The organism is Evansella sp. AB-rgal1 (assembly GCF_041820985.1).
Classification (GTDB): domain Bacteria; phylum Bacillota; class Bacilli; order Bacillales; family Salisediminibacteriaceae; genus Evansella.
Window position 1 is genome coordinate 1 of sequence record NZ_JBGUAU010000040.1, and the last position, 44,965, is coordinate 44,965.

41 protein-coding genes, 1 tRNA gene and 1 pseudogene are annotated in these 44,965 nt (G+C 35.9%); 30 read left to right on the plus strand and 13 right to left on the minus strand.

The features are described 5' to 3' along the window. Positions 1 to 1,336: 1,336 nt before the first annotated feature. The 10 genes from ACERII_RS23150 to ACERII_RS23195 all read left to right on the plus strand — a co-directional run bounded on the left by ACERII_RS23150 (position 1,337) and on the right by ACERII_RS23195 (position 10,617). Positions 1,337 to 2,458 (plus strand): serpin family protein, encoded by a 1,122-nt coding sequence (locus ACERII_RS23150; RefSeq protein ID WP_373645353.1) that lies wholly within the window; start codon positions 1,337 to 1,339, stop codon positions 2,456 to 2,458. A 308-nt stretch (positions 2,459 to 2,766) separates the two neighbouring features. Next, positions 2,767 to 2,979 carry a PLD nuclease N-terminal domain-containing protein gene (locus ACERII_RS23155; protein WP_373645354.1) on the plus strand — a complete coding sequence of 71 codons (213 nt, stop codon included), beginning with the start codon at positions 2,767 to 2,769 and terminating at the stop codon, positions 2,977 to 2,979. Beyond that, a complete protein-coding gene (locus ACERII_RS23160) occupies positions 2,980 to 3,885 on the plus strand; it encodes an ABC transporter ATP-binding protein (protein ID WP_373645355.1) in 906 nt (301 codons plus the stop codon). Further along, entirely contained in the window at positions 3,882 to 4,664 is a 783-nt protein-coding gene (locus ACERII_RS23165; RefSeq protein ID WP_373645356.1) for an ABC transporter permease, read from the plus strand. Before ACERII_RS23160 ends, ACERII_RS23165 begins: the two co-directional genes overlap by 4 nt. 503 nt (positions 4,665 to 5,167) lie before the next feature. Beyond that, the gene (locus ACERII_RS23170) at positions 5,168 to 5,992 is read left to right on the plus strand and encodes an electron transfer flavoprotein subunit beta/FixA family protein (protein ID WP_373645357.1); all 825 of its coding nucleotides are present in this window, start codon (positions 5,168 to 5,170) and stop codon (positions 5,990 to 5,992) included. A gap of 2 nt (positions 5,993 to 5,994) precedes the next feature. Further along, positions 5,995 to 7,032 (plus strand): electron transfer flavoprotein subunit alpha/FixB family protein, encoded by a 1,038-nt coding sequence (locus ACERII_RS23175; protein ID WP_373645358.1) that lies wholly within the window; start codon positions 5,995 to 5,997, stop codon positions 7,030 to 7,032. Then, complete coding sequence (locus ACERII_RS23180) at positions 7,025 to 8,323, plus strand: geranylgeranyl reductase family protein (protein WP_373645359.1); 1,299 nt, start codon at positions 7,025 to 7,027, stop codon at positions 8,321 to 8,323. Before ACERII_RS23175 ends, ACERII_RS23180 begins: the two co-directional genes overlap by 8 nt. Next, on the plus strand, positions 8,323 to 8,604 hold the full coding sequence (locus ACERII_RS23185) for a ferredoxin family protein (protein ID WP_373645360.1): 282 nt from the start codon (positions 8,323 to 8,325) through the stop codon (positions 8,602 to 8,604). The genes ACERII_RS23180 and ACERII_RS23185 overlap by 1 nt, the downstream gene beginning before the upstream one ends. Positions 8,605 to 8,941: 337 nt before the next feature. Further along, a complete protein-coding gene (locus tag ACERII_RS23190) occupies positions 8,942 to 9,436 on the plus strand; it encodes an Lrp/AsnC family transcriptional regulator (RefSeq protein ID WP_373645361.1) in 495 nt (164 codons plus the stop codon). Next, complete coding sequence (locus ACERII_RS23195) at positions 9,433 to 10,617, plus strand: aminotransferase (protein WP_373645362.1); 1,185 nt, start codon at positions 9,433 to 9,435, stop codon at positions 10,615 to 10,617. Before ACERII_RS23190 ends, ACERII_RS23195 begins: the two co-directional genes overlap by 4 nt. A gap of 223 nt (positions 10,618 to 10,840) precedes the next feature. On the opposite strand, the gene ACERII_RS23200 is transcribed toward ACERII_RS23195, so the two are convergent. Beyond that, on the minus strand, positions 10,841 to 12,187 hold the full coding sequence (locus ACERII_RS23200) for a sodium-dependent transporter (protein ID WP_373645363.1): 1,347 nt from the start codon (positions 12,185 to 12,187) through the stop codon (positions 10,841 to 10,843). A gap of 187 nt (positions 12,188 to 12,374) precedes the next feature. On the opposite strand from ACERII_RS23200, the gene yugI reads away from it, so the two are divergent. Continuing rightward, the gene (gene yugI / locus ACERII_RS23205; protein WP_373645364.1) at positions 12,375 to 12,815 is read left to right on the plus strand and encodes a S1 domain-containing post-transcriptional regulator GSP13; all 441 of its coding nucleotides are present in this window, start codon (positions 12,375 to 12,377) and stop codon (positions 12,813 to 12,815) included. Between the two features lie 76 nt (positions 12,816 to 12,891). Here the strand turns inward: yugI and ACERII_RS23210 are convergent, their stop codons facing one another. Then, positions 12,892 to 13,119, minus strand: a complete 228-nt coding sequence (locus ACERII_RS23210) for a DUF378 domain-containing protein (protein WP_026690818.1) — start codon at positions 13,117 to 13,119, stop codon at positions 12,892 to 12,894. Between the two features lie 191 nt (positions 13,120 to 13,310). Here ACERII_RS23210 and ACERII_RS23215 point away from each other — a divergent pair, with 191 nt between their 5' ends. The 3 genes from ACERII_RS23215 (at position 13,311) to ACERII_RS23225 (ending at position 18,209) form a co-directional block, all read left to right on the plus strand. Further along, the gene (locus ACERII_RS23215) at positions 13,311 to 14,477 is read left to right on the plus strand and encodes an iron-containing alcohol dehydrogenase (RefSeq protein WP_373645365.1); all 1,167 of its coding nucleotides are present in this window, start codon (positions 13,311 to 13,313) and stop codon (positions 14,475 to 14,477) included. Positions 14,478 to 14,748: 271 nt separating this feature from the next. Next, positions 14,749 to 16,107, plus strand: a complete 1,359-nt coding sequence (locus tag ACERII_RS23220) for a glucose-6-phosphate isomerase (protein ID WP_373645366.1) — start codon at positions 14,749 to 14,751, stop codon at positions 16,105 to 16,107. 1,685 nt (positions 16,108 to 17,792) lie between these two features. Beyond that, the gene (locus ACERII_RS23225) at positions 17,793 to 18,209 is read left to right on the plus strand and encodes a YugN-like family protein (protein WP_373645367.1); all 417 of its coding nucleotides are present in this window, start codon (positions 17,793 to 17,795) and stop codon (positions 18,207 to 18,209) included. Between the two features lie 7 nt (positions 18,210 to 18,216). Here the strand turns inward: ACERII_RS23225 and ACERII_RS23230 are convergent, their stop codons facing one another. Continuing rightward, on the minus strand, positions 18,217 to 19,215 hold the full coding sequence (locus tag ACERII_RS23230; RefSeq protein WP_373645368.1) for a potassium channel family protein: 999 nt from the start codon (positions 19,213 to 19,215) through the stop codon (positions 18,217 to 18,219). Positions 19,216 to 19,306: 91 nt separating this feature from the next. Between ACERII_RS23230 and ACERII_RS23235 the strand changes: the two genes are divergently transcribed. Both ACERII_RS23235 and ACERII_RS23240 read left to right on the plus strand, forming a co-directional pair. Next, on the plus strand, positions 19,307 to 19,465 hold the full coding sequence (locus ACERII_RS23235) for a hypothetical protein (RefSeq protein ID WP_373645369.1): 159 nt from the start codon (positions 19,307 to 19,309) through the stop codon (positions 19,463 to 19,465). Between the two features lie 157 nt (positions 19,466 to 19,622). Further along, positions 19,623 to 19,697, plus strand: a tRNA-Ala gene (locus ACERII_RS23240). A gap of 871 nt (positions 19,698 to 20,568) precedes the next feature. Here the strand turns inward: ACERII_RS23240 and ACERII_RS23245 are convergent. The 4 genes from ACERII_RS23245 to ACERII_RS23260 form a co-directional block, all read right to left on the minus strand. Continuing rightward, positions 20,569 to 21,261: an ABC transporter ATP-binding protein gene (locus ACERII_RS23245; protein WP_373645370.1), complete on the minus strand. Its 693-nt coding sequence runs from the start codon at positions 21,259 to 21,261 to the stop codon at positions 20,569 to 20,571. Further along, positions 21,258 to 22,649, minus strand: coding sequence for a hypothetical protein (locus tag ACERII_RS23250; protein WP_373645371.1), 1,392 nt, complete (start codon positions 22,647 to 22,649; stop codon positions 21,258 to 21,260). Before ACERII_RS23250 ends, ACERII_RS23245 begins: the two co-directional genes overlap by 4 nt. 134 nt (positions 22,650 to 22,783) lie before the next feature. Continuing rightward, entirely contained in the window at positions 22,784 to 23,794 is a 1,011-nt protein-coding gene (locus ACERII_RS23255; RefSeq protein ID WP_373645372.1) for a hypothetical protein, read from the minus strand. A 60-nt stretch (positions 23,795 to 23,854) separates the two neighbouring features. After that, positions 23,855 to 24,250 (minus strand): hypothetical protein, encoded by a 396-nt coding sequence (locus ACERII_RS23260; RefSeq protein WP_373645373.1) that lies wholly within the window; start codon positions 24,248 to 24,250, stop codon positions 23,855 to 23,857. 510 nt (positions 24,251 to 24,760) lie between these two features. On the opposite strand from ACERII_RS23260, the gene ACERII_RS23265 reads away from it, so the two are divergent. The 3 genes from ACERII_RS23265 (at position 24,761) to ACERII_RS23275 (ending at position 27,029) form a co-directional block, all read left to right on the plus strand. Then, positions 24,761 to 25,159 carry an HI0074 family nucleotidyltransferase substrate-binding subunit gene (locus tag ACERII_RS23265; protein ID WP_373645374.1) on the plus strand — a complete coding sequence of 133 codons (399 nt, stop codon included), beginning with the start codon at positions 24,761 to 24,763 and terminating at the stop codon, positions 25,157 to 25,159. Positions 25,160 to 25,164: 5 nt separating this feature from the next. Further along, a complete protein-coding gene (locus tag ACERII_RS23270; protein ID WP_373645375.1) occupies positions 25,165 to 25,323 on the plus strand; it encodes a nucleotidyltransferase domain-containing protein in 159 nt (52 codons plus the stop codon). Positions 25,324 to 25,676: 353 nt separating this feature from the next. After that, a complete protein-coding gene (locus ACERII_RS23275) occupies positions 25,677 to 27,029 on the plus strand; it encodes a GH1 family beta-glucosidase (protein ID WP_373645376.1) in 1,353 nt (450 codons plus the stop codon). A 15-nt stretch (positions 27,030 to 27,044) separates the two neighbouring features. Here ACERII_RS23275 and ACERII_RS23280 read toward each other — a convergent pair whose 3' ends face one another. After that, positions 27,045 to 28,565 carry a gluconokinase gene (locus ACERII_RS23280; RefSeq protein WP_373645377.1) on the minus strand — a complete coding sequence of 507 codons (1,521 nt, stop codon included), beginning with the start codon at positions 28,563 to 28,565 and terminating at the stop codon, positions 27,045 to 27,047. Positions 28,566 to 28,876: 311 nt separating this feature from the next. Between ACERII_RS23280 and ACERII_RS23285 the strand changes: the two genes are divergently transcribed. The 5 genes from ACERII_RS23285 to ACERII_RS23305 all read left to right on the plus strand — a co-directional run bounded on the left by ACERII_RS23285 (position 28,877) and on the right by ACERII_RS23305 (position 34,047). After that, positions 28,877 to 30,562 carry a glycoside hydrolase family 13 protein gene (locus ACERII_RS23285; RefSeq protein WP_373645378.1) on the plus strand — a complete coding sequence of 562 codons (1,686 nt, stop codon included), beginning with the start codon at positions 28,877 to 28,879 and terminating at the stop codon, positions 30,560 to 30,562. A 102-nt stretch (positions 30,563 to 30,664) separates the two neighbouring features. Beyond that, positions 30,665 to 32,332 carry a glycoside hydrolase family 13 protein gene (locus tag ACERII_RS23290; RefSeq protein ID WP_373645379.1) on the plus strand — a complete coding sequence of 556 codons (1,668 nt, stop codon included), beginning with the start codon at positions 30,665 to 30,667 and terminating at the stop codon, positions 32,330 to 32,332. A gap of 110 nt (positions 32,333 to 32,442) precedes the next feature. Continuing rightward, positions 32,443 to 32,796, plus strand: a complete 354-nt coding sequence (locus ACERII_RS23295; protein WP_373645380.1) for a hypothetical protein — start codon at positions 32,443 to 32,445, stop codon at positions 32,794 to 32,796. Between the two features lie 690 nt (positions 32,797 to 33,486). Beyond that, positions 33,487 to 33,801 carry an L-rhamnose mutarotase gene (rhaM, locus tag ACERII_RS23300; RefSeq protein ID WP_373645381.1) on the plus strand — a complete coding sequence of 105 codons (315 nt, stop codon included), beginning with the start codon at positions 33,487 to 33,489 and terminating at the stop codon, positions 33,799 to 33,801. Between the two features lie 57 nt (positions 33,802 to 33,858). Then, positions 33,859 to 34,047 carry a PspC domain-containing protein gene (locus tag ACERII_RS23305; protein ID WP_373645382.1) on the plus strand — a complete coding sequence of 63 codons (189 nt, stop codon included), beginning with the start codon at positions 33,859 to 33,861 and terminating at the stop codon, positions 34,045 to 34,047. Positions 34,048 to 34,213: 166 nt separating this feature from the next. Here ACERII_RS23305 and ACERII_RS23310 read toward each other — a convergent pair whose 3' ends face one another. Further along, positions 34,214 to 34,792 (minus strand): hypothetical protein, encoded by a 579-nt coding sequence (locus ACERII_RS23310; RefSeq protein WP_373645383.1) that lies wholly within the window; start codon positions 34,790 to 34,792, stop codon positions 34,214 to 34,216. A gap of 516 nt (positions 34,793 to 35,308) precedes the next feature. Here ACERII_RS23310 and allB point away from each other — a divergent pair. From allB to ACERII_RS23340, 6 genes are all read left to right on the plus strand, one after another. Next, positions 35,309 to 36,700, plus strand: a complete 1,392-nt coding sequence (gene allB / locus ACERII_RS23315) for an allantoinase AllB (protein WP_373645384.1) — start codon at positions 35,309 to 35,311, stop codon at positions 36,698 to 36,700. A 19-nt stretch (positions 36,701 to 36,719) separates the two neighbouring features. Continuing rightward, positions 36,720 to 37,601, plus strand: a complete 882-nt coding sequence (locus ACERII_RS23320; RefSeq protein ID WP_373645385.1) for an FAD binding domain-containing protein — start codon at positions 36,720 to 36,722, stop codon at positions 37,599 to 37,601. A 13-nt stretch (positions 37,602 to 37,614) separates the two neighbouring features. Continuing rightward, positions 37,615 to 39,891: a xanthine dehydrogenase subunit D gene (gene pucD, locus ACERII_RS23325; RefSeq protein WP_373645386.1), complete on the plus strand. Its 2,277-nt coding sequence runs from the start codon at positions 37,615 to 37,617 to the stop codon at positions 39,889 to 39,891. Between the two features lie 4 nt (positions 39,892 to 39,895). Beyond that, positions 39,896 to 40,399: a (2Fe-2S)-binding protein gene (locus ACERII_RS23330; protein ID WP_373645387.1), complete on the plus strand. Its 504-nt coding sequence runs from the start codon at positions 39,896 to 39,898 to the stop codon at positions 40,397 to 40,399. Positions 40,400 to 40,463: 64 nt separating this feature from the next. Beyond that, a complete protein-coding gene (locus tag ACERII_RS23335; protein WP_373645388.1) occupies positions 40,464 to 41,531 on the plus strand; it encodes an XdhC family protein in 1,068 nt (355 codons plus the stop codon). A 9-nt stretch (positions 41,532 to 41,540) separates the two neighbouring features. Beyond that, on the plus strand, positions 41,541 to 42,170 hold the full coding sequence (locus tag ACERII_RS23340; RefSeq protein ID WP_373645389.1) for a nucleotidyltransferase family protein: 630 nt from the start codon (positions 41,541 to 41,543) through the stop codon (positions 42,168 to 42,170). Positions 42,171 to 42,478: 308 nt separating this feature from the next. On the opposite strand, the gene ACERII_RS23345 is transcribed toward ACERII_RS23340, so the two are convergent. The 4 genes and pseudogenes from ACERII_RS23345 to ACERII_RS23360 all read right to left on the minus strand — a co-directional run. Beyond that, a complete protein-coding gene (locus ACERII_RS23345; protein ID WP_373645390.1) occupies positions 42,479 to 43,036 on the minus strand; it encodes a YdcF family protein in 558 nt (185 codons plus the stop codon). Between the two features lie 175 nt (positions 43,037 to 43,211). Continuing rightward, the gene (locus ACERII_RS23350; RefSeq protein WP_373645391.1) at positions 43,212 to 43,823 is read right to left on the minus strand and encodes a Type 1 glutamine amidotransferase-like domain-containing protein; all 612 of its coding nucleotides are present in this window, start codon (positions 43,821 to 43,823) and stop codon (positions 43,212 to 43,214) included. Between the two features lie 70 nt (positions 43,824 to 43,893). Next, complete coding sequence (locus ACERII_RS23355; protein WP_373645392.1) at positions 43,894 to 44,370, minus strand: GNAT family N-acetyltransferase; 477 nt, start codon at positions 44,368 to 44,370, stop codon at positions 43,894 to 43,896. A 181-nt stretch (positions 44,371 to 44,551) separates the two neighbouring features. After that, a pseudogene (locus ACERII_RS23360) lies at positions 44,552 to 44,698 on the minus strand (hypothetical protein); the annotation flags it as partial. Between the last annotated feature and the right edge of the window lie 267 nt (positions 44,699 to 44,965).

Genomic DNA, 44,965 nt, shown 5'->3' on the forward strand with positions numbered 1-44,965 from the left:
TTGTTTAGAAGGTAAGCATCAAATACTAACAACATTTTTATAACTGAAATATCTTGAGATAATCGTAAGAGCAAAGTAAGCGCAAAATAATCAGGTAGATTCTCTTATTTAATTTCCCTCTTTACAACATTTTGAAAAATGTTTGAACCTTCTGAGGTTATCTTAATATACTTTCCTTTTTCCATTGCTTCCGTAAAAAATTAGGGTGTTGCTCTTTACACTTATGATTTGCTTTGATTATTTCATTATTGTCTTTCTTCTCTTAACTTCATTATTTCAGATTGAACAATTTCAACAAGCAAGTCATTTTCTTTTATTTTAAGTATAAGCGAAGCTATGTTCCATAGCGTTTAAAGCTTCCTCTCCCTTTTCCTTACCCATTAACCACATGCTTTTCCCCTTTTGATAGTACAGCACACTTAAATTAAACAACGAATTATTTTTAGTGCAGTACTTCATAACCACTGTCTAATGCAATACCATTGTACCGCTCCTATATCTCCTCCTCTTTAAGATGTTGCTCCAACAATTTAAGGGTATTCATGAAAGTTACCAGGCAATAGGAGTGGTTTTCTATGTAAGCGTCAAATACTCCCCCCATTTTAATCAGTAGATTTTGAGATAAGAGGTTTTTTTATGTCCAAAATACCAAATACAGAAATGCATAAAGAATGACAACAACAAATTGCTGATTTTAGAGCAAGTGGCCTAACCCGAAATGACTGTGTAAAGTAAAGAATGTCAGCATTCATAATCTAAAATATTGGATCAGGAAAGTGGAAAGTTCGCGAAAAAAAGAACAAACTACTAACTCTAAATGGGTTCTCTTATTGGTGAAGGAAGAATCACCTATTGTGGTGAACAAAACATTACAGATGCAGAATGAAACATAGATGGGATTTTAAAATCATTATGGTTTTTTGGGTACTTTTTAAATGGTTTTCTTAAACAATATTTTACCGATATACAAGGAAATTAAAAAGGTGTAGAGCACTTAGGTTGGTTGTGTTTACTAAGCGATTTAAAATTTGTTCGTAAACGTAAAACCCTTCTTTTTTCATAAGATAGCTAAAGAGATCTTATCTTCCAACAGAACGTTGAGTTACTTAATGAATACTCTAATGAACTTGTCGACTTTGAAAAGAATAGTAAGTTTCAAAAAAAAATCTTGTGTTTATACACTAACGTTACTCATAAACTATATATATAAATTTATATTTTATTTTCCTACACTGACATTTATATATTTGAGCATCTATTCTATGCTCTTTTACAATATATTGGATTTGACGAGGAAATTTTTAAAAATTTACCTAAAGTCTAAGGAGGCAGTAATATGGATCTATTTTCTAGTAGTAATGAAAAAAAAGGTAGACAAGAATTTACAATGTTTTCTGGTGAATTATTTGATCGATTAATCAATGATGACCTAACAAAAAACATACTTATTAGTCCTTATAGTATTGCAGTAGCTTTGTCTATATTAGTTCCGGGTGCTTCAGGAACTACAAAAAAAGAAATTCTTCATTCAATAGGTTTAACGGAAGAAGAGCTTCATAGTACTCATAAAGAGATAAGAAACAGATATCTTCATGAAAATCAAAAGTCATTGACGTTAGCTAATTCGTTATGGTTGACGAAAGAATTATCCTTTTCAGAAGATTTTCAGCAGGTGATTAAAAAACATTATGATGCTCATGTAAGTGAGTTGGATACTGCTGAAGTAATCAATTCATGGATTAAAGATAAAACAAATAATAAAATTACCGCAATACTAGACCATGTACAGTCTGATCTAGTTTTACTTGTATTAAGTGCTGTCTATTATTCAGGAACATGGATGGAGCCTTTTGATGAAGATTTGACTAGTGATGGATACTTTGACATATCCTCAAATGGTAGTACGAATAGAAAGAGTGTTCCTTTTATGATGAGACAAGGTGAATATTACTATGAGGAAACAGATAATTGTCAAACAATTAAATTGCCATATAAAGATAATACATTCAGCATGGAAATATGTTTACCTAAAACTGCTGAAGGAGTTAAAGATACCCGTAATAAGATGATTTCAAGTGATTGTTCATGGATAAATAACAAAAGGGTGAAAAAAGGTTTAATAAAAATTCCGAGATTTTCGTTGGAGTCAGATTTATCATTAAATGATGTACTAAATAAAATAGGGATAAACGAAGGGTTTGACCCTCAAAAGGCTAACTTCTCCAAAATGATTACTGAGCCAAAAGAACAGTTAGTAATTGATGAAGTAAAGCAGAAAACTTTTATAGAAGTTAATGAAAATGGTACAGAAGCAGCTGCAGCAACGTCTATTACAGTAAGAGATAAAAGTATAGAAGATGAGTTTATCATGGAAGTTAACCAGCCTTTTTTCGTTCAAATTCTTGATGAAGAATTGAAATTAGTACTATTCATTGGGTATGTTGCAGATCCTACTTAAAAATATTACTATATAATAATCAAAATGAGGTTAGGACAAAACTATATAAAAATACTAGATCGCAGGAGTTCAATTTAGTTACATTGATTTCTTGCGGTTTTTTTATTTGAATCGTATCAAATAATTAGTTTTCTACTAATATTAAAGCGGAACCTTTTCAGTTAAATTTCGTATAAAATAGTGGACTATGAAATAGAACGTGATTTTATACAATTGATTGTGCATACTAAGACTGATTATAGAAATCTGACATAAAATCAAGTTCATGTTGATAGACCTAGGATAAAAACCAAAAGAGGTGAGAGAGCATGGAAGAGATCTTACAAGATTTACAAGCGTTACCTTGGAACTTATTAATACCAATTATCGTTATTCAGTTTATTTTAATGGTTGTTGCATTAGTTGATTGCTTTAAACACAATAATACGAAGGGCCCACAATGGATTTGGGTGTTAGTTATTGTCTTTGTTAATATCTTCGGACCTATTGCTTATTTTATTTTTGGAAGGAGAAATGAGTAAATGAGCTTGATTCGAACGGAGGAATTAACGAAGTCGTTTCATGGTATAAAAGCTGTTGATAACTTGAACTTATCAATTAGTGAAGGCGTTTGTACTGCACTGTTGGGTCCTAATGGTGCGGGTAAAAGTACAACACTCAACATGATTACCGGATTGATGAAATCCACATCTGGAAAAATCGAGTTTGACAGTAGACACCAGGGAGATCGTCGGAAATACATAGGGTATTTACCTCAATATCCTAAGTTTTATGGTTGGATGACAGCTGAGGAGTATTTACATTTTTCAGGACAACTTGGTGGACTGTCTAAACAAAAAGCAATAACTAAAACAGAAGAACTATTAGACTTAGTTGGATTAGGACAAGATAAGAAAAAACGAATAGCAGGTTTTTCCGGTGGTATGAAGCAACGATTAGGTATCGCTCAAGCCCTCGTGCATGAACCGAAGCTTATTATTCTAGATGAACCTGTTTCTGCTTTAGACCCGATTGGACGGAGAGAGGTTCTTGAGTTGATGAGTAAACTTAAAGACAAAACCTCTATCCTATTTTCCACACACGTTTTGCATGATGCGGAAGAAATTTGTGAAGATATTTACATAATAAAAGGTGGACAAGTTGTAGTTGAGGGGAATTTAGTCGAACTGCAAAAAAAATATCAAAAACCAACAATCTATATTGAAACAGAAGAAGTTTTAGAAGATTGGGCAAGAACGATAAAAAGCATGGAATGGTTGCGTCATATGGATGTAAAAAAACATAAGGCTACTGTGACAGTAGAGGATATGGACAAAGCAAGAGACGCGTTGCTGATGAATGAAGGTCTACGTAAACTCAAATTGGTCAGCTTTGAAATTGCAAAGACCACGTTAGAAGACCTCTTTATGGAGGTGACGAAGGGATGAGTCAATGGAGTGTTTTATTTCAAAAGGAATGGAAAGAATCTATCCGAAATTATAAATGGATTTGGATTCCAATCGTTTTCATCTTATTAGGGGTAATGCAGCCAGTTACATCCTATTTTTTACCTGATATTCTTAAAAATTTCGGTGGGTTACCAGAAGGAATTGAATTTCCTTTACCGACAGGACCAATAGTGTTAGCAGAAACGTTAGGACAGTTTAGTCAAATTGGTTTCTTAGTCCTTGCTCTCGCATTTATGGGAACTGTTGCAGGAGAAAAAAATAGTGGAACTCAAATAATGGTTTTAGTGAAACCTGTATCAACTAGTGCGTATATATTGGCCAAGTGGATACATATGAGTTTATTAGGATTAGCGTCGTATTTCATTGGTTTTTTATTAGCCGTATATTACACTTTTGAATTAATTGAAACTGTTGCAATTAGTAATGTAATCAAAGGTGCATTCGTTTATAGTATTGGGTTACTATTTGTAATTACGCTTGTCTTACTCTTTAGTTCTATTTTCAAGAGTACTGCTGCAGTTGCCTTCCTATCATTAGGGATAACCATTGCTTTTAGCTTATTAAGCAGTCTTTTACCTGATATTATGAAATGGTCTCCAGGTACACTTACTAATCATAGCTATCGATTTTTTGAAACTGGTTCAGGAGGAGATGGATTTATACTTTCCATTATTGTGACAATTGGATTAATAATTAGTATGATTTTCCTTTCTATCTTTGTTTTTAAGAAAAAAGAAATTGCTTCACATACAACATAATGAATATAAAATATAAGATAAAACGGTGAATATTAATTGTTCACCGTTTTGTCATTTTTGTTAAATATACTAATTAAATAAAAAAATATATATAAACTTACATGCTATATATCTATGTATTTTGAAATTTTTAGACAATTGGTGTTGTTCACAGTGGAAATTTTTGATATAAATAGAGTAAGGAAAACGCTTTCAAAACTTTTTATAGCGTTTTGTTTTCAAATTCTTGGGGAAGAATTCTTGTTCTACTGTAGGAAAGCGTTCAACGAAGGGAGGATTCATAATTTCATAATCTTATATGGGAATCAAGGAACTAGCAACATATAGTATTATTTTAAAGAAAAACGAATGGGAGCCATAAAAGTAAAATATATTTTACTAGTGATTGTGGACAAAATTACTTTCTGATTATGTTCGTGAACGATTGAACAAGTTCATTAGCTTAATGGATGTATCCTAGTATTCGTTTTGATTTTTATTAATGAAAGAGGGTGGGGGATAATATGAACATTTTAGTTTGTATTAAGCAAGTACCAGATACGAAGATCATAAAAGTAAATCCTAAAACAAATACGTTAGATCGATCAAGTGCACCTGCAATATTAAATCCGTACGATGCCCATGCAGTGGAAGAAGCAGTAGGATTAAGAGCAGTTCATGGAGGAAAAGTAACAGTATTGTGTATGGGCCCTCCTCAAGCAAAAGAAGCAATTAAAAAGTGTGTAGAAATTGGTGCGGATGAAGGATTTTTAATATCTGACCGTAGATTTGCAGGGGCAGATACATTAGCAACAAGCTACGCATTATATAAAGCTATACAAAAGATGATGGTAGATGACGGTGTTGACCTAGTTCTCTGTGGAAAGCATGCCATTGATGGGGATACAGGGCAAACTGGACCAGGGATTGCAAGACGACTAGGAATACCTCCTCTTACAAATGTAATTAAAATTGAGGAAGTGGATTTAGAAAATCAACAAATGAAGGTTCATAGGAAAATCGAAAATGGATATGAATTAATTCAATCTTCCCTTCCTTGTTTGTTAACGGTTGAGAAAGAGATTAATGAAGTTGCGTATTCACCATTACCTAATATGTTACGTGCTGCACGTTACACACCAACTATCTGGACAGTAGATGATTTGAACGATGTTGATATTAAACAGTTAGGTTTAAAAGGTTCTCCAACAATTGTAGGGAAAATGTGGCCACCAGCAAAAAGTGAAGGTGCCAACATTATTGAAGGAGATGTCAAAAAGCAAGTAAGTGAAATTGTTTCATTAGTTCTAGAGAAACGAGAGCTTTTTGAAGTGAAAGGTGGGGAATAAGTATGAATCTTGAGGAGTATAGAGGCGTCTGGGTTTTTATCGAACAGAGGAATGGGAAACTTGTAGACGTAGGGTTAGAGCTTCTAGGTGCAGGAAGAGACTTAGCTGACAAATTAGAAGTGGACCTATGTGGAGTGCTTTTAGGTCACAATATTAAGGATCTATCGAAAGACCTATTCGAGTACGGTGCAGATAAAGTGTATGTCATTGATGATCCGATACTAGAGCAATATCGTTCAGAAACTTATATGGTAGCAGTAGGGGACCTAGTAAGGAAATATAAACCAGAGATTTTCCTTTATGGAGCAACATCGAATGGTAAAGACCTTGCAAGTGCTGTTGCAACAGAAGTTATGACAGGATTGACTGCAGATACAACATTACTTGATGTGGATTTAGAGAAGCGATTATTCGAAGCAAGTCGTCCTGCCTTTGGTGGAAATATCATGGCAACGATTCTCTGTAAAAAGCATCGTCCACAAATGGCTACAGTGAGACCAAAAGTAATGAAAAAACGAGATCGTGAAGAAGGTCGTGTTGGGGAGTTAATTGAGGAGTCAATTTCATTACAAGAAGAAAGTTTACGTACGAAAGTACTTGAAATAGTAAGAGATACGAAAAAAGCTGTAAACCTAGAAGATGCGGTTATTATCGTTTCAGCAGGTAAAGGTATCAAGGATGAGAAAGGCTTACAAATGGTTAGAGAACTGGCGGACGTGTTAAATGGTACCGTTGGTGCAAGCCGCGATATTGTTGAAGCTGGACTCATAGGACATGATCATCAAGTTGGTCAAACAGGATTAACGGTAACTCCTAAGTTATATTTTGCTATAGGAATTTCAGGAGCAGTTCAACACACTGTTGGGATGGAAAACTCTGAAACTATCGTTGCTATTAATAATGATCCAGATGCAGCGATTTTCAATGTTGCTCATCATGGTGTTGTAGCAGATGCATTCGAAATTGTACCTTTGTTAACAGAGGAATTTAAGAAAGCATTACAAGAGGAAGCAAAAGAGGGAGGTGTTGCACATGCCTGAAAAATTTGATGTGATTGTTGTTGGTGCTGGACCTGCGGGAGCAAGCTGTGCATATACATGTGCAAAAAATGGTTTGAATGTCTTATTAATAGAGCGTGGGGAATTTCCTGGTGCCAAAAACGTAATGGGTGGAATATTATATCGTAAGCAGATGGAGGAAATTATTCCAGATTTTTGGAAGGAAGCACCGCTTGAAAGACCAGTGGTAGAGCAAAGATTTTGGTTTTTAGACAAGGAATCTATGGTTACAACTAGCTATAAAGGGCTTGAATGGGGAAAAGAACCGTTCAATAATTTCACAGTACTTCGTGCCAAATTTGATAAATGGTTTGCTCAAAAGGCTGTTGAACAAGGAGCAACACTCATTAACGAAACCGTTGTCACAGAATGTCTCGTAGATGAAGATGGGAAAGTAATCGGTGTTCGTACAGACCGTCCTGATGGGGATGTATATGCGGATGTTGTAGTACTCTGTGATGGAGTAAACTCTTTGTTAGCGAAAAAACTAGGGTTCCATAAAGAATGGAAACCAGATGAAGTAGCACTAACTGTTATGGAGGTTATGAAATTACCGAAGAAAACAATTAATGAACGCTTTAACGTAAATGATGATCAAGGAGTCTCAGTTGAAATCTTTGGAGATGCAACTCAAGGAGCTCTTGGAACTGCATTTTTATATACCAATAAAGATAGTATTAACATAGGTGTAGGAACGACATTATCTAGCATGATTAAAAAGAAAATGAAACCATACAAACTACTTGAATACGTGAAAGAACATCCGATGATTCAACCGTATATTGAAGGAGCAGAATCCCTAGAATATTTAGCTCACTTAATTCCTGAAGGTGGATATAAAGCAATACCGAAGCTTGTTGGAGATGGCGTTATTGTAGCCGGTGATGCTGCACAACTTGTAAACGCTATCCATCGTGAAGGATCCAACATGGCAATGTCATCAGGAAGAATGGCAGCAGAAACAATTATGAAAGCGAAGGAATTAGGAGATTTCTCTGAAAGAGTCTTAGATTCTTATCGTACAGATCTATATGATAGTTTTATAGGAAAAGATCTGAAGAAATACAAAGATGCTGCACATACGTTTGAAGCATACCCTCAATATTTCGAACAATACGTACCATTAATGAATAAAGCAATGAATACAATGTTTACTGTTGACGGAACACCGAAATGGGATAAACAAAAGAAAATCATGCAGTCATTTACTGCTGGACGAGGAAAGTTAGGCGTTGCAAAAGACCTTTATCGAGCTTGGAGGGTGGTGAAATAATGGCTAAAACACTTGAGGAAAAGCAGTATTTAGTCCGTTTCAATTGTGATACGAAATCCCATCTAGAAGTAAAGAATCACGATGTTTGTGCTACGAAATGTCCTGATAAAGACTGTACAATCTTTTGTCCTGCTGATGTGTATAAGTGGGAAGGAGATCGCATGTTTGTAGGGTTTGAAGGATGTCACGAATGTGGAAGCTGTCGCATTGGCTGTCCATTTGATAACATTAAGTGGGAATATCCAAAAGGTGGCCACGGAATCGTTTTCAGACTAGCATAAAAGAAAAAGAAATCGACCTCAAGGACTATTCCTTGAGGTCTTTTACGATGTGGAAGATTCGGCAAAGTACCTTAAACACCATCATTATATTGCAATTATAACTTATGAAGTAATTATATGTAAATACTAAAATTGGTAGTTGTATATAGTAAAAAAGACTTTAACATGAAAGTTCATGTACCATCGTTATTCTTATATAAAGTATTATACTTTTCTGAAAAAAAGAGTCTATTCTGTTTTACAAACATCGTGTAAAATGACAGGAAAGGTAATTTTTCATTAGGGACTGATTTACTATCATATACTAAATGTACATTGATAATGGGGGGAATTTATTTTGACGGAAAAGGAAAAAGAATTGCTTTTACTATTGGAGCGAGAAGGAAGGATTACAGAAGAAAAACTATCTAAAATGTTAGATATATCTGTAGAAACAGTAAAGGCAATGATTGAATCATTTGAGAAAAAGAAAATTATTTTAGGATATTCCGCAATCGTTGATTGGAGCAAAGCGAATACAACGGAAACTGTTACTGCAATGATTGACGTAAAAGTTACACCAAAACGTGGAGTTGGATTCGATGAAGTAGCAGAGAGAATTTATCGTTTCAAAGAAGTAAAAGCATTGTACTTAATGTCAGGAACCTATGATTTGTCTGTAGTCATTGAGGGAAAAACAATGTCTGAGATTGCTCGATTTGTTTCCGAAAAATTATCAACACTTGATTCTGTTTTATCCACGACAACTCATTTTCAGTTAAAGAAATATAAGCATGATGGCGTTATTTTTGAAGATGAAGACGAAGACCATCGGATAGTGGTATCTCCATGACGGATTCAAAATCACAGATAACGGCAAAACTATCTGATGCTGTTCAGCGAATAAAGCCCTCGGGAATCAGAAGGTTTTTTGATTTAGCGTCTACCATGGAAAATGTGATTTCCCTTGGAGTAGGTGAACCTGACTTTACAACTCCATGGAGCGTTCGAGAGGCAAGTATTGCTTCCTTAGAACGTGGAATAACATCCTATACTGCTAATGCAGGTTTATTAGAATTGCGAACAGCAATTTCCGATTATTTAATAAATGAGTTTCAAGTGAAATACAGCCCTGAGGATGAAATAGTTGTTACCGTGGGAGCGAGTGAAGGGATTGACTTGGCATTACGAGCAACCGTAAATCCTGGAGACGAGATCCTTATCGTTGAGCCTTCCTTCGTTTCGTACGCTCCGTTAGTTTCATTACTTGGGGGAATTCCAGTAAGTGTACCAACATCAATAGAAAATGAATTTAAAGTATCGTCAGAGGATATATTAGCAAAGATTACTTCTAAAACAGTGGGAATACTTCTCTCTTTTCCAAGTAACCCTACAGGGGCAACGATGGGCAAAGAGGACTTAGAAGAAATTGCTAAGGTAATTTGTGAGTATGATTTATTAATTTACTCTGATGAAATATATGCAGAGTTAACGTACGATAACAAACATACAAGCATCCCCTCCTTAGAAGGATTGTGGGAACGAACGATTTTAATATCTGGATTTTCAAAATCATTTGCCATGACAGGGTGGCGATTAGGGTATGTATGTGCTCCTGAGCCATATGCGAAAGCAATGTTAAAGATCCACCAATATGCAATGATGTGTGCAGCTACGATGGCTCAATATGCAGCAATTGAAGCGTTGAAAGATGGCAAGGAAGAAATGAAAGAGATGGTTGTTAGCTATCGACAACGTAGGAATTATTTTGTGAAATCATTGAATGAAATTGGCTTACAATGTCATCTGCCTGGAGGAGCTTTCTATGCTTTTCCATCCATCACTTCAACGGGACTTAGTTCTGAAGAGTTTGCTGAAAAACTATTGATTGAGGAAAAAGTAGCCGTGGTTCCTGGAACAGTATTTGGAGCAGGTGGGGAAGGTCATATTCGATGTTCCTATGCTACCTCCATGACGCAGTTAGAAGAAGCCATTAAAAGAATGGAACGCTTTATAAGTAAAAATAAGCACTAAAAAAAGCAAAGTGACATTCACTTTGCTTTAAAAAGGGGGAATACTAGGTTGTATACAGCCATAGTATAACCTCTTTTTTTAGGATATATACTTGTTGGTTATATGAACTTTTGGAAAATAATTTGATTTTCATTTGTTTTAAATAAATTATCTAGTAGTTTTGAAAAATAACGAAGCGTTAATTTCCGTTACGGCCTGTTTCTGATGCGATATTGGAAAATATTTAGATTATTCCTACAACATGCAAGAAGGCAATAATAATAGCAACTGGTGTAACATACTTCAATAAAACATACCAAATCTGAAGTACATATAATTTCACACGTGACCCTTTTCTTAATTCAGCAAATAGGGTGCTTTTGCTTAGATACCTAGGTGTAAAGAGTGAAATGAAGAGTGCGCCCATAGGTAGCATGATGTTACTAACTAAATAGTCCAGTGCATCAAAAAATGTATTACCAAAAAATAGTGTATCTGATAAGTACCCAAAAGAAAGTGCGGAAGGTATCCCCATAATAAAAATGAATATCCCAGTAATCACTGTAGTTTTTCTTCTCTTTTCCCCCTCATTTTTCGTAATGGAAGCTACAACCATCTCTAATAAAGAGAAAGCAGAAGTTAAAGTAGCAAATAATAGAAGTGTCATAAATAAGAAGAAAAACACATTTCCTAAGGGTATACTACTAAAGACAGCAGGTAATACAATAAAGACTAATGGTGGTCCTTCTGAAGGCTCCATTCCAAAGGAGAATACTGCAGGGAAAATTGCTAAACCAGCTAATAGAGAAATGAAGATTGTTAAAGAAACAATAGATGTAGCAGATTTGACTAAACTTTCCTCGGACTTTAAATAAGAACTATAGGTTACCATAATGGAAACCCCTAAACTTAAGGAGAAAAAGGCTTGTCCTATAGCGAATAAAGTGGTTTCACCAGTTAAGGAAGAAAAATCCGGGAGTAAGAAAAACCGGATACCCTCTATTGAATTATCAAGAGTTAACGAACGAATGACAATGAGAGTAAAGAACACAAATAAAATAGGCATCATTATTTTAGAGCTGCGTTCAATTCCTTTTTGAATTCCACCTTGTACCACAAGGATGGTTAGCGCTAAGAAAATAAATTGTGCTGTAATTGCTAAAAATGGATTACTAATTGTGTCGGAAAACATTTGTCCAAAATCATTTGTTTCCATAACTTGAATATTTACTGTCAACGAACGAAACAGGTATATTACTACCCAACCACCAACGACACTATAAAATGATAATAATAAAAAAGAAGTAACAACACCAAGTTTTCCAATCCAATTCCAATATGTACCTGGTGCAATTTCCCGATAAGCTGATATCGCTTCTTTTTTTGTATAACGCCCAATGGTAAATTCGGCCAATAATAAAGGGAGACCAAGAAATAAAGTAAATAATATAAAGATGAGAAAAAAGGCCCCGCCACCACTGGTTCCAGCAACATAAGGGAGTTTCCATATGGCACCTAAGCCGATAGCAGAACCTGCAGCAGCTAGTATAAATCCTATTTTTGATGTCCATTGTTCAGAGTTGTGTTTCATACTATTTCTCCTCTGTTGATAAAATAAAAACATTTTTCACTATAGTTGTTTGTTTGCAATATGTCAAATGTAAGTTTTAAGCTCCCAATATATAGGTATAGGAATATAAAGATGAAGTAAGAATTTTTGTCAGAAAAGCAAAGATGTGATATAATTAACCAGTTAAAAAAAGTTAGGAGTTGTTTTCATGTCAGGTCAATATGAAGTAGGAAGTATTGTTGAAGGTAAAGTAACTGGAATTAAACCATTTGGTGCATTTGTTGCATTAGATAATCAGAAGCAAGGACTTGTTCACATTTCCCATATCGCTCATGGTTTTGTTAAAGAAATAAATGATCACCTTTCTGTAGGTGACGAAGTGAAAGTAAAGATCTTATCTGTTGACGAAACATCAGGAAAAATCTCTTTATCTATTCGCGAAACACAACCAAAACCAGAGCAAACGGAGCGTCCACAACGTCAAGATCGTCCAGAGCGCACAGATCGTCCAAGACGTGCAAACGGTGGAAAGCGTCAAGAGCAACAAACTCAAGCTCAAGGGTTTAATACGCTTGAAGAGAAATTAAAATCTTGGTTAAAAGAATCTAATGAAATCCAAGCAGATTTAAACAAACGCATTAAAAAATAATTTCTCTACGACAAAGAGGTAGCTCGAAATGAGCTACCTCTTTTTCTAACCATTTTTTAACGATGTTCACCACATATTAACGCTGTGGTTCTGGACTACGCTCCAACTCTTCATCGGGTTTAAACAGAATAGAAATACAATACAACCCTGCCAGTCCTACGAGGGCATAGATGAAACGGGAAAATCCAGCCGCTTGACCGCCAAATATGGCAGCAACTAGGTCAAATCGGAAGAAACCAATTAATCCCCAGTTTACAGCTCCGATGATGGCTAAAACTAATGCAGTTCGTTGGATTCCGCTCATGTGCTCCACCTCCTTATCAGGGGTAAAATCATACAGATAGAAGCTTAACTAATGCTCCTAAGCTTAGAATGTTTAATAATGCTATTCTTTATGCATGAGATAGAAAAAAATATATCGTATCTTTTGTTATACACCGGAAAATAAGAGATAATAAAAGATGCTACATCAATTAGTGAAGGAGATGCTTATTTATGGATAGTTTTATTTTTCATAATCCAACAAAACTTATTTTCGGACAGCATCAAGTCCAAGAGCAATTAGTGAAACAATTAAAAGCATTAGGGAATAGAGTGCTTCTTGTGTATGGTGGAGGAAGCATAAAGAAAAATGGTTTGTATGCTGAAGTAACATCTTTGTTGTCGGATGGGGAATTCACTGTTTTTGAATTACCTGGAGTGGAACCGAATCCCCGATTAACAACGGTACATAAAGGTGTAGAGATCTGTAAATCTGAAGGCATTGAGGTTTTATTAGCTGTTGGTGGGGGAAGTGTTATTGACTGTACAAAAGCAATAGCTGCAGGTGCAAAGTATGATGGAGATGCTTGGGATCTTGTAACGAGAAAAGCTCCTGTAGAGGCTGCACTTCCATTCGGTACTATTCTGACTCTAGCTGCAACAGGATCTGAAATGAATGCAGGTTCGGTTATTACGAATTGGGAAACACATGAAAAATATGGATGGGGAAGCCCATTTTCATTCCCTGTATTTTCGATCCTAGATCCAAGAAATACTTTATCAGTTCCAAAGGATCACACCGTCTATGGAATCGTGGATATGATGTCCCATGTGTTCGAACAGTACTTCCATCAACAAACAAACACACCGTTACAGGAGCAGATGTGTGAAGCAGTTTTAAAGACCGTGATCGAAGCAGGTCCAAAGCTTGTGGAAAACTTGGAGAATGTAGAGCTACGAGAAACTATTCTCTATTCAGGAACAATTGCATTAAATGGCATGTTGCAAATGGGAACAAGAGGAGACTGGGCATCTCATAATATTGAGCATTCCGTGTCTGCTGTGTATGATATCCCACATGCAGGAGGCTTAGCTATTATTTTTCCACAATGGATGAGACATCACAAAGAGCTTGGTGAACGTAAATTAGTAAACTTAGCTGTTCGCGTATGGGGGATAGATCCCACTGGAAAGTCAAATCAAGAAGTTGCGGAAGAGGGAATTCAAGCACTTGAAAAATTCTGGTCTTCTATTGAGGCACCGAGTCGGTTGGCTGACTATAACATCGACGATAGTCAATTAGAGGTAATGGCAGATAAAGCAATGGTTAATGGTGAATTCGGGAACTTTAATAAATTAAACAAAAATGATGTACTTTCTATTTTAAAAGCTTGTTTATAGGGTATATTAACAGAGGGTTGCTTTTGAATAAGGCGATCCTCTTTTTCCTTTAGTTGCTGTTTTCACGTTGGGACCGTCCGTTTCTCCAAGATCTTACGAAAACAGTCTGTCTAATCAGAGTACCTACTCTATCGAAATAAACTTTTAACACGTTTTATTAAATTGTCATTATTGTGTGCGTTTACATCAACATATGGACTTGATTATTACTTTTTATTTTTATAAAGTGAAGGTTGGAATTAGTTTTTACAAAATGGAGGCGGAAAAAAGAATGACGAAAACAATCTCATTTGATTATTCAAAAGCAACACCGTTTATTTCACAACATGAAGTTGATTATATGACAGAGTTAGTTAAATCTGCACATGCATCCATTCATAACGGAACTGGTGCTGGGAATGACTTTTTAGGTTGGGTTGACTTACCTGTAAATTACGATAAAGAAGAATTCTCTAGAATTCAAAAAGCAGCAGAGAAGATTAAATCAGACTCCGATGTTTTATTAGTGGTAGGAATTGGTGGTTCCTATTTAGGAGCACGAGCCGCAATTGAAGCACTTCAACATTCTTTTTACAATGTAATGGATAAAGAAAGTCGCAAAGCTCCACAGATTTTCTTTGTTGGTAACAATATTAGTTCTACATACGTGAATCATTTACTTCAAGTAATTGAAGGGAAAGATGTTTCTATCAACGTTATCTCCAAATCAGGTACTACGACAGAACCTGCAATTGCTTTCCGTATTTTCCGTGATTATGTGGAGAAAAAGTATGGCGTGGAAGAAGCAAGAAAACGTATTTACGCAACAACAGATAAAGCGAAAGGTGCTTTAAAGCAATTGGCAACGGAAGAAGGCTACGAATCGTTTGTTATACCTGACGATGTTGGTGGACGCTTCTCCGTTTTAACTGCGGTTGGATTACTTCCCATTGCTGCAAGTGGTCTTGATATTGAAGCAATGATGAAGGGTGCAGCGGATGCTCGTGAAACATATGCTAACCCTAATCTTGCTGAGAACGAAGCATATCAATATGCTGCTGTTCGAAATGCATTATACAATAAAGGGAAAACAATTGAGCTTATGGTAAACTACGAGCCGTCTCTACACTTTGTTTCTGAGTGGTGGAAGCAATTATATGGTGAAAGTGAAGGGAAGGATCAAAAAGGAATTTTCCCTGCAGCGGTAGACTTCTCCACAGACCTTCATTCTATGGGTCAATACGTGCAAGATGGAAGAAGAGATCTATTTGAAACTGTATTACATGTTGAATCGGTGAAAGAAGAAGTGTTAATTGAAGAAGCGGGTACTGATTTAGATGGATTAAATTACTTAGCAGGTAAATCAATGGACTTCGTCAATAAAAAAGCTTTTGAAGGTACATTGCTAGCACACCTTGATGGTGGTGTTCCAAACTTAATCGTGAACATTCCTGAGTTGAATGAATATCACTTCGGATATTTAGTGTACTTCTTTGAAAAAGCTTGTGCGTTAAGTGGTTACTTATTAGGCGTAAATCCATTTGACCAGCCTGGAGTAGAAGCGTATAAAACAAACATGTTTGCATTACTAGGAAAACCAGGATTTGAAGAGCAAAAGGCTCAGTTAGAAAAACGTCTTGATGGAAAATAAATGTTTGTGCGAAGGCAGTCCGGTGGGGCTGTCTTCTTTTATGCATTACCCTACATATGAAAAACGGTGGAAGAAGGTAAATCAAGAGCAGTTATGGTTACTTTCATCAGGTGGAATGAGGAGCGTAGATAACCAAAGAGCCGTTTTGGTTACTTTCATGAGAGGAGATGGAGGACGAAGGTAACCAAAGAGCCGTTATGGTTACTTTCATGAGAGGAGATGGAGGACGAAGGTAACCAAAGAGCCGTTATGGTTACTTTCATGATGTGGAATGAGGGACGAAGGTAACCAAAGAGCCGTTATGGTTACTTTCATGAGAAGGAATGAGGGACGAAGGTAACCAAAGACCCGTTATGGTTACTTTCATGAGAAGGAATGAGGGACGAAGGTAACCAAAGAGCCGTTATGGTTACTTTCATGATGTGGAATGAGGGACGAAGGTAACCAAAGAGCCGTTTTGGTTACTTTCATGAGAGGAGATGGAGGACGAAGGTAACCAAAGAGCCGTTATGGTTACTTTCATGAGAAGGAATGAATGACGAAGGTAACCAAAGAGCCGTTTTGGTTACTTTCATGATGTGGAATGAGGGACGAAGGTAACCAAAGAGCCGTTTTGGTTACTTTCATGAGATGAAATGGAGGACGAAGGTAACCAAAGAGCAGTTATGGTTCCTTTCATGAGAGGATATGGAGGACGAAGGTAACCAAAGAGCAGTTATGGTTCCTTTCATGAGAGGATATGGAGGACGAAGGTAACCAAAGAGCCGTTATGGTTACTTTCATGATGTGGAATGAGGGACGAAGGTAACCAAAGAGCCGTTATGGTTACTTTCATGATGTGGAATGAGGAACGAAGGTAACCAAAGACCCGTTATGGTTACTTTCATGATGTGGAATGAGGGACGAAGGTAACCAAAGAGCCGTTTTGGTTACTTTCATGATGTGGAATGAGGAACGAAGGTAACCAAAGAGCCGTTTTGGTTACTTTCATGAGATGAAATGAGGGGCGAAGGTAACCAAAGAGCCGTTATGGTTACTTTCATGAGAGGAGATGGAGGACGAAGGTAACCAAAGAGCCGTTTTGGTTACTTTCATGAGAAGAGATGGAGGATGAAGGTAACCAAAGAGCAGTTTTGTTACTTTCATGATGTGGAATGAGGGACGAAGGTAACCAAAGAGCCGTTTTGGTTACTTTCATGAGAGGAGATGGAGGACGAAGGTAACCAAAGAGCAGTTATGGTTCCTTTCATGAGAGGAGATGGAGGACGAAGGTAACCAAAGAGCCGTTTTGGTTACTTTCATGAGAGGAGATGGAGGACGAAGGTAACCAAAGAGCCGTTTTGGTTACTTTCATGAGAGGAGATGGAGGATGAAGGTAACCAAAGAGCCGTTTTGGTTCCTTTCATGAGAGGAGATGGAGGACGAAGGTAACCAAAGAGCAGTTATGGTTCCTTTCATGATGTGGAATGAGGGACGAAGGTAACCAAAGAGCAGTTATGGTTCCTTTCATGAGAGGATATGGAGGACGAAGGTAACCAATGAGCAGTTATGGTTACTTTCATGATGTGGAATGAGGAGCGAAGGTAATCAATGGTCAGTCCTTTCTATATATCTGCACAGAGATTCTTTCATAGAACACCTAATATTAGGATATGCTATGGGAAGAAGATGTAGGAGGTGCTATCATGATTGAGGTGCAATCATCTCTTGAAAATAAAGAAATCAAACTGAGTCACTTAGAACAGAAAATAAAGCCATTAGGATACGTCATTGGTGGTGGCTGGGAATATGACCATGGATATTTTGATTATAAAATGGTGGACGAAGGTGAATATCTATTCGTGCGATTGCCATTTTCAGCAGTTGATGGTGATTTAGATACTAAAGGTGTCACCGTACGCCTAGGGAGACCATTCTTGTTATCACATCAATATGAGGATGGCTTAGACCATACGAATGAAGAAGATCCCAATCCACTCTTTAATCAATTTGCAGCACCGGAAAATCCTGATGCTACATTTCCTTACGAACATATAAATGTAGGTAAAGAGTATGTTCGGGAACTGGAGCAGGTAATATTACAAAATCTAGATATGAACTAAGATCACCTTATCTTGTGTAAAAAATAAGGTGATCTCCCTTTAATAAAAGGGATCCATGCGATGGATGTAAAAGCGTTTTCCCATCTCTCCTAATACCAAGTAAAAAGGAATCCTTCGTTTGGCATTCTTCAATTGCTTTTTGAAAACTTAGATCTATTAATTCATGAGGAACAGGCTTAAAAATAAGATGTTCCTCTTCTCCGTGCTTAATCATCTGTGAGATAACATCTGTCATGCCATGAGTCAAAACTCCACTCATCAATAATTTGCTTAAATATTGTGAGCTCTCAATAATCTCGTTTGCCCCTGCGCGTTCTGCATTCTTAACTTGACTAGAAGTCATTAGTTCTACAATTGCATAAATACTTTCATTCAATCCTTTTACAGTTAGTAAAGAAAGAACAGAATTAGCATCTGCAGCTTTTTCAGATATGTGATGGTTTGCAGTGATGATGATCGTATGTGCATCATCAATATTTGCCCTTTTATATGTTTCATCAATTGTCGCAGATCCTCTAATGAAAGATAGTCGCTTTAGGTGCTCAGGACGTTGTTGTAGAGTCTCATCGATTAATACAATATTAGGATGTGTATAAGACAACTCTAACTGATGAATAAGCTCAGCACTACGTTCATTCCACCCCACAATAATATAATGGTCTTTATTTTTATACTTTGTAGTTCCCTGTTCTTTTTCTTGCTGTGTTAAAACGGTAGAGCTAGCAAGATTCGTAATGAAAAAAGAAAAAAGTGCAATTCCCAATATTATCAGAAGCATTCCTAAAAATCGACCAAGGACAGTTTCAGGAACAAAATCTCCATACCCCACAGTGGAAATGGTGACAATAGCCCACCATATCCCATCAAAAATGGTTGGATAAGCTTCAGGTTCAATAAAATGAATAATATTCCCTATGAGAATTAAAAAAAGAATGACAATGCCAGTCATCTTCGCTAGAGATTGAAATCTCGCATATGATTCTATAATAAAATCAAATCGGAACATATTACCCCTCTCTTTCTATTTTCATTATGGACAAAACATAGTGCATCTCATTCATAATTTTGATACGATAGGAAAGGAAGGGGAGAGGTGTATGTCGCAGGCACTCATTTTTGCAATAACAATTTTTATTGGTTGGGTCATATTTGATGCAGTGAAGCATAAAAAAATAATTAAGGAAAATATATTCTCAGGGCTCATTACTTCCATTATTGCTGGATTTGTATGGTATATCTTATTTATTATTTTTTAAATTATTAAATTTACAAAATATTAGAGATTTTTTCATAAAAAGGTTGAATTGTTGTAAAAGCAAAGTTATAATAAAACCCATGTAAGAAATGCTACAATCTAATTAGAACGAATGCTTGATTTTTTCGTTTATATATTTTTGAGTAATTCCCGTAATAGGGGCTATAGTTCAGCGGGAGAATGCTTCGCTGGCAGCGAAGAGGTCAGGGGTTCAAATCCCCTTAGCTCCACCATACATTCGTGAGTAGAACGATGTCTACTAGACATCAAAGCAAACGAACATAGGCTGTCCTAAAAAGGCACCAAAAAAGGCTAACTAGTTAGTCACAGCATTTAGTTTCATACATATTGTGTATAACGACACGGTTTTTCGCCATGAAGCGAGGGGTTGTGTCGTTTTTTATTGAGAGAATTACAATCTAATTTTGCTGCATACACTATTTCCATGTCGGAAACTTCCGTAAAAGTGCGAAAAAACTATTAAGAAACTACTTGGAACGAGGTCGAATAACATGTCCGGGATCCAGGTGATGCATTTTTTAGAAGTGCAGACGAACTTCCCAGGGGGCGGACACAGCCTAAAGTGAAATTGCATTCCCATACATCTCTGGAATGCAACTTCACTTCTCTAGTTTAATTATGAATAATATGAAAGATATCCATGTGAAGTAACCATGCAACGAACAAAATTATGGTGAGGCACCTATCAAATTTAGTTAGTTATTCAATTTAAGATACTCATCGATTCCCATTGCTTCCTTTTTAACGCTCCTACGGGAATGGAAGCCGTTCTTCGATTCCCATTGCTTCCTTTTTAACGCTCCTTCGGGAATGGAAGCTGCTCTTCGATTCCCATTGCTTTCTTTTTAACGCTCCTACGGGAATGGAAGCCGCTCTTCGATTCCCGTTGCTTCCTTTTTAATGCTCCTTCGGGAATGGAAGCTGCTCTTCGATTCCCATTGCTTTCTTTTTAACGCTCCTACGGGAATGGAAGCCGTTCTTCGATTCCTGTTGCTTTCTTTTTAACGCTCCTTCGGGAATGGAAGGCCGCTCTTCGATTCCCGTTGCTTCCTTTTTAATGCTCCTTCGGGAATTCAAATATATCTATACTTTTAGAATTGAATGATCGTTTAAATTGGATAAATTACAGTGTTTTAGTAATACTAATGTGTTACCATATGACAAAATATCATGATCATGAGTTACAAGAATAATGCTTTTACCTTTAATGTGCAAGTCCTGTAACAAGTTCATAATATTATTACGATTGGTTTCGTCTAAATTCCCAGTAGGTTCATCACAAATAATCAAGCTTGGATCGTTAATCAATGCTCTTGCAATTGCTACCCGCTGTTTTTCACCACCTGACAACTGTGAAGGCATGTGATATATTCGTTCAGTTAGTCCAACATCTTTTAATAACTCTTTCCCTTTTTTTAGTAAATAGCTTTTGTCTATATAGGGTACAAGGGGCAGAATAACATTTGTTAAAGCATCAAACTGTTCAAACAAACGATAATCCTGATAGATAAATCCGATATTGTTTCTTCGAAAAGTAAGTATTTCTTCCTCTGTTGCCACCATAATAGGTAAATCATCTAGAACGATTTCACTACCTTGATCAGCTCTGTTAATTCCTGCTATACATTGGATTAAAGTTGACTTTCCAGAGCCCGATGGCCCTAAAATTGTCAGCCATTCACCACTTTCCATTGAGAGGTTTATATTTTTTAATATATGAAGATTTTCAGCACCGGTTTTATACGTCTTGTTGACATCTGTTAATTTGATTTTCATATAACATCCTTCCAATCCCAGTATGCTGTATATTTCCTTAACGTATAGCTAAATACTAAAACTGCTAAGATCATAACAAAAATGAGAATGCTAACTATCAAAAGAGTAACTAGGTATATGTTAAAAAATAATCCTGTAAAAATATAATAACCTATTGCACTAACTAGAGCTCCTAATAATATAGCAGGAAATACCCAAAGACATACTTCTTTCATATAAAATTGATAACTCCTCCACTTTCCCCAACCAATCTGATAAAATAGCTTGAATTCATCTTCACGAAGCCTCCATAAAGAAACCAGTGTTTCAACAACAGTAAGACAAGCCAGAGTAAAAATCAATGTGATTAAAATAAAATAAAATATATCCATTTGTCCATGAATATAGATACCTAGAGTAGTCTTAATTGTTCGTTGTTCTTCGTGCTGTAATAATAACAGAAGGAAAATGGTGGTAAATGTTAAAAGTGCTAATTGTATAGCAGCTACAGTGATTCGTCCTTTATGATAGAGTATATTGTGAATTAATATAGGCAATTTTCTTCTCTTAATCACTTTCCTGTATTTTGATTTATTTATAATTATAGGTAATAAAAGTAAAAGCACAATCATAACCGAAAGTATTATCGCTAGCCAAAACAAACTACCTCGAATTTGATAAATGAAAGAAATAATGTATAGACATAAAAATGCGAAAACTCCTGGGAAGCCAATTAGACCAATCAGCTCTTTGTAGCGGAGAAAATGTATATGCTTTTTTGACCATCCCAAATGTTTCAATTGTAATTCATCTTCCAGACGTTCTTTTAGCATGTTGACTGCACTGTATAGAAAATATACAAAACTAACGGATGTAAATAAAATAACAAGAACTATACTTACCACATTCCAGCTTTGAATTATTGTATCTGCTGCTCCTAAACTTGTCCATGATTGAATTACATCTCCTATTTCTTCTACTTTGATGGTTAGTGTTTGATGGGAAGAACCAGCAACAATATCCACAGTAAAACCTTGATCTTCTAGTTCAGTCGCTAAATCTCTGATCTTCATAGCACTTTTCTCATCATACCCATTAATACCAGAGACTTTTACCCTTATTGCATCTATCGGTGCGCTTCCTTTTATTAACTCAGCATGTTCAATAGATATGATTCCATGAGCTGGAGTTGAAATAAAGCTTCCAGGAACAGCAGTAGGGTAAATTAACAAATTCTGATTCTCCGCTAAATATGTTTCGTGAACACCGTAAATTCCAAGCGGTGAAGCTGCTAGAGATTTCTCTTCTTCCTGCCATTCAAAATTGCCTGCATGAATAAATGTAAATCCTTCACCTTCAGTCACCACTGAGCTATTTTTTTCAGTTTTAAAATGCTGGTTTTCTTTCATTTCTCTATAAATAGGAATACCAGTTTCATTATCATTCTTAACAAGTGGAATAGAGATATCTTCTCCATGAAACTGATATTCTACAGGTAATAGTGAGTATGAAATTTGTTGAGTATTGTAGTTAATCGTGCCACTTAGATTAAAATCAAACTATTTCTGTCTTCGTAAGTAAAAACCTTGTATTCATCATCTGTAAATAAAAAATTATCATAAAATGGAGTAACCTTTTGTGTGAAGTCTAATACATATTCCTCACTTGAAAGAAGCTCTATTTCACCTAATTCTTCCAACAAGTCAACATGGATATCTGGGTACCTGTATCCAATAAACTTAAAGTCATTTACATCAACGTCAGTAATAGATAAATAATGCTTAATAATATTATCTAAAGGACTCCCTGGCTCATCGTTGAGCGTACCAATTTTTAAAATTGTTTTTACTGGGCTGGTTACATGATTTAAACTTATAATTGGTATTTCTACATAGTCTATTGGAGCTAAACCTGAGCTATATTGAAGATTTGGAAACGGAATACCCGTTAATGCTTTTTCCTCTTCTATGTCTACAGCAACTACTTGATGAAAAGAAGGGGGGAGTGCATAATTCGGATTTTCTGATGAAAAATATATTTCTAGTAAATCATCGTCCATAACCTCAATTAATTGTTGATTTCCAATTTCATTATATATGGTATATGCTGCTAATGGGGGAGATAGTTGGTATTCTTTTATCCCATCTGTTGTAACCGGATAAGCCTCGTATTTTAGTGAAGTATCAGGTGGACTTGGTGGTAATTGGACAGTAATTTCAGGAGCAGTGAATAAACCAACTGCGGCAACAGGAGCAGCTATTTCTACATCTTCATGATTCTTAATTTGATCCCATTGAGAAATAGTGATTCCACCATCACCTAACCCTAGGTAGTTTTCTTCTACTAAACCCATTTTCTTTTCAACCAGAGAACGGCTCTCAGAAGGACGTACTAATATGTCATAGCTCCCTCTTGCAAAGTCATATATTTCATGTTTAATTGTTTCTGAAGCATCTGAAATGGAAGTGTAAGCAATCGGAAGGATAAATAATATTAGGAAAATAAGAATCATTAACTGAAGCATAACCGCTTTTTTAGTTAGTCGTATAAACAAGCATAAGCCTCCTTACTTCCAAATTTCTCGGACCTAAACCTGTTAGATCCGGTTAATGTTTTAATACGGATAGACAGTTACATTTTTACTAACCCATGGAGAAGCATTCAATTGATCTGCTACTCTAGCTCTTTGAGTAAACGATTGAGAAGAAGATAGTGCAGTGTATGATATAGCATTGAATGTATAGGTTGAATCTAAAATTGTATCTCCTCTCATAATCCTTCGGCCATCTCCCGCATCAAAAAAGAAAGTATGTGGGCCAAAATGTGATGAAGTTCTAACAACTGGTCTAAAAGAACGTCCTGAATTATAGAAATCTGGAGTAGACATAGTAGCTGTCGGTAAAGCTTGAATATTAACTTCCTCTAGGGTTTCTTTATCCAGATCTTCAGCAACTACTGTTATTGAAAATATTACACTAAAAAAAACGGATAAACAAAATACTTTTTTCACAATAATTCACCCCTTTCTATTGAAATATTAAATTAAAACTCTATCTAACTAATGTCCAGAAAAGGAAAAAATTTGTATAATTAAATATATTTGTATTATATTATGGGGAATTATATATAACAACATCAAATATTGTATTATTATTTTTTAGAATATTTCTTAATAAGCACTGGGATTTAGTTAGAAAATTATATATGTGAGGATTTTTACGTTTAAACTTTGATGGAAAAGATACTAAGGGTCTTCCTTATGGTTTAATTGATGTCATTGAAAATAACTAAGTAGATAATTAGGAAGTGTGGAGGAATAAATTGAACCAGTAATGAGGTCCGAAATTGGAAAAATAACATTTCGCTTGAACTACTATCTTTTAGCCTTCTAAAGAAGAGTCATAAGATAACACTAGACTTAGTGACATTATAAAGTACAACTACTATAATATTGATAGTGGAGTTTTACGAATAGTAGTATCAATTCTTTCCCAACTTTTTTTAGAGGGGGAACCTAAAGATGGATGAAATGAAAGATTTACGATGGAGACAGAGGTTTGAAAATTTCGAAAAGTCTTATCTTCTTTTAGATAAGTATTCTCATAAAGAAATAAATAACGAACTAAAAAGAGGTGGTGTGATCCAATTCTATGTAAGGACGATCGAACTAGCATGGAAAGTATTGAAAGATTATTTAGAGGCTCAAGGGTATATTGTAAAAACTCCTAGAGAAACGATAAAACAGGCATTTCAAATAGAAATAATTAACGATGGACACATTTGGTTAGATGCATTAGCTAAAAGAAATATAACTACTAATACATATGATGATGCATTAGCTAAGAAACTATTGGAGGATATCACTGATCTTTACTTACCGGAACTTACCAACCTATATGAAAAACTTTTAAAGGAATGATCAAAATGTTTGGTTTGAGAGAAGAAGATATCCAGTATATTAAAGATGTACTTTCAACTTATGATGAAGATGAGAATGCGTTCATATTCGGGAGTCGTGCTATAGGGAATTACAAAAAAGGGTCTGATATTGATATCGCAGTCAACGGTAGTAATGTAAAATAGTCCATAATTTCTGAGCTATATGATTTATTAAATGAGGAAGCTACTCTTCCCTATTTTTTTGATGTGATACATTATGACAGTATTTCAAATGAAAACCTTAGACGACACAATGATACGGAGGGGAAACTATTATATAGATCACAATAGGATCTATTGTAGGATATTTCCTATTGATGTAAACGACATAATTCTTGCTGAAAAAACAAAGGATTACATCATTTTTATTTTAGAATGTTAGCTTAAGACAAGCATCATGTAAAAGCCTCTATGTATAACGGATATCTGTTTAGAGTCAACTCAGGCTCGTGAATATATAACATTTTTCAAAAAATAGGACAAGAGGTGGATATGAAATGATTCAATTTCCAAAGGATTTTGTATGGGGTACTGCTACATCTTCTTACCAAATTGAAGGGGCAACAAAAGAAGATGGTAGAGGGGAATCTATTTGGGATCGTTTTTGTAAGCTTCCTGGAAAAGTAAGAAATGGAGAAAATGGAGATGTTGCTTGTAATCACTACCATCTATATGAGAGTGATGTAAAACTGATGAAGTCATTAAATATTCAGTCGTACCGTTTTTCTGTAGCTTGGACAAGAATCTTTCCGAAATGCACAGAAAAGCCAAATCAAAAAGGACTAGATTTTTATAAGAGATTAGTTGATTGTTTATTAGAAAATAAAATTTCTCCCTTTTTAACGCTTAATCACTGGGATTTGCCTCAAGAACTGCAAGATAAAGGTGGCTGGACAAATAGAGATGTAACGGATTATTTTACTGAATATGCTTCCTATTTATTTCAAGAGTTGGGAGATGTGGTCCATAAATGGGGAACACATAATGAACCCATGGTAGTATCGTATAAAGGATATTCCTCTGGAGTTAGTGCGCCAGGATATACAGACTTTCGCTTGCACCTAAAAGCATCTCATCATTTAATGCTGGCTCATGGAAAGGCAGTGAAGGCATTTCGTGAGGTCGGTCCGGAAAATGGGGAAATAGGAATTACCTTAAATATAGATCCTACATATCCAGCCGATAATACGATAGAAAGCGAAAATGCAGCAAGAATAAAAGATGGTTTTCAAAATAGGTGGTTTTTAGATCCTGTATTAAAAGGTTATTATCCAAAAGATATGCTTGAATTATATAAGCAGTTCACTGATTTTGACTATATAGAGGAGGGAGACCTCACAAAAATTTTTCAACCGATGGACTTCTTAGGTTTAAACTATTATTCTATTGCTACGGTGAAACAAGGTACAGCTGGAGAATTTGGTTTTCTTGGAGTTGAACAAGTGAAAACAGGGAGACCAGAGACCTTTATGGGATGGGAAATTGAACCGAAAGGACTTTATGATACACTTCTTCGTTTTAAACAGGATTATGGAGATATTCCAGTATATATTACGGAAAATGGCGCTGCTTATGATGATAAAGTAGAGGAAGATGGCTCCATACAGGATGAAGATCGTCGAATATATGTAGAAGATCATTTGAAAGCGACAAAGAAGGCGATAGATGATGGCGCAAATGTGAAAGGTTATTATTTATGGTCTCTTATGGATAATTTTGAATGGAGATATGGGTACTCAAAACGATTTGGAATTGTTCACGTTGATTACGAAACTCAGAAGAGAACACCTAAGAAGACAGCGTATTGGTATAAACAAGTGATTGAAGATAATGGTATAAAGGAAGAGTAGCCAGAGAAAGCCTCCTTACTTTTTGGAGGCTTTCTTTGTAAAGTTTTGCAATTGATGAAATGTTGGTTGCAAGATTTTGAAAAGATTTTCATAAATAGGATATAACTCTTCATATATTTCATTATTTCTCTTAATAGGTTGCATCATCGACTTCATAGGAATATAGTTTTTAATTGATTCAAGGTCCTTCGCCTCATTTATTGCAACCAAACTACACCATGCAGCTCCCCATGCTGAGCTTTGGTGCGATTTTGGTAAATAGACGTTTACTCCAAAGATGTCAGCTAACATTTGAACCCAAAAGTCTGATCGAGCAAAACCACCACTAGCATAAATGGAAGAGGTAGTAATGGCTACATCAGTTAATGCGTTATGAATTGTTTTTAAATTAAATAGGACACCTTCTAAGCTTGATCTAATAAGATGACCCTTTTGATGATTAGCTGAAATTCCAATGTATGTTCCTCTTGCATTCGCATCCCAATGGGGAGCACGCTCTCCGTGTAAGAATGGAAGAAACAAAAGCCCATCGCTTCCTGGAGGGATTTTCTCAGCAGCAGCGAGTAAGCTGTCGTATTTTTTTGAATCTCCCTCTTCCAATACTTCATGTACCCACTGAAGCACATTTCCCCCATTATTTGTTGGACCACCAACAATCCAAAGATCATTAGAGAACGCATAACAGAAAGCTTGTTGGTTCTTTGCTTCCACGGGATTTCTGCTCATTTGTCTAATTGCACCACTTGTACCTATTGTTATTGCTGTTTCTCCAGGGGAAATGGCTCCAGTACCTAAATTAGCTAAAGGACCGTCACTCCCTCCTGCAGCAAATGGTACTGTGTGTAGTATCCCAATTTCATTAGCAACGGAAGGATGTAAGTTTTGATAAAGAAAGGTTGGCTCTACTGGCTGCGAAAGTTGTGATGAGTGAATACCAGCTAAATCTAGTGCTTCTGAACTCCATAAATGGTCTCTGATATGAAACAATCCTGATGCCGAAGCAGTGGAGTAATCAACGGCTGCTACGTTAAACCACCTGCCTGTTAAAAACTCTTTCATAGAAACAAAACGAGTGGCATTCTTATAAGCTTCGTAACCATTTTCACGCATCCAAATGAGTTTTACAAGAGGAGACATAGGATGAATAGGGGTTCCAGTTTGATAATAAAGAGATTTTGTTAAATCTGATACTTTTAATTTGGATGCCTCCATAACACTTCGATTATCAGCCCAGGTAAAACAAGGAGAGAGAGGGTTCCATTTTTCATCCACACAGATAAGAGAGTGCATAGCAGAAGAGAGGCCGACCGACAATACTTGGTTCCCAGAGATATTTGCTTTTTGAATAGCATATTTCATTGCATTGATTGCAGCCGATTCTATTTGCAAAGGGTTCTGTTCAGACCAAGATGGATATGGAGATTCGATTGGATAAAACTGTTCATCCTCGGAAAGTACAGTCCCATCTAAATAAAAGATAACAGCTTTTGCACTTGTCGTTCCAATATCCAAACCAATAACATGCTTTGATGACATAAAAACCCTCCTTTTAGGACATTGCTAATATTATTGTATTTGTCTTAGCTTCATTAGTCTAGCATAGGGAAAAATAACAAACTCCCCTTGTAATTGTGAAGGTAAAATGATAAAGTTACTACATAGTGCAAACGATTTCGTAAACAGATAGAAAAAAATGATTTCAATTAATGTATTGAAAATATATTAACAGTTTAATAGTAGTTAAAAATAGGTAATAACTATTATTTCATGGTGACGCAAACGTTTACACCCTGACTATTTTGTATAAGGAATAAGAAACGATTCTTCCAAGACAGGAGATGAGTAATGTGGAAAAGAATTGGCGAAAAGAAAGTGTCATATACCAAATATATCCGAGAAGTTTTCAAGATACGAATGGCGATGGAATTGGAGATTTAAAGGGTATTACTGAAAAGTTAGATTACTTACGGAAACTAGGTATTGATGTTATTTGGCTATCTCCAGTATATAAATCTCCAAATGATGATAATGGATATGATATTTCTGATTATCAAGCAATAATGGATGAGTTTGGAACAATGGAAGACTTTGATGAAATGCTTACCAAGGCCCATGAACGAGATATTAAGATTATGATGGATCTAGTTGTAAATCATTCTAGTGATGAACATGACTGGTTTGTGGAATCAAGAAAATCCAAAGAGAATCCATTTAGAGATTATTATATTTGGAAGCCTGGTAAAAATGGTGAACCTCCTACAAATTGGGGTGCAGCTTTTGGTGGAAGTACGTGGGAATATGATGAGACAACAGATGAATATTATCTTCACCTTTTTAGTAAAAAGCAGCCGGACCTTAACTGGGAAAACCCACGATTACGTAGTGAAGTTTACGACATGATGAACTGGTGGCTCGATAAGGGAATCGATGGTTTTCGAATGGATGTTGTCAATTTTATTTCAAAAGATCAACAATATCCTAATGGGAAAAAACACGAAGGTGCGAAGTATGGAGATGGCTCTCCTTATTACATGAACGGTCCGAGAATTCACGAGTTTTTACACGAAATGAATCAGGAAACTCTCAGCAAGTATGATGCAATCACTGTTGGAGAAATGCCTGGTGTTGATGTAGAGGAAGGGAAATTATATACGGGGAAAGATCGTCAAGAGCTCGATATGGTCTTTCATTTTGAACACGTTTCTTTAGGTGATGGAAGTTATGGGAAGTGGAATCCTGGCGTGTGGAAGTTAACTGATTTAAAAAAGATTTTCACAACTTGGCAAAAAGGGTTAGAGGAAGATGGTTGGAATAGTCTATATTGGAGCAACCATGATCAACCTCGAGCAATTTCTCGTTGGGCAAACGACTCGGAGGAATATCGTGTCATTTCAGGGAAGATGCTTGCGACTTGTCTTCATACATTACAAGGTACCCCGTATATTTATCAAGGGGAAGAGATAGGTATGACAAACGTATACTTTGATACGATCGATAACTATCGTGATATTGAAACTCAAAATGCATATGAGGATTATGTGAAAACAGAAATTCTCACTCATACCGAATTTATGAGAGCTGTCCATGAACGTGGGCGAGATAATGCGAGAACACCTGTACAATGGGATGATTCCCAGCATGGCGGGTTCACAAAAGGAACACCTTGGATACCTGTGAACCCTAATTATAAAACGATAAATGCAGAGAAAGTATTGGAAGACAAAGATTCTATTTTTTACTATTATCAAAAGTTAATTAAATTAAGGAAGAAATATGATGTTTTTGTATATGGAACATATAACATTCTCCTTGAAGAAAGTGAAGAAATTTATGCATATACTCGCACATTAGGTGACGAGACATTACTTGTAATGTGTAACTTTACAGAAGGAAATACGGTTTTTACTTTACAGGAAAATATTCCGTTTGCTTCAAAAGAGCTACTTATAAGTAATTATGACGTAGAAACAGATCAATCGTTTTCCAAAATGGAGATAAAGCCGTATGAAGCTCGAGTATATTTGTTAAAATAGATAAGTTTGCTACAGAAGTGGAATAAACTAGAAAGAATTACTAAACATATAAATAAATCAATTTGGTGGAACTGCTTGTAAAAGCGTAGAGGAGGAAACATGATGAAACAAACGTGGTGGAAAGAAGCGATAGCATATCAAATATATCCGAGAAGCTTTAAGGATTCCAATGGTGATGGAATTGGGGACATCCAAGGAGTAATCTCGAAGTTAGATTATATTAAAGAGTTAGGTATTGATGTTATTTGGATCTGTCCGATTTATAAATCTCCAAATGATGATAACGGCTATGATATAAGTGATTACAAAGATATTATGGAAGATTTCGGAACGATGGAAGATTTTGATGAGCTTTTAAAGGAAGTACATGATCGTGACATGAAGCTAATCATGGATTTAGTAATTAACCATACTTCCGACGAGCATCCGTGGTTTATCGAATCTCGTTCATCTAAAGAAAACCCTTATCGAGATTATTATATTTGGCATCCAGGATATGACGGAAAAGAACCAAACAACTGGGAATCCATTTTTGGTGGATCTGCTTGGGAGTTTGATGAGAAAACAAAAGAGTATTATATGCATGTATTCTCTATCAAACAGCCAGATCTAAATTGGGAGAATTCGAAAGTACGAAAAGAACTTTATGATATGGTGAACTGGTGGTTAGATAAAGGAATTGACGGATTCCGTGTGGATGCTATTTCTCATATTAAAAAAGTACCTGGTTTTCCTGACTTACCAAATCCTAAGAAAAAGAAATATGTTCCTTCTTTCGAGGGTCATATGAACCGTGAAGGAATCGATGTATTCTTAGAAGAGTTGAAGCGAGAAACGTTCGATAAGTATGACATTATGACTGTTGGAGAAGCGAACGGTGTAAAAGTAGAAGAAGCGGATCAATGGGTTGGCGAAGATAAAGGCTACTTTAACATGATTTTTCAATTCGAGCATTTAGGTCTATGGAATAACACAGCAGACGGTGGTTTAGATTTACGCTCTTTGAAAAAAACGTTAACGAAATGGCAGAAAGGTCTAGAAGGAAGAGGGTGGAATGCTTTATTCCTAGAGAACCATGATCAACCTCGTTCTGTTTCCACATGGGGAAATAGTGAAGAATATTGGGATGAATCAGCAAAATGTCTTGCTACGATGTTTTTCCTCATGCAAGGGACACCGTTCATCTATCAAGGACAAGAAATTGGTATGACTAATGTAAAGTTTAATTCCATTGATGACTATAATGATGTAGCTATCAAGAACCTATATAAAAATGAATTAGAAGAAGGAAAGACCCATGAGGAGATAATGGAAGTAATTTGGAAGAACGGTCGGGATAATTCCCGTACTCCAATGCAATGGAATGATGGAGTAAATGCTGGTTTCTCTTCTGGAAAACCGTGGTTAAAGGTGAATCCAAATTATAAAGAAATCAATGTGGAGCAAGCAAAGAAAGATCCAAACTCTATCTACTATTATTATAAAAAGCTAATTAAATTAAGAAAAGAAAACGATGTTCTTATTTATGGTGACTATGATCTTGTGTTAGAGAGAAACAATAAAATATATGCATACACAAGAACATGGGGTGAAGATAAAATATTAGTTGTAACAAACCTTTTTGGGGAAAAAGCACGACTTAGTTTTCCAACAAACCTAAAAGGATTTACGAAAGAGCTACTTCTTAGCAATTATAATGTAAACGATGACGATACGAAGAGCCGAATGATGTTACAGCCATATGAAGCGAGAGTTTATAGAATAAAGTAAGGCTTCTTAAGAATAACGGGGGCCAACTTTGTCGCTAAAGTATTTAGGTTTAGGTGTTTACTTTTCTTACGTTAGGGGTATTTGATTTGTAAGAAAGGAGGCTGTTCATCATGGTTTATAGGATTCACGCTTATTTCAAGAGTGAGAATGATGCGGAAGCTGCAAAAGCTACGATTCAACAGTTACATGTTTCTCATGTTTTGGTAGATTCAATTCCAGAAAAAAAGGAAAAGTCATTCATATTACCGCCTTTAAACTACTCAACAGCTGACTCCCTTGCCCCTGCTAGAGCACCAGCAAAGGCGTACATGTTATTAAATGTAAATAAAGATGATTCCAGATTAAGCTTAACTCATGTATTGGAATTCCAAGTAGAGGAAGACGACTTAGACAAAGCACTAGAGCAACTTCGTAGTAACAAAGCATATATAGATGTAAACATTGAAGAGCTAATCCCTAATTAGGGGTTAGTTTTTTTAGGGCTCAACCATGGAGTATGAAAAATATTATTAGATGCTTTAGTAACTTCAACTTTATATGGAATGAGTGTAATCACATGAGACTCCTTGAAAAATGCTAACGCATTTTTCTGCGTGCGGTGTGGCACCAAAGATGCTTATTCAAAGTCCTGTGGGAAACTAGAGCAGAGTCGAGATTATTTCGTGACGAAGGAACGGAAGAAGCTCGTCAGCTCACCAGGGAAAGCGAATGGACTGAAGTGAATGGAATATCATCCAACAAAATTAGTATCACTAGATAGTCTGACACGCGTATTTTCAGTCCTACCATGCAAGTTAAAATTTGCACCATGGAGGATGAAAATACGTTATTAGATGTTTTAGAAACATCAACTTCCTATGGAATGAGCGGAGGTCCACGAACTCCGGTGGGAAGCAGAGCAGAGGCGAGACCCCGCAGATCGCTTGCGATCGAGGAGGCTTGCCAGCTCCCCACAGGAAAGGAGTGGACTGTAGCGAATGGAATAATTACCAACAAAGTTAGCAATACTATATAAGTTAACCACTAATTGAGAACACGTATTTTCAGGGTAGACTTACAAAAATGTTCATAAATTTATTTAAAGGATATTCCAAATGAACAAAGAATTATCTTAGTATACGTATTATACATATTAATGAAAAGGTGGAATAAACATGATCAGAAAAGCATCTGTAATGAAGGTATACCCTGACAAATTTGAAGAATATAAAAAGAGACACGATGAGCTTTGGCCAGAGATGGGGAAAATGTTAAAAGAACATGGTGGGCATAATTATTCTATTTTCTTAGATGAAGAAACAGCTACATTGTTTGCGTATGTGGAAATTGAAGACGAAGAAAAATGGAGTAAAGTAGCAGAAACTGAAATTTGCCAAAAGTGGTGGGTCTACATGAAAGATATCATGGAAACAAACCCAGATAATAGCCCGGTATCGAAAGAATTAAAAGATGTATTCTACTTGAAATAGAATCTATTCTGTGGAGAGATAGCTGAAAATACTATGTCTATTTGGAGGTGTATCATTTTGAGTAAGAATAAGCTAAGAAGATCATCTACAAGTAAGTCCATGTTTGGAGTTTGTGGAGGGCTAGCTGAGTTTTTTGGGATTTCTCCCTTCAGCGTAAGACTTATCTTCCTATTTACAATGCCAGGTTCATTTCTCGTATATATTATTCTTCTAAACTCAATTGATGATAGTACACCATCCTTATAAGACATAGTTTCAGTTCCTCTTACCCAAAAATGGCTAAGTCAGATGACTAGCCATTTTTATGATTTTTGAGCTAACACTCTTCGTATGCAAAATAAATTCGAAAACGTGTGTAGAATTAACTAGGACCAGACCTATAACATTTATTTTAGGCTAATTTAAAAGGAAGTTAATTAGAAATATCAATTATTTTCCATCCATTTTCGTCAACTAAAACGAAACTGTATCCAAATATAGAATCGTTATAATCAGAAACATAATTATAGTTGAGTATGATTCTTTTTTCTTTTATTTCAAAACTTCTCAATTCTAGATTTTTAATTGTATTGGTAAAGGTTTCTAGTTCAGTTAAAAAGCTCCTATTTGGAAACTCTAACTCAATTGAACCATCTACCTCATGTATAATTACATTTGCAGAAAAATGCTGCTTGGCTTCCTCAATACTTTCACTCATTGAAAATAATTCGATGATATGTATAGCATCCTCAATAACACTTATATCCTTATTCATTACTGTTGAATAAAAGGTTCCTAACTCTTTCTCTAATTTTCTAACGTTTCTTCTTAACTGCAAATTTTCTTGCTTCATTTCATTAATCAACAGTTCATATTCCAAGTTTTTCTCTGTTTCTTGCAATGTTGTGTTCTCTTGGGCATCGATCGATTTTTCATTTGGTTCGTCAAAAATGGTGAGAACAATAATAACAACAAGGGCAATTAAGACAAAGCTTATATAGTTTCTTTTCATGCTCATACTCCTGTCACATTTTATAAGTATATCTATTAAGAACTTAAAGCTACCTTATTAAAAAAAACGAACCCTTTTTCCTCTTACCTATTATACTTTCAATAATCAAGGTATTCCCTCTTTCCATTTTTTCTACGTCTATTCTATAGTCAAAAATAAATGTAGTTCTTCTGTACTTTAACATAAATATCCAATTTTTCTCGCTCATTTAGAAATTATTAAGTAACAATAACAAGCCGGAAATACTAATTTCACCTTTGTGAATTAGGGTATAAAGCAAAAGCCTGAGATAACAAGAAGTATATAATTATCACACAAATGAGTAACCACTCAGTGTTTATATATTTCACGAAATCTTACATTGCTGAAAAATCTACGTCATATTTCCTTACAAAATTTATGGAAAATGAATTACTTTCGTACAAAATAGAAAGAACATCTTTTGAAAGTTAAGGAAACACGAAAATAATTCTAATAAACTTTTCGTGTTCTGAACCATTATGGGGAGGATTGCCAATGAACCAATTATTGATAAAGAATGGTCAAGTATTCTGGAAGGGTTCATTTACTGAAATGGACATCATCGTAAATGATGGGTTAATAAAAGAACTCATGTTTTCAAATAGAAGGGAACCTTTAAAAGACACTTTTTTTCATAAAGTGATAGATGCTAAAGAATCCTTTATCGTACCTGGCTTTATTGATTCTCATGTTCATTTTAATGATCCAGGAAGAGATAATTGGGAAGGATTTGAAACTGGTAGTCAAGCAGCTGCAGCGGGAGGAATTACCACCGTTTTTGATATGCCACTAAATAGCAGCCCCTCTGTTGTTACCTCCTCCATATTAGCAGGAAAGAAGAAACATATACGAACAAGATCCACCATTGATTTTGGTTTGTGGGGAGGAATAACCTCACATAATGTTCATAATGAAACAGAACTGAAGGCAATGAAACAAATGGGGATTGTTGGATTCAAAGCATTTTTATCAGAAAGTGGAATAAGTGATTTTCCTTACTTACGAAAAAAAGAGTTAAAAGAAGCAATGGAAATCACGAATAAACTAGATTCTATTCTTGCTCTACATGCAGAAGATAATGTATCCATTATAAAAAACACTTCAAAACTTCTAAGTAATAGGAGAAACGACAGAAGAGCATTCTTAGAAAGTAGACCATTAGAATGTGAAGAACTAGCTGTTCGAACTGCTTTAGAACTAGTAGGAGAAACAGGGGCATCTGTTCATTTTGTTCATGTTAGTTCTCCAAAGGCAATCGAAGAAATTCATGAAGCAAAACAAAGAGGAATGGATGTTACTGCAGAAATTTGTCCACATTACTTACTATTCGATGAAGAAGATTTTGTAAGGATTGGTCCTATGTTAAAGTGTGCTCCTCCAATAAGAAAGAATGAGACAGTGGATAAACTTTGGGAATGTGTAAAAGCGGGCACGATAGATACGGTTGGTTCAGACCACTCCCCGTGTTTAAACTCTATGAAAACAGTTGGCGATAAAAATATATGGGAGGCTTGGGGAGGAATTCAGGGAGTACAATTTGGATTTCCTTTTTTTATAGACGAATCTTTGAAACGTGGTATACCACTGGAACGTATATTGCCATTTTTCACTTCTAATGTATCGAAACGGTTTCATCTTGGTGGACGAAAAGGAATTATTGATGCAGGGTATGATGCAGATTTTACAATAATAAATCCTAATAGCGGTACGAAAGTTAGTAAATCATCGATTTTATCGAAAAATAAATTTACCCCTTATGAAAATATGACGATGAATATTGCTGTTGAAACGACCATTGTAAGAGGTGAAGTAGTCTACGGAAAGGAACAGATATTAGGGAAACCAGGAGATGGTAAAGAAATAATTTCATCTTTAAAAATTCGATAAAGAGAGGAGTGTTACATTTATGCACACCCAAATATCACAACCGAAAGATTTACAAGAAGCATGGAGTTTACGACAAAGATTTGATGAAGACGGATGTTATATTTCAGGTGGAACGTGGCTTAGGACCCAATGGGAAGCAAAAGCGTTTGAAATGTCCTCTCAGTTAATAAGTTTAGATAAGCTTCTTGAAACAAAGGGAATTAGTGAAAAAGAAATTTTGGCAGACTCTCTCGAAATTTCTATTGGTGCAATGACTACATTAGCTGAATGTACGACAAGTTCAATCATTCAAAGATATCTCCTACCTCTTTTTGAAGCTTGCAAAGCAATTGCAGCACCATCCATTCGGAATCAAGGAACCATTGGAGGAAATATTCTTACCACTACTGGCGATTCCATAACAGCACTCCTTTTATATGACACGAAATTATGTTGGTATGGTGGAAAGGGTTTAGAAGTAGAGCCTTTGGAAGCTTGGTTATTGAAAAGGAAGGCTGGAGTAATAAAGAAAGAAAGAAGGATATTAGTGAAACTACAAATACCGATAGTGGTGAGCGAGGTGGAAGAAGGTTTTTCTTTCTACCAAAAAGTCGGCAGGAGAGAAGCGTTTATTCCTTCTGTAGTAACTGTGGCAGCGAAATGGATTTCAGTTGAAAGTGACTCGATCCAATCCATAGCCATTTCAGCTGGTGGTGGTAGTGCAATACCTATGAGGCTATCAAAAGCAGAGCAAGTATTGGAGATGCAAAAACGTAATAAATTATATTATCCGAAAATTCAAAAAGTTATTAAAGAAGAATACGAACCCGCAACGGATGCTTTTGCTTCAGGAGAATACCGAAAAATAATGGCTGCTAATGTAATTTTAAGTGAATTTCATAAGTGGAGTACGAAAAGCTAAGGAGGTGTTCAGTTTGTTACTAGATAAGAATTCAGCAAAAGATAAATGGAGAATTCGACCTGATGGAAAGGAGAAAGTTACAGGGAGTCTTCAGTATTTAACTGATATGACCTTCCCTAATATGTTGGTTGGAAGAGTATTGAGAAGTGAGTATGCCCATGCGGAGATCAAATCTATCAATATATCAAAAGCGTTGCAAGTGGATGGGGTTAAAGCGGTATTAACTCATAAGGATATACCTGGTCTAAACGGATTCGGAATTAGTAATCCTGATCAGCCAGTTTTTTGCTCGGAAAAAGTGCAGTATGAGGGCGACGCATTGGCTGCAATTGCAGCTGTTTCGGATGAAATTGCAGAGAGAGCATTGAAGTTAATAGAAGTGGAGTATGAGTCATTACCAATAGTAGACTCACCAGAGAAAGCATTAGAAAAGAATGCACCATTGTTACATCCAAAGGGGAATATTCTTCATGAAACGACTTATTTCCTAGGAAATATGGAAGAAAGCTTCGAGAAATGTACACATATTGTTGAAGAAACCTACGAAACACCTCGCCAAATGCATACGTACTTAGAAACGGAAGGTGGGATCTTTGTTTCGGAGAATGGAAGATTAATGGTGTATGCTCCCACACAGCATGGTTACAAAGACCGAATGCAATTATCAAGAATCCTCGCACTACCAGAGGAGAGTATACGAATTATCTCTAGTCCAATCGGAGGGTCTTTTGGTGGAAAGGACGAACTAAACGTTCAACCTTATGGTGCTTTACTAACGTTGGCTTGTGGTCTTCCAGTAAAAATGCATTATTCTCGTTGGGAATCTGTTGTTGCTGGTTTAAAAAGACATCCAATGAAAGTAACAATGAAAACAGGTGTGGATCGAGATGGGAAGCTGCTGGCACATCAAGTGAGAATTCTCTCAGACACAGGGGCATATTCCACACTAGGTGGACCTGTCCTAAATTTTGCAACCGAGCATTCTGTTGGACCATATATAATTCCGAACGTAGAAATAAAAGGAAAGGCAGTATATACAAATAATGGTGTATCTGGTGAGTTCCGTGGGTTTGGAGGAAATCAGGTTATTTTTGCTTTAGAAGGGCAAATGGACCGGTTAGCTGAAAAACTGGGAATAAACCCATGGGAATTGAGAAGGAGGAATCTTAGAGGAATGTACGATCGTGGTCCTTTAGGCCAGCGGGTTGTTCCAACAAATGGAGCATTAGAAGTGTGGGATGCGATCCGAAAATCTTCTGTTTTTTATAAAAATAAGGAAGAACATCAACCACCATGGATTAGGAAAGGGATAGGATTATCCATGGCTATGCATGGTTCAGGATTAGGGTATGGAATTCCAGACCCTGCGGGAGGACAACTGCGATTAAATGAAAATGGAAAAATAGAAGTGGCATTCGGACATGAGGAGTTTGGGCAAGGATTAATAGGCACATTAGAAATTTTGCTTCAAGATCACTTCCAGTGTGAAAAAGACGATTTAGAAATTATCATCGGAGATACTGATAAAGTTCCTCCAAGCGGTTCATCCACCGCGTCGCGTACAACGAACATGGTTTGGCAAGCGTTGAATCGTTTAAAACCACCATTTTTACAAGCAATCTTCAAAAGAGTAACTCAAATGACAGGTGTAGCAGAGAAAAATTTACAAACAGGACCTGGTGGCATCTGGACAAAAAGTGAAAAAGAAGATATTCCTTCTTTACTGGTTATTACGTACAAACAACTTGCAAAACAGGGAGTAGATGATTTGTTGTTTTCCACACAATTTCATTATCCAGTAACACCTGACCCTATCATAGGAGGGCATTATTTATATACCTGTACATCTGTTGCTGCAGAAGTAGAGGTAAATCTTTTAACAGGAATGGTAAAAGTTACGGATATTCATCATACTGTTGCGGCTGGCCCAGTTATAAACCCAATGGGATATCTAGGTCAAATTGAAGGCGGTAGTATTATGGCACTTGGATTTACCCTAACAGAAGACGCCGTCATGGAAAATGGTCGCTATCTTACGAAAAATCTGGATACGTACTTAATTCCGACCATAATGGATGTACCATCTGAACAAACGGTGGATGCTATTGAAGAATTACCTGAAGGAGATGAATTTGGACCAAGGGGAGTAGGGGAAGTTGGGTCTGTAGCTTTAGCACCAGCCATCGTTTCCGCTATTCATGATGCAACAGGGATATGGATAAAAAAGTTACCAGTGAAACCAGAAAAGCTTATTCGTGAATTACCTTTTTTACAGGAAAGGGAGGCGTGAGCTTATGAACAGAAAAGAAAATCTTGTTATGGAAAAAGGAAGCAGAATGTCATTTGTACTAAATAATAAACCAATCTCATTACATGTAGATCCGTCTAAAAGATTAGTAGATATTCTTAGAAACAATCTTCAATTAACGGGAACAAAAATCTCATGTGAAATAGGACGTTGCGGTGCTTGCATGGTATTGATTGATGGAAAAGCACAAAATTCTTGTTTAACAATGGCTTTTCAATGTGAAGGGAAGCATGTGGAAACAATTGAAGGGATAAGTGAAAATAATGTAGATCCTATTCAAGAGGCTTTTCTAGAAGAAGGTGGATTTCAATGCGGGTATTGTACTCCTGGTATGGTGATATCCTTAAAAGCGTTACTTAATGAAAATACGGATCCTTCCATGGATGACTTAAAGGAAGGTCTCACAGGGAATTTATGTCGTTGTACTGGATACGGGGGGATTCATCGAGTACTTCAACGGTTCTGTGCAACAGAAGAGTGTAATAAGTAATCAATTACCTCTAAAAACATATGTATAACATAAATGGATCGTTGTATGTTAGGAGGGTGTTTTTGTGAAGGACTTTTATCAATATATTTCAATCGTAAAGGATTTTCCTAATCATGCTTTTGTAATGGCTACTATCGTTCACGTCGAAGGATCAGCCTATCGACATGAAGGGGCAAAAATGCTGATTTGTGAAACAGGCGAAAAGTACGGTTTAATTAGCGGCGGTTGTTTAGAAGAAGATATCCAGTTTCATGCCGATGAAGTAATACAATCACAAAAATCGAAAATTGTCTTATACGACTTAAGGGCGGAAGACGACTTAGGGTGGGGACAAGGTGCCGGGTGTAATGGTAGTATCCAAGTACTACTGGAGCCTATACAATGGTCAGAAAATCACTATGTTTTATCAGATGTAGTTACCTTATTAAATATGGGGGAAAATGTCACAAGTATACATGTAGAAGCAGAACGGTTATATTTTTCCGAAAATGGTGTTCAAATAGGGGGGGATTCTCCTAGTTTTATGGAAAGTATCGTTCCTAGTGTAAGAACATTTTTGCGTAGTGAAACTAGAATGGAGTATAAAAAAATTACTGGAATTGATGATACAATTCTTTTTGAAAAATATGAATCGAAGGATATGCTCTATATTTTTGGAGCTGGTCCGGATGTAGAACCTATTGTAAAACGTGCCGTGGATTTTCATTTTGCTCCTATTGTTATTGATCCTAGTGAAGTTAGGTGTAATAGGAAGTACTTTGAAAAAGCAGAAAAACTTATTTGTAAACATCCGAGTTTATTTCTACAGCAGAATAATGTTTCAGAAAATAGCTATGTTTTAATCATGACGCACAATTTTTTGCGAGATCAAGAGATTATGGCTTACTTTTTGAAAAATCCAGTAAAGTATGTAGGAATTCTTGGTCCAAGAAAAAGAACGGAACGACTTATACAACCCAATAGTATTCCCTGTTGGGTTTCTTCTCCAGTTGGAATGGATATATTTGCAGAAGGTGCGGATGAAATTAGTATCAGTGTTCTTGGAGAATTAATTAAGGTTAGGAATGAAAAGGAGCATTATAGAAGAAAGAATAATAGAGAGAACGTTTTGCCGAGTTATTCTATAAAGTAGGTGTCACATATGTCATCCTTACCAATTAGTGCAATCATATTAGCAGCAGGACGTTCTAGTCGTATGGGAAGTCCGAAGCAATTGTTACAGTTTAATGGGAAAAATATGTTAGAAATGGTTATAGAAAGTGTTGCTGTTCACGCATTTGCGCAAGTTGTTGTTGTCGTGGGTCATCAGCATCAACAGATAATGAATTCAGTTAAACTGCAAAATGTAAAAATTGATTGGGTATTAAATGAAAAGTACATGGAAGGGCAGAGTACATCGTTTGCCAAAGGAATTCAACAAATGAAGAATACGATCTCATCCGCTATGTTTTTTTTAGGCGATCAACCGTTTATACAGAAGGAAACAATAGATAATATAATTATGGAAGGAGAGGAAAAGCAAAAACAGGTTTCCTCTCCATTTGTTATACGCCCCTTTTATATTGAGGAACCTGGTCACCCAGTATTGTTCCACAATATCAGAAACTTAGATTTGACCCAATTATCTGGAGATGAAGGTGGGAAAGGGCTCATGCAGCAAATAAAAAATAAAGTGAAACTGCAAATTGATGATCCATTTACAACAATGGATATAGACACGCCGAAAGATTATGAGAAAGCTTTGGAGTTGATAAATAGAGCTAATTTTTAACTTGGAAAAAAACGTCTCACAGAGGAGAAGAGGGGTGAGTATGAATTTGTTTGAAAGAGCTTTTGGTAATGGAATGTACATAAGGACAAAATAAGTGAAGAAAGTCATGAAATTGTCCTTATCGTGTTTACTTGTGAGGTGCAAAACGTCCAATCACCGACGAATTAACACGGTAAATCACACACAACTTTCACAACCGAAATCACATTATCATTCACATATTAAAAGGCATGAAGAATCAGTTCTTCGTGCCTTTGTTTTCATCTTTGCTTATCGCACTAACGCTGCTCTGATAGATAAATAAAAAATTATTTATTTACCCAAGTAGGAATAAAATCTCCAAAGTATTTACCGATTTTCTGAACTTCAGTCATTATACGTCTTATACCAATTTCAGAAAGAAACCAGTTATCTTTAGTTATTCCATGCCTATCAACAACAGGAGAGACAAGGAAATCTACCTCTTTTGGAAATTCGTGTTGATAACATAATAATGCTCGTCGAGAATGTCCTGCCTTACAAACAATTATAGCTTTATTAAAAGATATACCTTTATCTCTTAGAACTTTTAAAGAAAAACGAGCATTTTCCAAGGTATGTTGTGCTTTATCTTCTTTTAAAATTGATTCCTCTGGTAGTCCATATTCAATTGCAATTTTACTAAGATATTCCCACTCAGTAGTTCCAACGTGTGGTTTATATCCACCAGATGGGAGTATGTACGGTGCTAATCCTTGCTTATACAAATCAACTGCTTTTTCCATTAGTTGAGGATGGTTTGCACCAGGAACTAAAATAACATCTGCAGAAGAAATTTCTGTTTCTACGAAAATAAAGTCAGTAATACAATCAAAAGGATAAGTCATCGGTAATTTCCCCTTATATAAAACTGATACATTACGGTATCGGTATTAAACATTCCTGCTCTTTAACTTCAATAAGGACTGCCGCGCATTTCGTCAGCCCCCTTGTTAAAATATTGCTCCCTTTACTTGAAGAAAAGGTTACTGGTAGAAATTCCTATATTAAGCAATAGGCTTCTTATGTACTAATCTTTGCAACTAACATCTCATTTTTAAAGTGTAAGTTTTCATTGTCCTCTAAAGTATATAAAGTACTGTTTTTTTGAGGTGTTGCCCACCTATTAAAAGCAATACGGCGTTCGGTATCATTATAATGCGGACAAAGACTGCCTTTTAACATACCTAATCCTATATATTCTTCGTATATTTCCTTATTTTTTTCACTATAACAAGTTTCGAACCAACACATAGCACCTGCATTTATTCCAGATAAGATGACACCGTTTTGATATGCGTTTCTCAAAACAATATCGAAGCCTGATCTCTGCCAAATTTCAAGCATATATTGAGTAGTGCCACCGCCTACATATACAATATCCAAAGCATTTACAACCTCTTGGATATTTGGTAATTCAAAATCTTTCATTGTAATATGGCTCGGAAATTCTGTTTTAAATGCCTCATAAAATTTATCAATATACCCTTGTGCATCACTACTTGCCGTTGCAATAAATGCAATTTTTAATGGTTCCTGTTTTCTGGCTATTTTCAGCAAATATTCATCTATATAGGCATTATCTTCTTCAGAAAAACCACCACCAGATATTGCAAGAATGTTCCTTTCCATCATGTTTGTACTCCTTCAATTATAACGTCAAATTTCACTAACCTTTATCCTTTTTGTTCTGCTATCTCATCCGTTAATTCAATATAATCTCCATTTTTCTGCTCTTCGTTGTCATACCAATTGACCCATAAAACTCAATTGCAGAAGGATTTTTTTCTGAAACTCCCAATTCAACACTATCAACTTTTAGGCTTCTGCCAAAATCAAAAACATATTGTAAAAGTCTTTTTCCGATGCCCTTCTTTCTTTGCGTTTCATTAACGCATAAACTGTTTATATATAATATCTTTCTCGCATTCACAAAAGAATTTTCAATTACTTCTTCTTCCTTCATAACACAGAATCCAACTATTTCAATACCTATGGTTGCCACAAAAATATGCTGTTTGACATTATCTATTTGGTTTTCAAAGAACTCTTGAGCGACAGGAATAGAATTCTCTTTGTATAAATCTGGTCTTTCAAAAACGTGTAATTCATGAACCTGTCTAAATAAAGGCAATAGAGAATCGTAATCACTTTTGTTTGCGTTTCGAATAGATACAACCATATATTCGTCCTCCCCCTCAGTAGTTCAAAACCATTTACATACTGGCTTGGAATGATTTTTATACTCTTCTGCACCGTTAGCAGAACAGCGATAGCTTATTCAGCTAAAGCTCTCCATATAGTGTAAGTGCAATAATTCACAAACTTCTTCAAAGACACTATTACTCTAAAAATATTATTCATTAATCTGATACTATATCAACACTTATAGCATCCATTTTTGGAGGGAAGGAATCATCTTGCCCTCCATTTGGATTATATCCGACAACCACTTTAGAGCCAACATCTACATTTTCATATGTTTTTTCATCAATATAAAAGTAAATAGCATTATTCTCATCAACTAGAGCGAGTAACTCTTTCTCATACTGTTATTTAACATTTGCATATCAATATTTTGCACCACTAAAATTTCATTTTTTTGTTTTTCTAATACGTATCCTTCAAATTCTTCTGGACTAGAACACCCCATAAATATGACGACAGCGAATAATAACAAACTTAGAAATTTAATGTCCAACCACCCCTTTGAAAAATCTAGAGAAAACTAGAACTCTGTTTGTTATGAAAACCTTGCTCTACAAACCTCCCCATTC

What these genes read in the sequence shown, in the direction of transcription:
- ACERII_RS23150 (WP_373645353.1), top strand. Translation starts at nt 1,337, where the DNA reads ATGGATCTATTTTCTAGTAGTAATGAAAAAAAAGGTAGACAAGAATTT.
- ACERII_RS23155 (WP_373645354.1), top strand. Translation starts at nt 2,767, where the DNA reads ATGGAAGAGATCTTACAAGATTTACAAGCGTTACCTTGGAACTTATTA.
- ACERII_RS23160 (WP_373645355.1), top strand. Translation starts at nt 2,980, where the DNA reads ATGAGCTTGATTCGAACGGAGGAATTAACGAAGTCGTTTCATGGTATA.
- ACERII_RS23165 (WP_373645356.1), top strand. Translation starts at nt 3,882, where the DNA reads ATGAGTCAATGGAGTGTTTTATTTCAAAAGGAATGGAAAGAATCTATC.
- ACERII_RS23170 (WP_373645357.1), top strand. Translation starts at nt 5,168, where the DNA reads ATGAACATTTTAGTTTGTATTAAGCAAGTACCAGATACGAAGATCATA.
- ACERII_RS23175 (WP_373645358.1), top strand. Translation starts at nt 5,995, where the DNA reads ATGAATCTTGAGGAGTATAGAGGCGTCTGGGTTTTTATCGAACAGAGG.
- ACERII_RS23180 (WP_373645359.1), top strand. Translation starts at nt 7,025, where the DNA reads ATGCCTGAAAAATTTGATGTGATTGTTGTTGGTGCTGGACCTGCGGGA.
- ACERII_RS23185 (WP_373645360.1), top strand. Translation starts at nt 8,323, where the DNA reads ATGGCTAAAACACTTGAGGAAAAGCAGTATTTAGTCCGTTTCAATTGT.
- ACERII_RS23195 (WP_373645362.1), top strand. Translation starts at nt 9,433, where the DNA reads ATGACGGATTCAAAATCACAGATAACGGCAAAACTATCTGATGCTGTT.
- ACERII_RS23200 (WP_373645363.1), bottom strand. Translation starts at nt 12,187, where the DNA reads ATGAAACACAACTCTGAACAATGGACATCAAAAATAGGATTTATACTA.
- yugI (WP_373645364.1), top strand. Translation starts at nt 12,375, where the DNA reads ATGTCAGGTCAATATGAAGTAGGAAGTATTGTTGAAGGTAAAGTAACT.
- ACERII_RS23210 (WP_026690818.1), bottom strand. Translation starts at nt 13,119, where the DNA reads ATGAGCGGAATCCAACGAACTGCATTAGTTTTAGCCATCATCGGAGCT.
- ACERII_RS23215 (WP_373645365.1), top strand. Translation starts at nt 13,311, where the DNA reads ATGGATAGTTTTATTTTTCATAATCCAACAAAACTTATTTTCGGACAG.
- ACERII_RS23220 (WP_373645366.1), top strand. Translation starts at nt 14,749, where the DNA reads ATGACGAAAACAATCTCATTTGATTATTCAAAAGCAACACCGTTTATT.
- ACERII_RS23225 (WP_373645367.1), top strand. Translation starts at nt 17,793, where the DNA reads ATGATTGAGGTGCAATCATCTCTTGAAAATAAAGAAATCAAACTGAGT.
- ACERII_RS23230 (WP_373645368.1), bottom strand. Translation starts at nt 19,215, where the DNA reads ATGTTCCGATTTGATTTTATTATAGAATCATATGCGAGATTTCAATCT.
- ACERII_RS23235 (WP_373645369.1), top strand. Translation starts at nt 19,307, where the DNA reads ATGTCGCAGGCACTCATTTTTGCAATAACAATTTTTATTGGTTGGGTC.
- ACERII_RS23245 (WP_373645370.1), bottom strand. Translation starts at nt 21,261, where the DNA reads ATGAAAATCAAATTAACAGATGTCAACAAGACGTATAAAACCGGTGCT.
- ACERII_RS23250 (WP_373645371.1), bottom strand. Translation starts at nt 22,649, where the DNA reads ATGAAAGAAAACCAGCATTTTAAAACTGAAAAAAATAGCTCAGTGGTG.
- ACERII_RS23265 (WP_373645374.1), top strand. Translation starts at nt 24,761, where the DNA reads ATGGATGAAATGAAAGATTTACGATGGAGACAGAGGTTTGAAAATTTC.
- ACERII_RS23270 (WP_373645375.1), top strand. Translation starts at nt 25,165, where the DNA reads ATGTTTGGTTTGAGAGAAGAAGATATCCAGTATATTAAAGATGTACTT.
- ACERII_RS23275 (WP_373645376.1), top strand. Translation starts at nt 25,677, where the DNA reads ATGATTCAATTTCCAAAGGATTTTGTATGGGGTACTGCTACATCTTCT.
- ACERII_RS23280 (WP_373645377.1), bottom strand. Translation starts at nt 28,565, where the DNA reads ATGTCATCAAAGCATGTTATTGGTTTGGATATTGGAACGACAAGTGCA.
- ACERII_RS23290 (WP_373645379.1), top strand. Translation starts at nt 30,665, where the DNA reads ATGAAACAAACGTGGTGGAAAGAAGCGATAGCATATCAAATATATCCG.
- ACERII_RS23295 (WP_373645380.1), top strand. Translation starts at nt 32,443, where the DNA reads ATGGTTTATAGGATTCACGCTTATTTCAAGAGTGAGAATGATGCGGAA.
- rhaM (WP_373645381.1), top strand. Translation starts at nt 33,487, where the DNA reads ATGATCAGAAAAGCATCTGTAATGAAGGTATACCCTGACAAATTTGAA.
- ACERII_RS23310 (WP_373645383.1), bottom strand. Translation starts at nt 34,792, where the DNA reads ATGAAAAGAAACTATATAAGCTTTGTCTTAATTGCCCTTGTTGTTATT.
- allB (WP_373645384.1), top strand. Translation starts at nt 35,309, where the DNA reads ATGAACCAATTATTGATAAAGAATGGTCAAGTATTCTGGAAGGGTTCA.
- ACERII_RS23320 (WP_373645385.1), top strand. Translation starts at nt 36,720, where the DNA reads ATGCACACCCAAATATCACAACCGAAAGATTTACAAGAAGCATGGAGT.
- ACERII_RS23330 (WP_373645387.1), top strand. Translation starts at nt 39,896, where the DNA reads ATGAACAGAAAAGAAAATCTTGTTATGGAAAAAGGAAGCAGAATGTCA.
- ACERII_RS23340 (WP_373645389.1), top strand. Translation starts at nt 41,541, where the DNA reads ATGTCATCCTTACCAATTAGTGCAATCATATTAGCAGCAGGACGTTCT.
- ACERII_RS23345 (WP_373645390.1), bottom strand. Translation starts at nt 43,036, where the DNA reads ATGACTTATCCTTTTGATTGTATTACTGACTTTATTTTCGTAGAAACA.
- ACERII_RS23350 (WP_373645391.1), bottom strand. Translation starts at nt 43,823, where the DNA reads ATGATGGAAAGGAACATTCTTGCAATATCTGGTGGTGGTTTTTCTGAA.
- ACERII_RS23355 (WP_373645392.1), bottom strand. Translation starts at nt 44,370, where the DNA reads ATGGTTGTATCTATTCGAAACGCAAACAAAAGTGATTACGATTCTCTA.